The 52,627-nt window shown below is 72.6% G+C and carries 71 protein-coding genes (2 of these 71 running past the window's edge); 46 read left to right on the top strand and 25 right to left on the bottom strand.

Annotated features, from left to right (window positions below; all coding sequences use genetic code 11):
• Positions 1–110, bottom strand: the start of a protein-coding gene (locus ACFVZH_RS22905; protein WP_384899695.1) for a DNA alkylation repair protein. Its footprint begins 592 nt before the window's first position; 110 of the gene's 702 nt are visible here — the first part of the coding sequence; it begins with the start codon at positions 108–110; its stop codon lies beyond the left edge, outside the window.
• A 96-nt stretch (positions 111–206) separates the two neighbouring features.
• Between ACFVZH_RS22905 and ACFVZH_RS22900 the strand changes: the two genes are divergently transcribed.
• Positions 207–974: a TVP38/TMEM64 family protein gene (locus ACFVZH_RS22900; protein ID WP_384899694.1), complete on the top strand. Its 768-nt coding sequence runs from the start codon at positions 207–209 to the stop codon at positions 972–974.
• 59 nt (positions 975–1,033) lie between these two features.
• Here ACFVZH_RS22900 and ACFVZH_RS22895 read toward each other — a convergent pair whose 3' ends face one another.
• Positions 1,034–2,203: a thiolase family protein gene (locus tag ACFVZH_RS22895; RefSeq protein ID WP_384899692.1), complete on the bottom strand. Its 1,170-nt coding sequence runs from the start codon at positions 2,201–2,203 to the stop codon at positions 1,034–1,036.
• A gap of 126 nt (positions 2,204–2,329) precedes the next feature.
• Between ACFVZH_RS22895 and ACFVZH_RS22890 the strand changes: the two genes are divergently transcribed.
• A complete protein-coding gene (locus ACFVZH_RS22890) occupies positions 2,330–2,812 on the top strand; it encodes a winged helix-turn-helix transcriptional regulator (protein ID WP_384899690.1) in 483 nt (160 codons plus the stop codon).
• Positions 2,813–2,892: 80 nt separating this feature from the next.
• Positions 2,893–3,765, top strand: coding sequence for an undecaprenyl-diphosphate phosphatase (locus ACFVZH_RS22885; RefSeq protein ID WP_384899688.1), 873 nt, complete (start codon positions 2,893–2,895; stop codon positions 3,763–3,765).
• A 5-nt stretch (positions 3,766–3,770) separates the two neighbouring features.
• On the opposite strand, the gene ACFVZH_RS22880 is transcribed toward ACFVZH_RS22885, so the two are convergent.
• Complete coding sequence (locus ACFVZH_RS22880) at positions 3,771–4,364, bottom strand: flavin reductase family protein (protein ID WP_384899686.1); 594 nt, start codon at positions 4,362–4,364, stop codon at positions 3,771–3,773.
• An 81-nt stretch (positions 4,365–4,445) separates the two neighbouring features.
• On the opposite strand from ACFVZH_RS22880, the gene ACFVZH_RS22875 reads away from it, so the two are divergent.
• A complete protein-coding gene (locus ACFVZH_RS22875) occupies positions 4,446–4,889 on the top strand; it encodes a nuclear transport factor 2 family protein (protein ID WP_384899684.1) in 444 nt (147 codons plus the stop codon).
• Between the two features lie 51 nt (positions 4,890–4,940).
• Here ACFVZH_RS22875 and ACFVZH_RS22870 read toward each other — a convergent pair whose 3' ends face one another.
• Both ACFVZH_RS22870 and ACFVZH_RS22865 read right to left on the bottom strand, forming a co-directional pair.
• Positions 4,941–5,846: a Gfo/Idh/MocA family protein gene (locus ACFVZH_RS22870; RefSeq protein WP_384899682.1), complete on the bottom strand. Its 906-nt coding sequence runs from the start codon at positions 5,844–5,846 to the stop codon at positions 4,941–4,943.
• Between the two features lie 61 nt (positions 5,847–5,907).
• A complete protein-coding gene (locus ACFVZH_RS22865; protein ID WP_384899680.1) occupies positions 5,908–7,140 on the bottom strand; it encodes an FAD-dependent monooxygenase in 1,233 nt (410 codons plus the stop codon).
• A gap of 101 nt (positions 7,141–7,241) precedes the next feature.
• On the opposite strand from ACFVZH_RS22865, the gene ACFVZH_RS22860 reads away from it, so the two are divergent.
• The 3 genes from ACFVZH_RS22860 (at position 7,242) to ACFVZH_RS22850 (ending at position 9,103) form a co-directional block, all read left to right on the top strand.
• Positions 7,242–7,928: a TetR/AcrR family transcriptional regulator gene (locus ACFVZH_RS22860; RefSeq protein WP_384899679.1), complete on the top strand. Its 687-nt coding sequence runs from the start codon at positions 7,242–7,244 to the stop codon at positions 7,926–7,928.
• Positions 7,925–8,452, top strand: coding sequence for a DinB family protein (locus ACFVZH_RS22855; protein WP_384899678.1), 528 nt, complete (start codon positions 7,925–7,927; stop codon positions 8,450–8,452). Before ACFVZH_RS22860 ends, ACFVZH_RS22855 begins: the two co-directional genes overlap by 4 nt.
• Positions 8,453–8,611: 159 nt before the next feature.
• Entirely contained in the window at positions 8,612–9,103 is a 492-nt protein-coding gene (locus ACFVZH_RS22850; protein WP_384899676.1) for a hypothetical protein, read from the top strand.
• A gap of 108 nt (positions 9,104–9,211) precedes the next feature.
• On the opposite strand, the gene ACFVZH_RS22845 is transcribed toward ACFVZH_RS22850, so the two are convergent.
• The 9 genes from ACFVZH_RS22845 to ACFVZH_RS22805 all read right to left on the bottom strand — a co-directional run bounded on the left by ACFVZH_RS22845 (position 9,212) and on the right by ACFVZH_RS22805 (position 18,279).
• Positions 9,212–9,685 carry a hypothetical protein gene (locus tag ACFVZH_RS22845; protein WP_384899798.1) on the bottom strand — a complete coding sequence of 158 codons (474 nt, stop codon included), beginning with the start codon at positions 9,683–9,685 and terminating at the stop codon, positions 9,212–9,214.
• Positions 9,686–9,755: 70 nt separating this feature from the next.
• Entirely contained in the window at positions 9,756–10,439 is a 684-nt protein-coding gene (gene ung / locus ACFVZH_RS22840; protein WP_384899674.1) for a uracil-DNA glycosylase, read from the bottom strand.
• A gap of 82 nt (positions 10,440–10,521) precedes the next feature.
• Positions 10,522–12,099: an ABC transporter substrate-binding protein gene (locus ACFVZH_RS22835; RefSeq protein WP_384899672.1), complete on the bottom strand. Its 1,578-nt coding sequence runs from the start codon at positions 12,097–12,099 to the stop codon at positions 10,522–10,524.
• Between the two features lie 148 nt (positions 12,100–12,247).
• Positions 12,248–13,015, bottom strand: coding sequence for an SDR family oxidoreductase (locus ACFVZH_RS22830; RefSeq protein WP_384899671.1), 768 nt, complete (start codon positions 13,013–13,015; stop codon positions 12,248–12,250).
• A gap of 32 nt (positions 13,016–13,047) precedes the next feature.
• Positions 13,048–13,809, bottom strand: coding sequence for a 3-oxoacyl-ACP reductase FabG (gene fabG, locus ACFVZH_RS22825; protein ID WP_141298368.1), 762 nt, complete (start codon positions 13,807–13,809; stop codon positions 13,048–13,050).
• Between the two features lie 182 nt (positions 13,810–13,991).
• Complete coding sequence (locus ACFVZH_RS22820; RefSeq protein ID WP_384899668.1) at positions 13,992–14,375, bottom strand: DUF3037 domain-containing protein; 384 nt, start codon at positions 14,373–14,375, stop codon at positions 13,992–13,994.
• Positions 14,372–15,217 (bottom strand): HipA family kinase, encoded by an 846-nt coding sequence (locus ACFVZH_RS22815; RefSeq protein WP_384899666.1) that lies wholly within the window; start codon positions 15,215–15,217, stop codon positions 14,372–14,374. The genes ACFVZH_RS22820 and ACFVZH_RS22815 overlap by 4 nt, the downstream gene beginning before the upstream one ends.
• Positions 15,218–15,226: 9 nt before the next feature.
• Positions 15,227–17,389, bottom strand: a complete 2,163-nt coding sequence (locus tag ACFVZH_RS22810) for a hypothetical protein (protein ID WP_384899664.1) — start codon at positions 17,387–17,389, stop codon at positions 15,227–15,229.
• Between the two features lie 239 nt (positions 17,390–17,628).
• Entirely contained in the window at positions 17,629–18,279 is a 651-nt protein-coding gene (locus ACFVZH_RS22805; protein WP_384899662.1) for a fasciclin domain-containing protein, read from the bottom strand.
• A gap of 211 nt (positions 18,280–18,490) precedes the next feature.
• Here ACFVZH_RS22805 and ACFVZH_RS22800 point away from each other — a divergent pair, with 211 nt between their 5' ends.
• From ACFVZH_RS22800 to ACFVZH_RS22790, 3 genes are all read left to right on the top strand, one after another.
• Complete coding sequence (locus ACFVZH_RS22800; protein WP_384899661.1) at positions 18,491–19,192, top strand: adenosylcobinamide amidohydrolase; 702 nt, start codon at positions 18,491–18,493, stop codon at positions 19,190–19,192.
• Between the two features lie 121 nt (positions 19,193–19,313).
• A complete protein-coding gene (locus ACFVZH_RS22795; protein WP_384899659.1) occupies positions 19,314–20,318 on the top strand; it encodes a MerR family transcriptional regulator in 1,005 nt (334 codons plus the stop codon).
• A 207-nt stretch (positions 20,319–20,525) separates the two neighbouring features.
• Complete coding sequence (locus ACFVZH_RS22790; RefSeq protein ID WP_384899657.1) at positions 20,526–21,095, top strand: GNAT family N-acetyltransferase; 570 nt, start codon at positions 20,526–20,528, stop codon at positions 21,093–21,095.
• Positions 21,096–21,197: 102 nt separating this feature from the next.
• Here ACFVZH_RS22790 and ACFVZH_RS22785 read toward each other — a convergent pair whose 3' ends face one another.
• From ACFVZH_RS22785 to ACFVZH_RS22775, 3 genes are all read right to left on the bottom strand, one after another.
• Entirely contained in the window at positions 21,198–21,845 is a 648-nt protein-coding gene (locus tag ACFVZH_RS22785) for an alpha/beta fold hydrolase (RefSeq protein ID WP_384899655.1), read from the bottom strand.
• A gap of 443 nt (positions 21,846–22,288) precedes the next feature.
• Complete coding sequence (locus ACFVZH_RS22780; protein WP_384899654.1) at positions 22,289–23,662, bottom strand: cryptochrome/photolyase family protein; 1,374 nt, start codon at positions 23,660–23,662, stop codon at positions 22,289–22,291.
• Between the two features lie 175 nt (positions 23,663–23,837).
• Positions 23,838–25,535, bottom strand: a complete 1,698-nt coding sequence (locus ACFVZH_RS22775) for a DUF2867 domain-containing protein (protein WP_384899652.1) — start codon at positions 25,533–25,535, stop codon at positions 23,838–23,840.
• 137 nt (positions 25,536–25,672) lie between these two features.
• Here ACFVZH_RS22775 and ACFVZH_RS22770 point away from each other — a divergent pair, with 137 nt between their 5' ends.
• The 4 genes from ACFVZH_RS22770 (at position 25,673) to ACFVZH_RS22755 (ending at position 30,012) form a co-directional block, all read left to right on the top strand.
• Entirely contained in the window at positions 25,673–26,164 is a 492-nt protein-coding gene (locus ACFVZH_RS22770; RefSeq protein ID WP_384899651.1) for a MarR family winged helix-turn-helix transcriptional regulator, read from the top strand.
• 166 nt (positions 26,165–26,330) lie between these two features.
• Positions 26,331–28,667, top strand: coding sequence for an MMPL family transporter (locus tag ACFVZH_RS22765; RefSeq protein WP_384899649.1), 2,337 nt, complete (start codon positions 26,331–26,333; stop codon positions 28,665–28,667).
• 65 nt (positions 28,668–28,732) lie between these two features.
• The gene (gene sigK, locus ACFVZH_RS22760; RefSeq protein ID WP_384899796.1) at positions 28,733–29,257 is read left to right on the top strand and encodes an ECF RNA polymerase sigma factor SigK; all 525 of its coding nucleotides are present in this window, start codon (positions 28,733–28,735) and stop codon (positions 29,255–29,257) included.
• Positions 29,254–30,012 (top strand): anti-sigma factor domain-containing protein, encoded by a 759-nt coding sequence (locus ACFVZH_RS22755; protein ID WP_384899647.1) that lies wholly within the window; start codon positions 29,254–29,256, stop codon positions 30,010–30,012. Before sigK ends, ACFVZH_RS22755 begins: the two co-directional genes overlap by 4 nt.
• Positions 30,013–30,161: 149 nt before the next feature.
• On the opposite strand, the gene ACFVZH_RS22750 is transcribed toward ACFVZH_RS22755, so the two are convergent.
• From ACFVZH_RS22750 to ACFVZH_RS22730, 5 genes are read right to left on the bottom strand one after another with little or no spacing between them, the layout of a single operon-like run.
• The gene (locus ACFVZH_RS22750; protein WP_384899646.1) at positions 30,162–30,863 is read right to left on the bottom strand and encodes a DUF6230 family protein; all 702 of its coding nucleotides are present in this window, start codon (positions 30,861–30,863) and stop codon (positions 30,162–30,164) included.
• Complete coding sequence (locus ACFVZH_RS22745) at positions 30,860–31,474, bottom strand: hypothetical protein (protein ID WP_384899644.1); 615 nt, start codon at positions 31,472–31,474, stop codon at positions 30,860–30,862. Before ACFVZH_RS22745 ends, ACFVZH_RS22750 begins: the two co-directional genes overlap by 4 nt.
• On the bottom strand, positions 31,471–31,863 hold the full coding sequence (locus ACFVZH_RS22740; RefSeq protein WP_384899643.1) for a DUF6114 domain-containing protein: 393 nt from the start codon (positions 31,861–31,863) through the stop codon (positions 31,471–31,473). Before ACFVZH_RS22740 ends, ACFVZH_RS22745 begins: the two co-directional genes overlap by 4 nt.
• Positions 31,857–32,633 (bottom strand): DUF6230 family protein, encoded by a 777-nt coding sequence (locus tag ACFVZH_RS22735; RefSeq protein WP_384899641.1) that lies wholly within the window; start codon positions 32,631–32,633, stop codon positions 31,857–31,859. The genes ACFVZH_RS22740 and ACFVZH_RS22735 overlap by 7 nt, the downstream gene beginning before the upstream one ends.
• Positions 32,630–32,779 carry a hypothetical protein gene (locus tag ACFVZH_RS22730; protein WP_384899639.1) on the bottom strand — a complete coding sequence of 50 codons (150 nt, stop codon included), beginning with the start codon at positions 32,777–32,779 and terminating at the stop codon, positions 32,630–32,632. The genes ACFVZH_RS22735 and ACFVZH_RS22730 overlap by 4 nt, the downstream gene beginning before the upstream one ends.
• Positions 32,780–32,841: 62 nt before the next feature.
• On the opposite strand from ACFVZH_RS22730, the gene ACFVZH_RS22725 reads away from it, so the two are divergent.
• Positions 32,842–34,479, top strand: coding sequence for a recombinase family protein (locus ACFVZH_RS22725; protein WP_384899637.1), 1,638 nt, complete (start codon positions 32,842–32,844; stop codon positions 34,477–34,479).
• Between the two features lie 93 nt (positions 34,480–34,572).
• Here the strand turns inward: ACFVZH_RS22725 and ACFVZH_RS22720 are convergent, their stop codons facing one another.
• Positions 34,573–34,800, bottom strand: coding sequence for a hypothetical protein (locus ACFVZH_RS22720; RefSeq protein ID WP_384899635.1), 228 nt, complete (start codon positions 34,798–34,800; stop codon positions 34,573–34,575).
• A 96-nt stretch (positions 34,801–34,896) separates the two neighbouring features.
• The gene (locus ACFVZH_RS22715) at positions 34,897–35,148 is read right to left on the bottom strand and encodes a hypothetical protein (protein ID WP_384899634.1); all 252 of its coding nucleotides are present in this window, start codon (positions 35,146–35,148) and stop codon (positions 34,897–34,899) included.
• Between the two features lie 155 nt (positions 35,149–35,303).
• Here ACFVZH_RS22715 and ACFVZH_RS22710 point away from each other — a divergent pair, with 155 nt between their 5' ends.
• Positions 35,304–36,260 carry a LuxR C-terminal-related transcriptional regulator gene (locus ACFVZH_RS22710; protein WP_384899632.1) on the top strand — a complete coding sequence of 319 codons (957 nt, stop codon included), beginning with the start codon at positions 35,304–35,306 and terminating at the stop codon, positions 36,258–36,260.
• Positions 36,261–36,269: 9 nt separating this feature from the next.
• Here ACFVZH_RS22710 and ACFVZH_RS22705 read toward each other — a convergent pair whose 3' ends face one another.
• Complete coding sequence (locus ACFVZH_RS22705; RefSeq protein ID WP_384899630.1) at positions 36,270–36,683, bottom strand: helix-turn-helix domain-containing protein; 414 nt, start codon at positions 36,681–36,683, stop codon at positions 36,270–36,272.
• A gap of 298 nt (positions 36,684–36,981) precedes the next feature.
• Here ACFVZH_RS22705 and ACFVZH_RS22700 point away from each other — a divergent pair, with 298 nt between their 5' ends.
• The 30 genes from ACFVZH_RS22700 to ACFVZH_RS22555 all read left to right on the top strand — a co-directional run.
• Positions 36,982–37,257: an XRE family transcriptional regulator gene (locus ACFVZH_RS22700; protein ID WP_384899628.1), complete on the top strand. Its 276-nt coding sequence runs from the start codon at positions 36,982–36,984 to the stop codon at positions 37,255–37,257.
• Complete coding sequence (locus ACFVZH_RS22695; protein WP_384899626.1) at positions 37,254–37,448, top strand: hypothetical protein; 195 nt, start codon at positions 37,254–37,256, stop codon at positions 37,446–37,448. Before ACFVZH_RS22700 ends, ACFVZH_RS22695 begins: the two co-directional genes overlap by 4 nt.
• A 79-nt stretch (positions 37,449–37,527) precedes the next feature.
• Entirely contained in the window at positions 37,528–38,019 is a 492-nt protein-coding gene (locus ACFVZH_RS22690) for a hypothetical protein (RefSeq protein ID WP_384899624.1), read from the top strand.
• Complete coding sequence (locus ACFVZH_RS22685; protein ID WP_384899622.1) at positions 38,016–38,654, top strand: hypothetical protein; 639 nt, start codon at positions 38,016–38,018, stop codon at positions 38,652–38,654. Before ACFVZH_RS22690 ends, ACFVZH_RS22685 begins: the two co-directional genes overlap by 4 nt.
• Positions 38,651–39,046: a hypothetical protein gene (locus tag ACFVZH_RS22680; protein ID WP_384899620.1), complete on the top strand. Its 396-nt coding sequence runs from the start codon at positions 38,651–38,653 to the stop codon at positions 39,044–39,046. Before ACFVZH_RS22685 ends, ACFVZH_RS22680 begins: the two co-directional genes overlap by 4 nt.
• Entirely contained in the window at positions 39,043–39,528 is a 486-nt protein-coding gene (locus ACFVZH_RS22675; RefSeq protein WP_384899619.1) for a hypothetical protein, read from the top strand. Before ACFVZH_RS22680 ends, ACFVZH_RS22675 begins: the two co-directional genes overlap by 4 nt.
• The gene (locus ACFVZH_RS22670; RefSeq protein ID WP_384899617.1) at positions 39,525–39,818 is read left to right on the top strand and encodes a hypothetical protein; all 294 of its coding nucleotides are present in this window, start codon (positions 39,525–39,527) and stop codon (positions 39,816–39,818) included. The genes ACFVZH_RS22675 and ACFVZH_RS22670 overlap by 4 nt, the downstream gene beginning before the upstream one ends.
• Positions 39,811–40,059 carry a hypothetical protein gene (locus tag ACFVZH_RS22665; RefSeq protein WP_384899615.1) on the top strand — a complete coding sequence of 83 codons (249 nt, stop codon included), beginning with the start codon at positions 39,811–39,813 and terminating at the stop codon, positions 40,057–40,059. The genes ACFVZH_RS22670 and ACFVZH_RS22665 overlap by 8 nt, the downstream gene beginning before the upstream one ends.
• Positions 40,056–40,580 carry a hypothetical protein gene (locus tag ACFVZH_RS22660; protein WP_384899613.1) on the top strand — a complete coding sequence of 175 codons (525 nt, stop codon included), beginning with the start codon at positions 40,056–40,058 and terminating at the stop codon, positions 40,578–40,580. Before ACFVZH_RS22665 ends, ACFVZH_RS22660 begins: the two co-directional genes overlap by 4 nt.
• Entirely contained in the window at positions 40,580–41,473 is an 894-nt protein-coding gene (locus ACFVZH_RS22655; protein WP_384899611.1) for a PD-(D/E)XK nuclease-like domain-containing protein, read from the top strand. The genes ACFVZH_RS22660 and ACFVZH_RS22655 overlap by 1 nt, the downstream gene beginning before the upstream one ends.
• Positions 41,470–42,372 carry a hypothetical protein gene (locus ACFVZH_RS22650; RefSeq protein WP_384899609.1) on the top strand — a complete coding sequence of 301 codons (903 nt, stop codon included), beginning with the start codon at positions 41,470–41,472 and terminating at the stop codon, positions 42,370–42,372. Before ACFVZH_RS22655 ends, ACFVZH_RS22650 begins: the two co-directional genes overlap by 4 nt.
• Positions 42,369–43,196 carry an exonuclease domain-containing protein gene (locus ACFVZH_RS22645; RefSeq protein WP_384899607.1) on the top strand — a complete coding sequence of 276 codons (828 nt, stop codon included), beginning with the start codon at positions 42,369–42,371 and terminating at the stop codon, positions 43,194–43,196. The genes ACFVZH_RS22650 and ACFVZH_RS22645 overlap by 4 nt, the downstream gene beginning before the upstream one ends.
• Complete coding sequence (locus tag ACFVZH_RS22640) at positions 43,196–43,537, top strand: hypothetical protein (protein WP_384899605.1); 342 nt, start codon at positions 43,196–43,198, stop codon at positions 43,535–43,537. Before ACFVZH_RS22645 ends, ACFVZH_RS22640 begins: the two co-directional genes overlap by 1 nt.
• Positions 43,534–44,151, top strand: coding sequence for a hypothetical protein (locus tag ACFVZH_RS22635; RefSeq protein ID WP_384899603.1), 618 nt, complete (start codon positions 43,534–43,536; stop codon positions 44,149–44,151). The genes ACFVZH_RS22640 and ACFVZH_RS22635 overlap by 4 nt, the downstream gene beginning before the upstream one ends.
• Positions 44,148–44,567, top strand: coding sequence for a hypothetical protein (locus ACFVZH_RS22630; RefSeq protein ID WP_384899601.1), 420 nt, complete (start codon positions 44,148–44,150; stop codon positions 44,565–44,567). The genes ACFVZH_RS22635 and ACFVZH_RS22630 overlap by 4 nt, the downstream gene beginning before the upstream one ends.
• Positions 44,564–44,863, top strand: a complete 300-nt coding sequence (locus ACFVZH_RS22625; RefSeq protein ID WP_384899599.1) for a WhiB family transcriptional regulator — start codon at positions 44,564–44,566, stop codon at positions 44,861–44,863. Before ACFVZH_RS22630 ends, ACFVZH_RS22625 begins: the two co-directional genes overlap by 4 nt.
• Positions 44,860–45,081, top strand: a complete 222-nt coding sequence (locus ACFVZH_RS22620) for a hypothetical protein (RefSeq protein ID WP_384899597.1) — start codon at positions 44,860–44,862, stop codon at positions 45,079–45,081. Before ACFVZH_RS22625 ends, ACFVZH_RS22620 begins: the two co-directional genes overlap by 4 nt.
• Positions 45,078–45,455, top strand: a complete 378-nt coding sequence (locus tag ACFVZH_RS22615) for a hypothetical protein (RefSeq protein ID WP_384899595.1) — start codon at positions 45,078–45,080, stop codon at positions 45,453–45,455. The genes ACFVZH_RS22620 and ACFVZH_RS22615 overlap by 4 nt, the downstream gene beginning before the upstream one ends.
• Before the next feature lie 2 nt (positions 45,456–45,457).
• Positions 45,458–46,297 (top strand): DUF2303 family protein, encoded by an 840-nt coding sequence (locus ACFVZH_RS22610; protein ID WP_384899593.1) that lies wholly within the window; start codon positions 45,458–45,460, stop codon positions 46,295–46,297.
• Complete coding sequence (locus ACFVZH_RS22605; protein WP_384899592.1) at positions 46,297–46,599, top strand: hypothetical protein; 303 nt, start codon at positions 46,297–46,299, stop codon at positions 46,597–46,599. The genes ACFVZH_RS22610 and ACFVZH_RS22605 overlap by 1 nt, the downstream gene beginning before the upstream one ends.
• An 8-nt stretch (positions 46,600–46,607) precedes the next feature.
• Positions 46,608–48,344, top strand: coding sequence for an AAA family ATPase (locus tag ACFVZH_RS22600; protein ID WP_384899590.1), 1,737 nt, complete (start codon positions 46,608–46,610; stop codon positions 48,342–48,344).
• A gap of 158 nt (positions 48,345–48,502) precedes the next feature.
• Positions 48,503–48,988, top strand: a complete 486-nt coding sequence (locus tag ACFVZH_RS22595; RefSeq protein ID WP_384899588.1) for a hypothetical protein — start codon at positions 48,503–48,505, stop codon at positions 48,986–48,988.
• Positions 48,988–49,536, top strand: a complete 549-nt coding sequence (locus ACFVZH_RS22590) for a hypothetical protein (RefSeq protein WP_384899587.1) — start codon at positions 48,988–48,990, stop codon at positions 49,534–49,536. The genes ACFVZH_RS22595 and ACFVZH_RS22590 overlap by 1 nt, the downstream gene beginning before the upstream one ends.
• Before the next feature lie 24 nt (positions 49,537–49,560).
• Positions 49,561–49,797: a hypothetical protein gene (locus tag ACFVZH_RS22585; protein ID WP_384899585.1), complete on the top strand. Its 237-nt coding sequence runs from the start codon at positions 49,561–49,563 to the stop codon at positions 49,795–49,797.
• A gap of 76 nt (positions 49,798–49,873) precedes the next feature.
• Positions 49,874–50,134 (top strand): hypothetical protein, encoded by a 261-nt coding sequence (locus tag ACFVZH_RS22580; RefSeq protein WP_384899583.1) that lies wholly within the window; start codon positions 49,874–49,876, stop codon positions 50,132–50,134.
• A 51-nt stretch (positions 50,135–50,185) separates the two neighbouring features.
• A complete protein-coding gene (locus ACFVZH_RS22575; RefSeq protein WP_384899581.1) occupies positions 50,186–50,419 on the top strand; it encodes a hypothetical protein in 234 nt (77 codons plus the stop codon).
• A gap of 13 nt (positions 50,420–50,432) precedes the next feature.
• The gene (locus tag ACFVZH_RS22570) at positions 50,433–51,587 is read left to right on the top strand and encodes a hypothetical protein (RefSeq protein ID WP_384899579.1); all 1,155 of its coding nucleotides are present in this window, start codon (positions 50,433–50,435) and stop codon (positions 51,585–51,587) included.
• Positions 51,588–51,681: 94 nt separating this feature from the next.
• Entirely contained in the window at positions 51,682–52,038 is a 357-nt protein-coding gene (locus ACFVZH_RS22565; RefSeq protein WP_384899577.1) for a hypothetical protein, read from the top strand.
• Complete coding sequence (locus tag ACFVZH_RS22560; RefSeq protein ID WP_384899575.1) at positions 52,035–52,358, top strand: hypothetical protein; 324 nt, start codon at positions 52,035–52,037, stop codon at positions 52,356–52,358. The genes ACFVZH_RS22565 and ACFVZH_RS22560 overlap by 4 nt, the downstream gene beginning before the upstream one ends.
• Positions 52,355–52,627, top strand: partial view of a hypothetical protein gene (locus tag ACFVZH_RS22555; RefSeq protein ID WP_384899574.1) — the start only. 291 nt of this gene lie beyond the right edge of the window; only the first 273 of its 564 coding nucleotides appear in the window; the start codon lies at positions 52,355–52,357; its stop codon lies beyond the right edge, outside the window. Before ACFVZH_RS22560 ends, ACFVZH_RS22555 begins: the two co-directional genes overlap by 4 nt.

Genomic DNA, 52,627 nt, shown 5'->3' with positions numbered 1-52,627 from the left:
GCGACCATCTCCTGCGCCCGGAAGGGGTTCCCCGCGGCGGGGTAGACCGTGGTGAGCCGTTCCAGGACGGTGTCGGCGAGGGCGCTCGCGGGGGGCGCGGTGTCGGTCATGGAGCCCTCTCGGTCATGGCGCGCTCCGGGGCCGGGCCCGGACGGACATGACGCACATTACGGCGATCATACTGACGCGTCCGTTACTCTCCCCGAATGCTCGCCCCCGTCCCCCGGCCGCCGGGCTCTCTCGCCGTCCGCTGCTCCCGGGCCCTCCTGTCGCCCCGCTCGCGGCTCTCCCTGCTCGCGCTGCTGCTGCTCACGGCGGCGGCGCTGGTGGTGCTGTACGAGCCACAGCGACTGCTCTCCTCGGGCTGGCCGCAGCAGACGAGCGGCGCCGGCGCGGTGCTGCTGTTCGGTCTCGCGTACGGGGTGTGCACGGCGGCCTTCGTGCCGCGGCCGGTGCTCAACCTGGCGGCGGGCGCGCTCTTCGGCTCCGCGGCCGGCCTGACGGCGGCGGTCGCGGGGACGGTGCTCGGCGCGGGGATCTCCTTCACCCTGGGGCGGTACCTGGGGCAGGACGCGCTGCGGCCACTGCTGCGCGGCCGCTGGCTGACGGCGGCGGACGGCCAGCTGAGCCGGCACGGGTTCCGTTCGATGCTGGCGATCCGGCTCTTCCCCGGCGTGCCGTTCGCGGCCGCCAACTACTGTGCGGCGGTCTCCCGCATGAGGTACGTGCCGTTCCTCCTCGCGACCGCACTGGGTTCGGTGCCGAACACGGCGGCGTACGTGGTGGCGGGCGCCCAGGCCGGTTCGCCGGGCTCGCCCGCCTTCCTCTTCTCGGCGGGGTTCATCGTCCTGTCGGGTCTCGGCGGGGCGGTGGTGGCCTGGCGCAAGCGGCACGGCCTGCGCGCTCCGGCACCTGCCCCGGCTCCCGGCCCGGCTCCCGCTCCCGATCGCGAGCCGGTCGGCACCGCGGGCTGAGGGCCGCGGCCCGAGGGCCTGAGCGGCCCCGGTCGACCGGCCCGGCCCGCCGACAGGCCCTAGAGCGCCTCGACGATCATCGCGTTGGCTAGGCCGCCGGCCTCGCACATGGCCTGGAGGCCGTAGCGGGCGCCGCGGGCCCTGAGGGCATGGACGAGGGTCGTGGTGAGGCGGGTGCCGCTGGCTCCGAGGGGGTGGCCGAGGGCGATGGCGCCGCCGTGGACGTTGATCTTGGCCGGGTCGGCGCCGGTCTCCTGCTGCCAGGCGAGCACCACACTGGCGAATGCCTCGTTGATCTCGAAGAGGTCGATGTCGGCGAGGCCGAGGCCCGCGCGGCGCAGCACCTTCTCGGTGGCGGGGATGACGCCGGTGAGCATCAGCAGCGGGTCGGAGCCGGTGACGGCGAAGCTGTGCAGCCGGGCGAGGGGCCGCAGGCCGAGGGAGCGGGCGGTCTCGGCGGCCATGACGAGCACGGCGGAGGCGCCGTCGTTGACGGGGCTGCTGTTGCCGGCGGTGACGGACCAGTCGATCTGCGGGAAGCGCGTGGTGAAGGCGGGGTCCTCGAAGGCGGGCCGGAGGCCGGCGAGGATCTCCGGGGTGGTCGTGGGGCGGATCGACTCGTCGCGGCGGACGCCTTCGTAGGGGACGACCTCGTCGTCGAAGAGCCCGGCCGCCCAGGCGCGGGCCGCCTTGGTGTGCGACGCGGTGGCGAACGCGTCCATGGCCTCGCGGCCGATGGACCACTTGGCGGCGATCAGTTCGGCGCTGACACCCTGCGGGACGAGCCCCTCGGGGTAGCGCTCGGCGACGCCGGGCCCGAAGGGGTCGGCGCCCGGCGGCACGTTGGACCACATGGGGACCCGGCTCATGGACTCGACCCCGCAGGCGATGGCGATGTCGTACGTCCCGGAGAGCACGCCCTGGGCGGCGAAGTGGACGGCCTGCTGGGAGGAGCCGCACTGCCGGTCGACGGTGGTGGCGGGCACGGAGTCCGGGAATCCGGCGCCGAGCCAGGCGTAGCGGGTGGTGTTCATGGCCTGCTCGCCGACCTGGTCGACGGTGCCGCCGATCACGTCGTCGACGAGGGCGGGGTCGATGCCGCTGCGTTCGACGAGGGCGCGCAGGGTGTGGGAGAGGAGGGCGACGGGGTGGACGTGGGACAGGGCTCCGCCTGCCTTGCCCTTCCCTATCGGGGTCCGGACGGCTTCGACGATGACGGCGTCGCGCATGACAGGCTCCTGAGTTGGAGAAGTGGACCGACACTCGGGAGTAACATAGCCCAGTGAGTTGGATTTTCAAACCTAGTCCATTAGCTTTCCAAACCCTCATGCTCGCCGCTGCCCTAGGCTGAGCCCATGAAGGCCGCTCCCCGCCCCTGCTCGATCGCCGACACCCTCGCGCTCGTCGGCGAGAAGTACGCGCTCCTCGTGCTCCGCGAGATCTCCCTCGGCGTGCACCGCTTCGACCGGATCGCCCGCAACACGGGCGCGCCCCGCGACATCCTCACCGCCCGCCTGAAGCGGCTCGTCGAGGCCGGAATCGTGGAGAAGGTGCCGTACAGCGAGCGCCCGCCGCGGTTCGAGTACCGCGCGACGGCGGCCGGCGAGGAGCTCCAGCCGGTCCTGGTGACGCTGATGGCCTGGGGCGACCGCCACCTCAACGCGGACGACCGACCGGTCGTCCTGGAACACGACTGCGGCGAGGTCCTCGACCCTCGCGTGGTGTGCGCGCACTGCGGCGGCGAGGCCGACCGCGCGAGCCTCAGCCACCACGTCAGGTCACCCGGCTGGACCAGTACGGGCCCGGTGGAACCCGGTACGGGCGCACTCGAGGGCTGAACACTGGCCCGTCATCTTGGGACGGTACGCTGCGCACGACCTTCTGACCGCACACGTACAAACGGGACGGCCCTAGCCCCATGAGTTGGTTCGAATCGTTCATCCTCGGACTCGTCCAGGGGCTGACGGAGTTCCTTCCCATCTCCTCCAGCGCGCATCTCCGTCTCACCGCGGCCTTCGCCGGCTGGCACGACCCGGGCGCGGCCTTCACCGCGATCACCCAGATCGGCACGGAGACCGCTGTCCTCATCTACTTCCGCAAGGACATCGCCCGGATCGTCTCGGCCTGGTTCCGCTCGCTCACCGACAAGGCGATGCGCTCCGACCACGATGCCCAGATGGGCTGGCTGGTGATCGTCGGCTCGATCCCGATCGGCGTCCTCGGCGTCACCTTCAAGGACCAGATCGAGGGCCCCTTCCGCGACCTGCGGCTGATCGCGACCACCCTGATCGTCATGGGCATCGTCCTCGGCGTCGCGGACCGGCTGGCCGCCCGCGACGAGATCGGCGGCCGCCACCGGGTGGTCCGCGAGCGCAAGACGCTCAAGGACCTCAGCGTCAAGGACGGCCTGATCTACGGCTTCTGCCAGGCCATGGCCCTCATCCCCGGCGTCTCCCGCTCGGGCGCGACGATCTCCGGCGGCCTGCTCATGGGCTACACCCGCGAGGCGGCCGCCCGGTACTCGTTCCTCCTCGCGATCCCGGCGGTCCTCGCCTCCGGCGTCTTCGAGCTGAAGGACGCCGGCGAGGGGCACGTCTCCTGGGGCCCGACCATCTTCGCCACGATCATCGCCTTCGCCGTCGGCTACGCCGTGATCGCCTGGTTCATGAAGTTCATCACCACCAAGAGCTTCATGCCCTTCGTGATCTACCGCATCCTCCTCGGCATCCTGCTCTTCATCCTCGTCGGCACCGACGTCCTCAGCCCCCACGCGGGCGAGTCCGCGGGCTGATCGGGTCAGGCGCGGTAGGGCACCCGGGCGATCTCCTCGATGCCGCCCAGGGTGCCCCATTCGTTCTTGCCGAGGCGGGAGAGCGGGCGCAGGAGGGACATCTCGGGGTGGCCGTCGACGAGGACGGCCTCGTCCACGGCGGCGTGCACGACACGGCCGAAGACCACCGTGGAGTCGCCGATGCGCAGGGTGCTGTGCAGCTCGCACTCGAGCGCCACGGGTGACTGGGCCACCCTCGGGGGCTTCACGTGGAGGCTCGGCTCGCGTTCCACTCCGCAGGCGTCGAACTCGCTGACGCCGCGCGGGAAGTCGGTCGCCGTCGCGTTGATCTGCTCGAAGAGATCCTGTGGGGCGAGGTTGACCACGAACTCCCCCGTCTCCTCGACGTTGCGCAGCGAGTCCTTGCGTCCGACGGATGTGAACTGCACGACCGGCGGCGTGACGGAGGCGATGGTGAAGAAGGAGTGCGGGGCGAGGTTGTCCGTCCCGTCGGCGGACGTCGTGGAGACCCAGGCGATGGGGCGGGGCACGACGGTGGCGGTGAGCAGCCGGTAGAAGGCGGGGGCGCCGCTCAGGCGGGGATCGATGTTCACGCGCATGTCGGACAGTATGACCGCGCCCCGGAACTCCCCCCGCGCACGCCCCTTGGCCCCGGGCTCCCGCTGCCGGAGACTGAGCCGATGACGCAGCGCGTGGACCTCGCGAACGTGATGGACCGACTCGCCGTCGACGACCTGGTCTCCGGGTACGCGGCGGCCGTGGACGACGCCGACTGGACCGCCTACCGGGCGCTCTTCGCCCCGGACGGCCGGGCCGACTACCGGGGTTCGGGCGGGATCGAGGGCCCGGTCGCCGAGGTGGCCGACTGGCTCGCCGAGACGATGACGCTCTTCCCCGTACGCCAGCACCTCATCGTGAACCGGCTGGTCCGGTTCCGTGAGTCGGACGGTTACCCGCAGCCGGGCGACGAGGCGGAGATCCGCGCCGACTACGTCAACCCGATGCGATTCGCCTCCGGGGAGGACTTCGTCTGCGGTGGCCGCTACGCCTTCACCGCGCGGCGCACCGCCGAGGGCTGGCGCCTCCGGTCGGTCGTCGTCGACGAACGGTGGCGCCGCCACTGACCGACGGCCCGGCCCCGGTGCGGGCCCGGGGCCGGCCGGCGGAGACCTCCGTCAGGACGCCTGCGTCAGCGCCTCGCGGACGACCCGCTCGCACAGTTCGTGGGTGAGCAGGGCGTCGCGGGCGCTGAGCACCCGGCCCTCGCGCACGGCGTCGAGGAAGGCGAGTACGGCCTGCTCGATGCCCCGCTGACGGGACACCGGCACCCAGTCGCCGCGCCGGCGCACGGTCGGCTGGCCCTTGTGGTCGATCACGTCGGCGAGATTGAGGACCTGGCGCTTGGTGTCCTGGCCCGAGACCTCCAGGACCTCCTCGGTGGAGCCGTTCATCCGGTTCATCATGCCGATGGCGGTGAAGCCGTCACCGGAGAGCTGGAGCACGACGTGGTGCATGAGCCCGTCGCGGACGCGGGCGCGCACGTCGACGTGCTCGATCTCGCCCGGGATGAGGAAGCGCAGGGTGTCGACGACGTGGATGAAGTCGTCGAGGACCAGGGTGCGGGTGTCCTCGGGCAGGCCGATCCGATTCTTCTGCAGCAGGATCAGGTCCCGCGGGTGGTCGAGGCACTGGGCGTAGCTGGGGGCGAGGCGCCGGTTGAAGCCGACGGCGAGGGCGACCGAGCGCTTCTCCGCGAGCTCGACGATCCGCTCGGAGTCGGCGTACTCGTACGCGAGGGGCTTGTCGACGTACGTGGGGACCCCGGCGTCGAGGAGCCGGGTGGCGATCTCGGCGTGCGCGGCGGTGGACGCGTGGACGAACGCGGCGTCGAGTCCGGCGGAGAGCAGCGAGTCGAGGTCGCCGTGACGCTGCCCGGCGGGCAGGTGCAGGGTGTCCGCCACCCGGTCCAGGGTCGCGCGCGTCCGGGTCTGCAGGTGGACTTCGACGCCCGGCAGGGTGGCGAGGACGGGAAGGTACGCCTTCTGCGCGATGTCGCCGAGTCCGATGCAGCCAACCTTCACGGGTTCTCCCTTGTCGTCGTTCGCCGACCCCGACCGCGGTCGGACGGGCCGTTCGCGCTGGTCAGCTTACGCGGCGGGGGGTCGCTCCCCGGGCGGTCCCGACCGCCTCGACCGGCGGGCGCCAGTCGCAGATGCCGTCGAAGCCGCGCAGGGCGAGTCCGGGGCCGAAGCGGCAGACGGCGCTGACCAGGGTGGTGCGCAGGGCGACGGCGGGGCGGGCGGAGAGCATGGTGATCGCACCGGTGCGGGCGGCCTTGCGGACGAGGGCGCTGGTACGCGGCAACCGGTCGGCGGTGTACGCGGCGAGCGCACGGCTCGGCAGGAAGTCGGGGGCCGAGCGGGCGTGGTGGGCGAGGACGACGGCGTCCTCGACGGCCTGGTTCCCGCCCTGGCCGAGGCTGGGCATCATCGCGTGCGCGGCGTCGCCGAGGAGGGCCACGCGGCCCCGGTGGAAGGCGGGCAGGGGGTCGGGCAGGTGGTGGACGTCGTGCCGCAGGATCCGGTCGGGGGCGACGCCGGCGAGGATCTCGGGGACGGGACGGTGCCAGTCCCCGAAGAGGCGCAGGAGTTCGGCCCTCTCGTCGTCGGGAGCGTGCGCGCCGGCGGGGGCCACGGCCATGGCGTACGCGTAGACCCGGCCGCCCTTGAGCGGCTGACTGCCCCACACCTTGCCGGCGCCCCAGGTCTCGTGCGGGGCGAAGGCCCGTTCGGGAGCGGGGACGACGACGCGCCAGCTGGTGCTGCCGGAGTAGCGGGGGCCGGGGTGGTCGGGGAAGAGCGCGCGGCGGGTCGCCGAGTGGATGCCGTCGGCGGCGAGGACGAGCTCGGCCTCCATCTCGCTCCGGGCCCCGGTCCCGCCGCCCGAGACGGTGAGGCGGGCACGGCGGTGGTCGTCGCCGGGGTCGGTGACGGTGGCGGTCACGCCGGTGCGGAGGACTCCCTCGGGGAGGGCCGAGGTGAGGATCTCGACGAGGGTGGCGCGGTGGAGCAGGACGAGGGGCCCGCCGAACCGGGCGGCGGCCGCGGCGGCGTCGGTGCGGGCGAGCCAGCGTCCGCCGGGGGTGCGTATGCCGCCGTCGCCCTGCCAGGCGGAGAGCGCGCGGACGCGGTCGCCGAGGCCGACGACGTCGAGGGCGCGCTGGGCGTTGGGGGCGAGGCCGATGCCGGCGCCGACGGGTGCGAGGTCGGCGGCGCGCTCGAGGACGGTGACCTCCCAGCCGCGCCGGTGCAGGGCGACGGCGGCGGTGAGTCCGCCGATGCCGGCTCCGACGACGACGGCACGGTGCTGCTCCATGACTCCTCCTCGGGTCGGTAACTACAGGTGTAGTGACTCCGACACCGTGACCGTACTACAGGTGTAGTGGCGTGGGTAGAGGCCGGTAGTAGGTTGTCCCCATGAGCCCAGCCCCCGCCGGAACCCCGGCCCCGGAGTCCCCCGTCTCCCGCGCCGAGCGGATCGGCGACGCCGCCCTCGGCCTCCTCGTCGAGCGGGGGATGCGGGGGCTGACCCACCGCGCCGTGGACGAGCGGGCCGGACTGCCGCAGGGCTCGACCTCCAACCACGCCCGCACCCGCCAGGCCCTGCTGGAGACGGCCGTACGTCGCCAGGTCCAGCGGGAGTCGGAGGTCCTCACCCCGCACGACATGCCGGGCCCGGACAGCGGCGACGACGCGCTCGTCGACGCGCTCGCCCTCGCCCTGCACCGCTATCTCACCGACCACCGCGCCCTGTTGGTCTCCCGGTACGAACTGGCCCTGGAAGCCACCCGCCGCCCCGAGCTGCGGACCTTCTTCGACTCGGCCGGCTCCGCCTTCCACACCCCGCTGATCGCGATGATGGCGGCGGCCGGCTCGCCCGAACCCGAACGGCACGCGCTGTCACTGATCGCCTGGTGCGAGGGGCTGATGTTCTCCTGCGCGGCCGGCTCCTTCCACGCGGCCGTACCCAGCCTGGCGGAACTGCGCACCGGCTTCGAGGAGTTGCTCCGCGGCATGCTCGACGAACCGCCCGGCCGAGACGCCCCGGCCGGCCGCCAAATCCCTGGCGTGGCCGCCGATCATGAGGGACGATGCCGCGCATGACCACCGAACGCACCGAGACCGTCACCCGCGTCGACCCGTCCACCACTTCGGGCGAGCGCGAGGCGCTGGAGCAGTGGCTCGACTTCCACCGCGTCACCCTCGCGCAGAAGTGCCACGGACTGGACGACGCCCAGCTGCGCACCCCGTCCGCCCCGCCCTCGGACCTCAACCTGCTGGGGCTGGTCCGGCACATGGCCGAGGTCGAGCGCGGCTGGTTCCGTCGCGTCCTCGCCGGCGAGGAGGCCCCCTGGATCTACTCGACCGAGGAGGACCACGACCGGGACATCCACGCCTCGGACGAGGACACGTACGAGGAGGCCCACGCCACCTGGCAGGGCGAGATCGCGCACGCCCGCACCCTGGCCGCCGCCCACGGCCTCGACGACATCGGCGTGGGCAAGCACCGTTCGGGGGAGACCTTCAACCTTCGCTGGATCTACCTCCACATGATCGAGGAGTACGCCCGTCACAACGGCCACGCGGACCTGATCCGCGAGCGGATCGACGGCGCGACCGGCGACTGACCGGACGACGACGGGGGCGGCGGCCGGGCTCGGCGCCCGCAACCGGCCGTCCGCCCGCGGGCCCGGCCGGTCAAGGCCGGGCCCGCGAGGGCACCCGTGCGGGGCATTCCCCGCCGGTAGGGGCGCGAAGATCGCCACCGGGGCAGCAGAGTTGCGCGGGTGCATGGAACCCGAACCACAGCGAAGATCCTGGTCGGGGCGGCGGTCGCCGCCCTGGCGGGCTGCGTCTCGGTGGACGCGGCGCCGACGGCGCCCGTCCCCGCGCCCGCGGCGGAGACCGTACGCCCCGCCCAGGAGGTGGCTCCGCAGATCGTCGAGGGCCCGGCTCTTGAGGCCCTGGAAGCGGCGCTCCCCGCTCCCCCGCCGTCCCCGGCACCCCGTGCGACACTCCCGCCCGGCGCACACCGGCGGGCGGCCGCCCCGCACCGGTCCGAGACCCCGCGCCCCGATCCCGTACCCCGGCAGCGGGAGCACCCGCGCTCTGCGGCCCGTCCCGAGCTGCCCGAGCTGCCCGAGCTGCCCGATCTCACCGCACTGCCGAAGGGCCCGCCGGTCTCCCGCGACGACCTCTGCGCCCTGGGCCGGCGGTTCGGAGGCTGGGACCCGAAGAGCGAACAGGCCAAGATCTGCCGGGGAACGCACGGCCGGTGAGCCGCGCCCCCTCAGGGCAGACCCACGAGCCGCCGCAGGCCGTACGGCCGTATGGCCGTGGCCTGCGGCCCTGTCGCAGGACGTCCGGCCCGGCGGACGCCGGCCGTCTCACTCGCCCCGGAGTCGCAGCTCCAGCCGCTCGATCGCGGCGCGCACGCCGTTGCCGTAGCCGTCGTCGTCGAGCGTCTCCGAGGCCGCGCGGGCCCGGTCCAGATGGACCCGTGCGGCGTCGGGGCGCTGGAGCTTGACGTAGTCGGCGGCGAGGTTGAGGTGGAGCGAGGGGTAGAGCGCCCGCAGCGCGACGGCCGAGCCGTGGGCGGCGAGCCGCTCCTCGGCGAGGCCCTCGGCCGCGCTCAGCGCCCGCAGGTCCCAGGCCAGCTCGGTGTCGGGGTCGTCCTGGGCGTCGGCCATGTAGTGCGCGAGGGTGCACCGGTGGAGCGGGTCCCCGTCCGGGCCGATCTGCTGCCAGAGCAGCCCGAAGCGGTTCCGGGCCTCCTCGCGGTCTCCGCCGTGGAGCAGCATCAGGGCCTGCCCGATCCTGGTCATGACCCCGTCGTCCGACACCTGCTGCTGCTCGGTCACCGCGATCTCCACCCGCTCATCCACTGGGAGGCACGACGCTAGCCGTCCCCGGCCCGGATCGGGCCGAGGCTCAGCCGAGGTCGGGGATGCGCCAGTCGATCGGCTCGTGTCCCTGGGCCGCGACGGCCTCGTCGATCTGGGTGAAGGGACGGGATCCGAAGAACTTCTTCGCGGACAGCGGCGAGGGGTGGGCGCCCTTCACCACCACGTGCCGCTCCTCGTCGATGAGCGGCAGCTTCTTCTGCGCGTAGTTGCCCCAGAGGACGAAGACGGCGGGGTCGGGGCGGGAGGCGACGGCGGCGATCACCGCGTCCGTGAACTTCTCCCAGCCCTTGCCCTTGTGCGAGTTCGCCTCGCCGGACCGGACCGTCAGCACGGCGTTGAGCAGGAGGACGCCCTGCTCGGCCCACGGCATCAGATAGCCGTTGTCCGGGATCGGGTGGCCGAGCTCGGCCTGCATCTCCTTGTAGATGTTCCGCAGGGAGGGCGGGGTCTTCACGCCGGGCCGGACCGAGAAGCAGAGGCCGTGGCCCTGCCCCTCGCCGTGGTAGGGGTCCTGACCGAGGATCAGGACCTTCACCTTGTCGTACGGGGTGGCGTCGAGGGCGGCGAAGACCTCGTCCTTCGGCGGGAAGACCGGGCCGGCGGCGCGCTCCTGCTCGACGAACTCGGTGAGCTGGGCGAAGTACGGCTTCTGCAGCTCGTCGCCGAGAACCCCTCGCCAGGAGTCGGGCAGCATGCTGGTGTCGGTCACGGTCAACAACCTCCGATGGACGTTTCTGTCTCTCCGTCGGAGAACCTACCGGGGGCCACTGACAGTGGCCCCCGCAGGCCGTCTACCAGCTCGCCCGGCGGTACAGCTCCCACAGCTGCATGACCGTCTGCGGGTCGAGCGCGCGCTCGCCGCCGCCGATGTCCTCGCCGGCCGCGATGTACAGCTTGCCCTGCCAGAGCGGCAGCAGGCGGACGTCCTGGACCATGATCTCCTGGGCCTCCACGAACTCGTCCGTGACGGTCCCCCGGTCGCTGTCGCGGCGGGACTTCGGCAGCAGCTCGTTGGTGATCCGCGGGCTGACGTACGGCGTGCCGAGGACGTTCTCCTTGCCGACGAACGGGGCGACGAAGTTGTCCGGGTCGGGGAAGTCGGGGAACCAGCCGCGGCCGAAGACCGGGTACTGGCCCTGCTGGTAGCCCTCCTGGAACTCCTTCCAGGGCTTCCCCTTGAGGGTGATCTTGAAGAGGCCCTGCTCCTCCAGCTGCCGCTTGAGTTCGGCGAACTCGGCGGCCGTCGAGGAGCCGTACCGGTCGGTGGTGTACCAGAAGGTCAGCTCGACGGGCTCGTCGATGCCGGCGTCACGGAGGATCTTCTTGGCCTTGGCCGCGCTGGGCGTGCCGAAGCGGTCGAAGAACTTGGTGGTGTGAGCGGCGATGCCCTTGGGCACCATGGAGTACAGCGGCTCGGCGGTGCCCTGGTAGACCTTGTTGACCAGCTCGTCGCGGTCGACGAGCTGGGCGATCGCCTTGCGGACGGGGAGCTTGGCGACCGAGGGGTCCTGGGCGTTGAAGACGAGGTAGCGGATGTCGGCGCCGGTGGACTCGACGAGCTGGAGGCCCTTGTTCTCGGGCTTGTCCTCCTGGAGGCCGACGACCTCCTCGGCGGTGAGGCCGCGGTAGGTGGCGTCGATCTCGTCCTTCTTGAGAGCAGCGACCATGGCGTCGGAGTCGTCGAAGTACCGGATCGTCGCGCCGCCGTTCTTGCGGTCGGCGAATCCCTTGTAGGAGGGGTTCTTCGTCAGCTCCGCGACCTTGCGCTCCTCGTACGAGTCGAGCACGTACGGGCCGGAGCCGGTGACCTTGCCGTCCTTGCGGAGCTTGTCGGCCGGGTAGTCGGCCGGGTCCACCAGGGACATGGCCGGGGTCGCGAGCACGTACGGGAAGGTGGCGTCCGGCTTGTTGAGCCGGAAGACGATCGTGCGGTCGCCGACGGTCTCGATCTTGTCGAGAGAGCCGAGCATCCCGTTGGGGCCGCCCTCCTGGTCGATCGTGCGGATGCGCTCGATCGAGTACTGCACGGCCTTGGCGTCCAGCTTGTGCCCGTTGGAGAACGTGAGGCCCTCGACGAGCTTGCACTCGAAGACCCGGCTGGAGGTGTCGGAGAACTTGCAGTCGGCGGCGTCCGACTGTGGAGTCGTACTTCCCGTCGGGAAACTCACCAAGGTCTGGAATACATTCCGGAAGAGCTCCCAGGAATTGTCCCAGGCGGCAGCCGGATCAAGCGTGGTGGGAGAGCTCGTCGTGCCGATGACGATTCTCTGATCCCCGGCGGAATCACTGTCCGAGAAGACACCGCATCCGGACACCAGGGATATGGACACAAGGGCTGCAGCGGCCTGCAGACTGGTCCGGTTGAACACGTGCACGCTCCTCGTTCAGCCAGGGGTCGGCCGACGATACCGCAGCACCCCGTCAGGTCAATGTTCGAGCCTGACGGGGCACTTGAGGCATTCGACGTATAACCGGGGTCAATCCGGACACGAAATCCGGAAAGTGTCCGGTTATCGGTCACCCAACTCCGGCGTTCAGGAAAATCCCGCCGTCGACGACGAGCGTCTGGCCGGTGATCCACTCCGCCTGCGAGGAGGTCAGGAAGGCGGCCGCGCCGCCGATGTCCGCGGGCTCGCCGAGCCGGCCGAGCGGATAGGAGGCGGCCGCCTCCGCTTCCCGGCCCTCGTAGAGCGCCTGTGCGAATTTCGTCTTCACGACGGCCGGCGCAATCGCATTGACCCGCACGAGCGGCGCGTATTCATGCGCCAATTGCAGGGTGAGATTGACCATCGCGGCCTTGCTCATGCCGTACGCGCCGATGAACGGCGAGGCGGAGACACCGGCGATCGACGCGATATTCACGATCGCGCCGCCGTGTTCCTTCTGCCAGGCGTGCCAGCTGCGCTGGGCGAAGCCGAGCGCAGAGATCACGTTGGTCTCGAAGACCTTGCGGGCCACCCCCAGGTCGAGATCGGCGATGGGCCCGAAGACCGGGTTCGTGCCGGCGTTGTTCACCAGGAAGTCCAGCCGGCCGAAGCCGTCCATCGCCGCCTCGACCGCGGTGGCCTGGTGGGCCTCGTCGTGCGCCTTGCCCGGGACACCGATCGCCCGGTCGGAGCCGAGCCTCTCGACGGCCTCCTTGAGGGCCTCCTCGCCGCGCCCGGTGATGACGACCCGGTCGCCGCGGGCGACCAGCGCCTCGGCGATGCCGTAGCCGATGCCCCGGCTCGCGCCGGTGACGAGGGCTACCTTGCCGGAGAGCTCCGGCCTTTCGTTCGCGGTCATACCCGCCTCCTCCTGTCGCTGCTGCCGTGACGTCAGTTGAGCGGGCCGCCGGCCACGTACATGACCTGGCCGGAGACGAAGCCGGCGTCGTCGCCCGCGAAGAAGGCGATCGCGTTGGCGACGTCCTCGGGGCGGCCGACCCGCTGCACCGGGATCATGGACGCGGCGGCGGCCTGGAAGTCCTCGAAGCCCATGCCGACGCGCTCGGCCGTCTGCGCCGTCATCTCGGTGACGATGAAGCCCGGGGCGACGGCGTTGGCGGTGATGCCGAACTTGCCGAGCTCCTTGGCGAGGGTCTTGGTGAGGCCCTGCAGACCGGCCTTGACCGCCGAGTAGTTGGCCTGGCCGCGGTTGCCGAGCGCCGAGGAGGAGGAGAGCGACACGATCCGGCCGAAGCCCGCGTCCACCATGTGCTTCTGGCATGCCTTCGACATCAGGAAGGCGCCCTTGAGGTGCACGTTCATGACGAGGTCCCAGTCGGACTCGGACATCTTGAAGAGCAGGTTGTCGCGGAGCACGCCCGCGTTGTTGACGAGGATCGTCGGCGCGCCGAGCTCGGCGGCGATCCGCGCGACGGCGGCCTCCACCTGCGCGCTGTCGGAGACGTCGCAGCCGACCGCGAGGGCGGTGCCGCCCGCGGCGGTGATCTTCTCGACGGTGTCCTTGCAGGCCGCCTCGTCGAGGTCGAGTACGGCGACGGCGCGGCCCTCGGCCGCGAGGCGGAGCGCGGTGGCGGCCCCGATACCCCGTGCGGCACCCGTGACGACGGCTACGCGCTGCTCGGTGGTGGACATGCTTGGTTCTCCTCGCCCTTGGATCGTCCCTGGTCGCGTCCGAACCGGTCGCCCGCTCCTGCGTCCCGCACATGAGCGACCGCTTAGTATCGTCCGCAGAACGAGACGCTAGAAGCCCTGGCACCCGGTGTCAACGGCCCACCGGGTGCACCAGGTCACTGCCCGTCCCGGAGCGAGGCGCCTCAGCGCACCAGCAGGTCGAGCAGGCGTTCCACCTCCGCCTCGGGGTCGGTGGTCAGTCCGGTGTGCACGGGCCCCGGCTGCACGACCGTGGAGCGCGGCGCGATCAGCCAGCGGAACCGTCGGCCGGCGTCGTCCCGGGCCGCCTGGCCCGCCGCCTCGCCGCCCAGGCAGACCCCCTCGACCGCGCGCAGCGCGGCCCGGACGCCGGTCACGTCGGCGGTCGGGTCGAGCACCGACAGCTTGGCCTCGTCCAGATGCGTACGGGCGGCCACGAAGGACCGGGCGCGGCAGTAGACGACCACGCCCGCGTTGAAGAACTCACCGCGCTCGACGCGCGGCACCACGCGCAGCAGCGCGTACTCGAAGACGTCGCGGTCGGTCACGTGGTGCTGTCCTTCTCGGTGGAGTGCGCGCGGGGCGCGAGGCGCTCGGCGAGCCAGCCCGGCGGCTGCTGGGGCCTGTTCCGGGTACGCGGGCCGAGCGTGATCCGCTCGTGGATGGTGGCGGCGCGCGGCAGGAGCGCGTCGACGTACGCCGCCCGCACCTCGTCTGTGGAGGCGAAGCCCGGCTCGTCGACCAGCCATTCGTCGGGCACGTCGGCGGCGACCTCCTCGAGCAGCTCGCGGGTGACCAGCGGCGCCAGCTCGGCGGCCGCCGCGGCGACGTCCGGCGAGAACGGCGCGAGCGCGTGGTCCGACGCGTCGTACGGCTTGGCGGCCGACGCCTGCGCACCCGGCCAGTTGTGGTGCCAGATCATCGTCGCGCCGTGGTCGATCAGCCACAGCTCGCCGTGCCATACGAGCATGTTCGGGTTCCGCCACGACCGGTCGACGTTGTTGATCACCGCGTCGAACCAGACCACCCGCCCGGCCTCCCGGGAATCCACCTCGTAGGCCAGCGGATCGAAACCGAGCGACCCCGGCAGGAAGTCCATGCCCAGGTTGAGCCCGCCACTCGCCTTGAGCAGCTCCTGCACCTCCTGATCCGGTTCGGACAGCCCGATGACCGGGTCCAACTCGATGGCGACGAGCTCCGGCACCCGCAGGCCCAGCCTGCGCGCCAGCTGCCCGCAGACGACCTCCGCGACCAGGGTCTTGCGGCCCTGGCCGGCGCCGGTGAACTTCATGACATAGGTGCCGAGGTCGTCGGCCTCGACGATGCCCGGGAGCGAGCCGCCTTCACGCAGCGGCGTCACGTACCGGGTCGCGGTGACTTCGGTGAGCATCCGGCCAGGCTAGCCGCCGCTCGGCGAGGGAGGTGACGGCCGCCCGGGGTGGTCCGGGCCGGCGGGGGTGGGCGTGACGCCGGACAGGGGTGAGCCGTCGGCGAGACGGCCGGTGAGCCGGACGGCGTCGTCCGCGGCGGCCTTGTCGTCAGTGGCGGCCTTGTCGTCCTTGGCGGCCTTGTCGTCAGTGGCAGCCTGGGGAGCCTTGGCGGCGAGCATAGGGGCCCGTGCGGTGGCGGAGACGGCGCCGGTGGCGGTGACGCCGACGACGCGGCGGCTGCCCGCGGCGAGGAAGTAGCGCGTGCCCGACGGGGCGGACCAGTATCCGCCGGCGAGCACGTGCCGGCCGAAGCGGCTGCAGGCCGCCGTGTCGCGGAGCTCCGCGACGCGTCGGCCTCCGGTCGGGATCTCGAAGGAGAGGGCGACGCGGGCGCCGCCTTCCCAGGTGTCCGCGCGGGCGCAGACCCAGAGGGCGCGGCCGGCGCGTTCGGGCAGGGGCTGGTCCGCGTACTCCCAGCGGTTGACCGAGCGGACGCCGGCGCCGTGCAACTCCGCGAGGAAGCAGGCGGAGTGGGCCCAGGCGGCGAGTCCTCGGGCCCCGGTGGCCTCGCGGGGCGCACGCGGAGGGGCGCCGGCGCCCGGAGGGGGTGTCCAGGTGAGGTGGACCGGGGTGAGTTCTCCGAGGTCCGCCAGGAGGAAGGCGTGGTCCTCGACGATCCGGGTGGAGGAGCGGAGCTGGAGAGCCGTGGTGCGGGCGCAGCCGGCCGTGCCCGGGGCGGCGTCGTACGGGACGGGCGCGGTGACGCCGTCCGGGTCGACGGGCAGGGGGCGGGCGGCGGTGCCGGGGGTGCCGAGGTCCCGTACGGCGGCCTCGGCGATCCAGGGCGCGAGGAGGAAGCGGGTTCCGACCGAGGTCCGGCCGAGCACCACGGCCGCGCCTGTGGTGACGTCGGCGTCGTCCGCGCGCGCGAGGTCGAGGACGACGGGCCCTCGGCCGTCGCGGGGTTCGGCGTAGCGGGCGAGTCGCCGCCCGTCGTGCAGGAGCACCACGTCGGCGCCGTCGACCGTGCCCGCGAACAGCAGCCGGGGCGGTTCGGCCGGCGGTGGCGTCGACGTCCCGGGGGTGGCGGTCACCCGTGCGCCGCCGTCGGCTCCCCGCGCCCAGGTGACGAGGGCGCGGCTCAGCAGGGCCGCGTCCCCTGTCCGGGGTCCGCGTGCGGGCCAGGCGGTGAAGTCGACCCGCGCGGTGTCGGCCCAGCGGTCGGCGGGTGCCCGGACCAACGCGGCCGGGTCGAGGGACCGGACGGTACCGGCGGCGGAGCCGGTGCTCGCCGGTCCCGCGAGCACCGGCTCCGGGTCGGAGCGGAGCCCCGCGGTGGCGACGGTGGCCGTGGCGGCCAGCAGCAGCGCGCCCGCGAGGGCGGCGAGCCGCCCGTGGCGGCTGCGGCGCAGGAGATCGGTGGGGCGGGTCTGGACGGTGCACGGGTCGAACTCGGCGCTGCGGAGGAGCTCCGCGATGTCCGCGCCCGATGCCGCGACGAGCTCTTCCGCCCCGCGCAGTGCGGCGGACGGCTCCGCGACACCGGCCGAGGCGAGGAGGCGCACCACCGCGTCCTCGGGGAGGTGTTCGAGCGTACGGAGGGCGAGCGCGGCCCGGACCTCCGGCGACGCTCCGGCCAGGGCGCGGTCGAGGGCGAGTTCGTCGGAACCTCCGGCCCGGGGGAAGAGCCTCAGGCCCAGCACGAGGGGCAACGGCACCGGCCGGGCGAAACGCCGGGGCGGGTGGAGCGCGGCCCCGACCACCGTGGCCCGCAGCCAGGAGTGGGCGGGCCGCTCGGCACCGCGCTGCCCGGGGAGGGAGGGACCGGGTGGTTCGCCCTGCGACGGGAACCCGCCTGCATCAGCGGAGGGTTCGGCACCGGGCGGCACGGAGTGCGTCGTTCCGGCGCGGGACGTCTCCGGCCGGGTCCGGCGCGCGGCCGCGGGGAGGGCCCGCTGCACGAGGGCGTGGGCGGTCAGGACGCGGCGGTGGCGGCCCAGCGCGGGCGGCAGGATCAGGTAGGCGAGCCGGACCAGCCCGGGATAGTTCTCGACGAGCGCGGCTTCGGCCGCCTCCCGCGCGGGACGGCGGTCGGATATCGAGGTGTCGTGGCTCGCGTGACGGGACAGCATGACCGACCAACGAGCCCGGGGGCGGCGGCGTCACATCGGACCTGTGGCCGTACGACTCCCCGTGAGCGGTACGGCACGGCGGCGGGGGGGCCGCGGCGCGGGGGCGGCGGGGCGGGGCCGCCGCGGGGGCCCTCCCCCGCCGGGGGGGGGGGCGGGGGGGGGGGGGGGGGGGCGGGGGGGGGGGGCGGGGGGGGCCCCCCGGCTCTGCCCTCGCCCGGCCCGGGTGACCGGGGCGGCCGCTACTCGGGCATCAGGACGGTGTCGACGATGTACACCGTGGCGTTGGCCGTGGGGACGTTGCCGCAGACGACCTTCGCGGAGTCGTCGACGGTGTACGACTCGCCCGAGCCCTTCGTCGTGATCATGCCCTTCTCCAGGGTCGTGAAGGAGCCGCTCTCCAGCTGCTTCGGCGTCAGCTTCCGGCCGACGACGTGGTACGTGAGGATCTTGGTCAGCGTGTCCTTGTCGGCGAGGACCTTGTCCAGGTCGGCCTTGGGGATCTTCGCGAAGGCGTCGTTCGTCGGGGCGAACACGGTGATGTTCCGGGCGTTGTTGAGGGTGTCCACGAGGCCGGCCTGCTTCACGGCGGCGACCAGCGTGGACAGGGCCGGGTTGTTGGACGCGGCCGTGGCGACGGGGTCCTTCGCCATGCCGTCGAAGGAGCCGGCGCCGTCCTCGGGCACCGAGGCACAGGCCGGCCCGAACGGACCGGCCTCGGCCATGTCCGACCCGGTCGACGTCGTGTTGTCCTGCGCGGCGGACGTCGACGCCTCGGAACCGGCCTTGGTGCCGGTGTCCGCGTCCGAGTCCGAGCACGCGGCCAGGGCGAAGGGCAGTACGGCCGAGGCGGCCACGGCGACGGCGACGCGCCGGAGGCGGAGAGCGTTCATGAGGAGGAACCCCTTGGGTCGGATGCGCGGCTGACCGCGCACGGTGAGGAGGAACAGCGGGACCACCCCGGCCGGGAGTGTGGTGACGTGTCCGGGCCGCCGGCGGAACTCCCGCCCGTGGCCCTGGTGTCGTGGGTGATTCGGAACCCGCGGCCCCGCGGTTGGGTCCCTCACCCGAACGAGTGAGAAAGGCCCCGCGTTAGGGTGTGGGGTGCTTCCGCGGACCCTCCTCACCAGCCCTTCTCTGGCCGACGCCGCCCTCCTCGCCCACCGCGAGCAGGGCCGCGAGTGGCCGCTCCTGGTCTGGGCGCCGGGACCGGGCGTACGCATGGTGTCGAGCGCCGTGCTCGGCGGGGGCATCGGCGAGCGGGCGTGGGTGCTGAACGCCCAGGTCCCGCCGGGTTACGGCCGCCTCGACCCGGTCGCCCACCTTCGCGAACTGGCCTCCGGGGCCGGGCTCGAAGGCACCGGTGTGGGACTGATGACGGCGGCCTCGGTCGCGGACCGGCGCCACGCGGCGGACGGCGGCGCCGAGGCCCTGGTCACCGCGGGCATCGGGGTACGCGGCTGGGCGGCCGCGCCGGGGGCCGGAGACCTCGCGCCGCCACGCCCCGGAACGATCAACATCATCGTGTCGCTGCCCGTGCCGCTCACCGACGCCGCCCTCGTGAACGCCGTCGCCACGGCCACCGAGGCCAAGACCCAGGCCCTCGTCGAGCTGGGCGCGGACGCCTCCGGCACCCCCACGGACGCCGTCTGCGTCGCCGCCCCCTCGCCCGTCGCGGACGGCGCCGAGTCCTTCGCCGGGCCCCGGTCTCTCTGGGGCGCGCGCCTCGCCCGCGCGGTGCACCGGGCCACCCGGGCCGCCTGCGCGGACCTGCTCGCGGAGGAGCGGGCCGGGGCGGGCGGCTGAGGCGAGCGGGACGCCGGGGGCAGCCTCCCGGAGCCCCTTCACCGGGCCGGGTCGGGACCGCACCGGTGAGGCATCCGCCCGTCCGCGTACTCGCGTCGTTCGTGCGTCGTAACCTGGCCTCATGTCCGACACCGCGCACGGCCTCACGACCGGGGCGGTGGCGCGCCGCCTCGGGGTGTCGCCGACCACCCTGCGCTCGTGGGACCGGAGGTACGGCATCGGCCCCGCGGCGCGGGAGGACGGCCGGCACCGGCGGTGGGCCCCGGGGGACGTCGCGGCGCTGGAGGAGATGTGCCGGCTCACGGCCTCGGGCGTCCCTCCCGCGGAGGCGGCCCGTGCGGCCCGCGTGACCCGCATCGCCCCGGGGGAGAGAACACCGGAGCCACTCCCTCCGGAGGATGCGGAGCCACTCCGTCGCGCCCGGCAGCCGGGGTCCGGGAACGGGCTGCCGCTCGGGGACGTGCGCCGCGAGTGCCGCGGGCTGGCCCGCGCCGCCGTGCGGCTGGACAGCCCCACCGTGGACGCGCTGCTCCGGGAGGTCGTGGCGGAACACGGCCTCGTCACCGCCTGGGAGGAGGTGATGGCGCCGACGCTGCACGCGGTCGGCCGGAAGTGGGAGTCCTCGGGAGACCGTTACGTCGAGGTGGAGCACCTGCTGTCCTGGCACGTGTCGACCGCGCTCCGGCAGGCCGCACCCTCCGGGCCGCCCGGTCGCACGGACTCCCTTCCCCCGGTGCTCCTCGCCTGCGTGCCCGGTGAGCAGCACACCCTGCCGCTGGAGGCTTTGACGGCCGGGCTCGCCGAACTCGGCCTGCCCACCCGGATGTTCGGGGCCGCCGTCCCCGCCGAGGCTCTCGACGCGGCCGTACGGCGCATGGGGCCGGCCGCGGTCGTGCTCTGGTCGCAGGCACGGTCCACGGCCCACCACGCACTCGCCGGGCACGTCGCGGCGAGCTCGTTCGGCGTCAAGGGCGCTCGTACCCGCCCGCTCGTGGTGCTCGCCGGCCCGGGCTGGGCGGGCCGCACCCCGGCGCCGGGCATGCCGCGCCCGACGGGCCTACGGGAGGCGCTGACCGTCCTGTCCCGTCTCTACGCGGAACCGGGGAGCCCGGCCACAGCCGGATGAGGCCACCGCCGGGCGAGCACCCCGGCCCGGACGCGGCCGACCCCGGCCCCTCCCGTCGCCGGACGACGAAGACCCCGGACGAAGACCCCGGACGACGAAGACCCCGGATCAGCCCCGAACCGGATGACGCCGACCGCAGGCGACGCCCGCCCCTACACCGCCGGAACGCGCGTGCGGCCGGTGCCCCGCGCCAGGCACGATGACCGGATGGACGACGCTCTCCACGTGCCCGAGCTGGCCGCCGCCGGCGGATTCACCCTGAGGCCCTGGCGGCTTTCCGATCTCCCGCTGGTGCGGGAGGCGTCCCAGGACGAGTACATCCCGTTGATCACGACGGTGCCCGCCCCGTACTCCGAGCCGGAGGGAATCGCGTTCGTCGAGCGGCAGTGGCGCCGGGCCACGGTCGGTACGGGCTACCCGTTCGTCATCGTGGACCCGGGCGGCCGCCCGGTCGGCAACGCCGGGCTGTGGCTGAGGCCGGAGCCCGACCGCGCGTCGGTGGGCTACTGGGTCGTGGGATCGGGGCGCGGGCAGGGCGCCGCCCTCGCCGCGCTGCGGGCCGTCGCCGACTGGGCCGTGCGGGAGCTGGGACTCTCCCACCTGGAGCTGCACGTCGAGCCGTGGAACACGGCGTCCGTACGGACCGCCGAGCGGTCGGGCTTCCGGCCCGAGGGGCTGCTGCGGGACGGCCTGCGGATCGGGTCCGGCTCGCGGGACGTGCTCCGGTACGCGTACCCGGGCGACGAGACGCGCGCCGCTCCGGGGACGGGCCCCTGACTCGCCGGGTACGCGCACGCGTACCCGGCGAGGGAACCAGTAACGCGCCGGGGGCCGACCCGCGACCCGTACGCACGGGGGAGCCGACCCAGAGGAGCGGCGTCAGCCGTGGGAGAGCAGCGCGGCGGTGAGTTCGGCCGCGCGCCGGTGCCAGAGCCCCGCGCCCCGGAGCATGGCGTGGCCGCCGGTCGGCATCGGGATGCCGGCGGCGTCCGCGCCGGCCGCTCTCGCCCGGCGGACGAAGTCCCAGGACTCGCGGGCGGAGGTGACGCGGTCGGCCTCGTCGTGGAGCAGGTACAGCCGCCGGCCGCCGAGGTGGTCGACGGGCTCGCCGGTGGGGCACCAGGGCGCGAGGGCGACGACGCCCCGGACGGCCGGGTCGCCGGCGGTACGGAGGGCCGCGCGGCCGCCCATGGAGTGCCCCAGCAGGACGACGGGCACCGGACCCGCTTCCTCGCGCAGCCGTACGAGGGCGGCCTCGGCGTCCCGGGCGGCGTCGGCGCGGTCGCCGTTCCAGCCGCGGTGGCCGTAGCGCACCTCGGCGATCAGCACGTCCCGGCCACGGACGGCGCGCGTCACGGCGGCGGCGAAGGGGCGCATGCGGAGTGCGGGGAGGTTCAGCGCGGGCGGCGGCTCGGGTCCGTCGGCGCGGCCCCCGTGGAGCAGCAGCACGGCCGCGGTGGGTGCCGCGGGCGCGCTGCGGACGAGCAGCGCGCCGGCTTCGGCCCGGCGGGTCCTGCACCCCGTCATCGCGCGGCCGTCCCGCTCGCCCGCCGCCGCGACGGGGGCAAGAGCCCGCTCGTACGGGCCGTGCCGGCCGCGTGACCGGGCCGCTGCGCCATGGGGGCCTCCTGGAGTCGCTGTGCCGCTCCCCCGCGATGAGCGGTCCGCCCGTCACGCGCGGGGAGAGAAGGTGAGGGCCGCAGTCTGCCAGGTCACACACCCCGTCAGAAACAGAGCCAGCTGGAAGTAACACGCTGGACGGGAAGTATTTCGGTGCCGCGGTCCCGTCGGACGGATTCGGCTTCGGGCGGTGCCCGCCCGGACACCGAACGTGTCGGCCGCGAGGGCGCGGCTCCCACGCCGGAGGCACCGGCCCGCCTGGCTCGTGACGGTGTCCGGGGGAGGTCGGCGTCCGGCCGGCGGAACAGGGCCCGCGGCTCGCAGCGTTCGTGCGTCGTATCGTCCCCGGCTCAGTCCCGGCCGCGGGCGTGCCGGAAGCGGGCGAGGCCGTCGGCGAGGTCGACGATCGGGTCGGGATAGTCGTACGCGGCGCGGTCCAGGCCCTTGAGCCGCCAGGGTTCGTGGATCGCCGCGCCGGGGAGCTCGGCGAGCTCCGGGACCCAGTGCCGGACGTAGGCGCCCTCGGGGTCGTACCGCCTGCCCTGGAGGACGGGGTTGAGGACGCGGTGGGGCCGGGTGTCGGTGCCCGTTCCGGCCACCCACTGCCAGTTGAGCTGGTTGTTGGCGACGTCGCCGTCCACGAGGAGGCCCAGGAAGTGCCGGGCGCCCTCCCGCCAGTCGATGTAGAGCGTCTTGGCGAGGAAGGAGGCGGCGAGCAGGCGGCCCCGGTTGTGCATCCAGCCCTCGTGGGCGAGTTGGCGCAGCGCGGCGTCCACCACCGGGTAGCCCGTCCGCCCCTCCCGCCACGCGCGCAGGTCGGCCTCCGCCTCCTTGCCCCGCCGCCAGTGGTCGAGCCGCGGCCGGTAGTCCTCGACGGCGGTCTCGGGCCGCGCGGCGAGCACCTGGTGGTGGAAGTCCCGCCAGCACAACTGCCGTACGAACGCCTCGGCTCCCGGTCCGCCGCGCGCCCTTGCCCGGTGGACGGCCTCGGTCGCCGAGACCGCACCGAAGTGGAGGTACGGGGAGAGACGCGAGGTGACGTCGCCCGCGAGGTCGTCGTGGCCCGACTCGTAGCCGTCGGCGTGCCGGGACAGCCAGGCCCCGAGCCTCCGGCGCCCCTCCGCCTCCCCTCCCGTGGCCAGCCCCTCGGAGACGCCCGCCACCGAGGACCGTTCCGGCAGGGCCTCGGAGCGCAGCCCGAACGGCACCCGCACCGCCCGCGGGGCCGGGAGGGGAGCCCGGAGCGGTTCGGCCGACCAGCGCCTGAGATACGGCGTGAAGACGGCGTAGTGGTCCGAGCCCTGCGGGGTGACGTCGCCGGGCGGCACGGCGGTGGTCACGGCATCGTGCACGTACAGGCGGCACCCGCCGGACTCCAGGGCCTCCCTCAACCGCCCCTCCCTCGCGCGGGCGAAGGCCGAGTACCCGGCGGCCATGTGGACCTCGTCGGCCTCGGCCCGCCGCACCACGGCGCACACCTCCGTCACCAGGTCCCCGCCGCGCACGATCAGCCGCCCGCCGCGCTCATCGAGACCGGTGTCGAGGCCGGCCAGACAGTCCGCGAGGAAGGCGAGCCGGTTCGGCGCCGCGAATCCCGCCCGGTCGACGGCCGGGTCCCGGACGAACAGCGGCACGACCTCGTCCGCCGCCTCCACGGCCGCGCGCAGGGGCGGATGGTCGTGCAGGCGCAGATCGGAGGTGAAGAGGACAACGGAGACGGTCATGGCGCCACTCCCGGGGATCGCACCCGGCGGGGTGCTGTGCTGGCGTACTGGCGTGGTGGGTGCTGTGTGTCGCGTACGGGCTGCTGGGTGTCGAGTGCTGACGTGGTGCGTGCTGCACACCCCTTCCGTTCGCGGCCACCTGCCGGATGCGGAAGCGCGCCACCGACCGCGCCGGTCAGGCCGCGGCGTCGTCGGCCGCCGCTCCCGTCAGAGCCGCGGCCTTCTCCGCCGTCCGTGCGATGTTCCTGGCCATGCCGCCGAAGACGACGGCGTGGAAGGGCGCGACGCTCCACCAGTACAACTGCCCCGCGAGGCCACGGGGGTGGAAGAGGGCGCGCTGGCGGTAGCGGGTGCGGCCGTCGTCGTCGCGCTCGGCCCGCATCTCCAGCCAGGCGAGCCCGGGCAGCCGCATCTCGGCGCGCAGACGCAGCAGGGTGCCGCGCTCGATCTCCTCGACCCGCCAGAAGTCGAGGGCGTCGCCGACGCGGAGCCGCTGGGCGTCGCGTCGGCCCCGGCGGAGTCCCACCCCGCCGACGAGCCGGTCGAACCAGCCGCGTACGGCCCAGGCCAGGGGGAAGGAGTACCAGCCGTTCTCCCCGCCGATCCCCTCGATGACCTGCCACAGTTCCCGGCCGCCGGCCTCGACGGTCCGCTCCCGCTCGTCGGTGTAGAGGCTGCCGCCCGCCCAGTCGGGGTCGGTGGGCAGCGGGTCGCTGGGGGCGCCCGGCAGGGAGGCGGAGGACCAACGGGTGGTGACGCCGGCTTCCCGGACCCGCTGGAGGGCGAGCGCGAGGGCACGGTCGAAGGTGACGGGGGTGCCGGGCGGGTCGGGGACGTGGTCGGCGATGTCGTGCTCGGCGCACACCACCTCGTACCGCAGCGACTCGGCGAGCGGGCGGGCCAGGGCCGCGGGCACGGGGGTGACGAGTCCGATCCAATGGCTGGAGAGGCGCGGGGTGAGCATCGGGACGGGCACGATGAGCCGCCGGGGAAGGCCGGCGACCTCCGAGTACCGGATCATCATGTCGTGGTACGTGAGGACGTCCGGGCCCCCGATGTCGAAGGCCCTGCTGACGTCCGGCGGCATGTCGGCGCTGCCGACCAGGTAACGCAGCACGTCGCGCACGGCGATGGGCTGGACCCGGGTGCCGACCCAGCTCGGCGTCACCATGACGGGGAGCCGTTCGGTGAGGTAGCGGAGCATCTCGAACGAGGCGGAACCGGAACCGATGACGACGGCGGCCCGCAGCACGGTCGTGGGGACGCCGGAGTCCAGGAGGATCCGGCCGACCTCGGCGCGTGAGCGCAGGTGCGGGGAGAGGTCCCGCTCGGGGACTCCGGCGGGAGTGAGGCCGCCGAGGTAGACGATGCGGCGCACTCCGGCGGCGCGGGCCTCCTCCGCGAAGGTCCGGGCCGCGTGCCGGTCGGTCTCCTCGAAGCCGCGCCCCGAGCCCAGGGAGTGCACGAGGTAGTAGGCCACCTCGACGTCGCGGAACGCGGGACGCAGGCTCGCCGCGTCGGTGACGTCCCCTCGCACCACGTCGACCCGGTCGGCCCAGGGGTGGTCCCGGAGGTTGGCCGGCGTACGGGCGAGGCAGCGGACGCGGTGGCCCGCGTCGAGCAGTTCGGGGACGAGCCGCCCGCCGATGTATCCCCCGGCACCGGTCACCAGGCAGAGCGCCGGAGCGGGCGCCACTCCGGACACCGCTGCGGACTCCGGGTGGGACGCCGGGTCGGACGCCGGGTCCGATGACGAGCCGGGCATCGGATCGGGCGACGGGCCCTGAGCGGGATCCGGTGACGGGCCGGACGACCGGCCGTGAGCGGGATCCGGTGACGGGCCGGATGACGCGGTCGTGGGAGGCGTCGCCATGGGATGTACTCCGTTCCGTCCCGGGGAGGGGCCGGCCGGGGGGCCGGCCGCGGTCCCGCGCGAGGGGGTGCCCTGCCGATTCTTCTCCGCCGGCGGCCCGGGCGGATGCACGGGAGCGACGTCTATAGGCTGGACGCGTGGCCCGCGAAGATGATCGAGACGTTACCGCCGCCCCCGGGGGCGCGGCGGGTGACCTGCAGAGCTTCGCCGTCGCGCTGCGTCGGACGCAGGGCGAGATCAACCGCCTGGTCCACGGCTTCGCCCAGGCGCAGGGGCTGCACCCCACGGACGTGCAGGCGCTGGCCGTCGTCCTGGACAGCCCCGAGCCGCTGACGCCGGGGCGGCTCCGTGAGCATCTCGGTCTCACGTCGGGCGCGGTGACGGCCTGTCTGGACCGGCTGGAGAGGGCCGGGCACATCCGCAGGTCCAGGGAGAGCGCGGACCGCCGTGTCGTGCACGTGCGGTACGAGGACGGGGCGAAGGCCGCCGCCCGGCGGTACTTCCTGCCGCTCGCGGAGGCCGCGGAGCGGGCGCGGGAGCAGTTCGACGCCGACGAGCTCGCCGTGGCCCTGCGCTTCCTGAACACGCTGAACGAGGAACTCGGGGCCCTGCGCGTACCGCGCCGCTGAATCGGGTGCATCCGTACGGGCGGTGGCGCCCGAAGGAGCGGTCGAGAGCACTCTCGTACCGCATCGGCCCCGTGGTCCCCCAGGGGAAACCTCCAGGAGTCGTCGTGGTACAAATTTCTCTCAATCATTGAGATAGTTAATGGTCGAGACATAGTTCGGAGTTCCCATGCCCCGCGCCCTGCGCCGGACCCGCTTGCTCCTGCCCCTCGCTCTCCTCGCCGTCTGGCTCGTCGTGGGCGGCGGCCTCGGCCCCTTCGCCGGCCGGCTCGGCGAGGTCTCCACGAACGACCAGGCCGCCTTCCTGCCGCGCAGCGCCGAGTCGACCCGGGTCGTCGAGGAGCAGAAGGCGTTCCGCGCCGCGGAGACCCTGCCCGCGATCGTCGTGTGGACGGCGCGCGACGGCGGGTCCCTTGATCCCGGCGCGACGGCCGGGGCGACCCGGTCCGTCGCCGGCCTGACCGGGCAGCCGGGCGTCGCCGGACCGCCCTCCCCCGCGCTGGCCTCGGAGGACGGCAAGGCGCTGCGGTCCGTCGTCCCGCTCAGACCCGGCCTCGGCGACGCGCTGCCGGAGACGCTGGACGCCGTCCGCGCCGCGGCGGCCTCGGTACCGGGGACGACCGTGTGGCTCGCGGGACCGGCCGCCACCCAGGCCGATCTGTCGGGCGCGTTCGCCGGCATCGACGGACTCCTGCTCGGCGTCGCGCTGATCGCGGTGCTGCTCATCCTGCTGGTCGTCTACCGCAGCGTCCTGCTGCCCCTGATGATCATCCTGGGGGCGATCTTCGCCCTGGGTCTGGCCTGCGCGATCGTGTACGTGCTCGCCGACGCCGACCTGGTCAGGGTCGACGGCCAGGTGCAGGGCATCCTGTCCATCCTGGTGATCGGCGCCGCGACCGACTACGCGCTGCTCCTGGCCGCCCGCTACCGCGAGGAGCTCGCGGCCCCCGGCGCGGACCGCTTCGCCGCGATGCGCAAGGCCCTGCGCCGCTCATTCGAGCCGATCGTCGCGAGCGCCGCCACCGTGGCCCTCGCCCTGGTCGCCCTCCTCGTGAGCGACCTGGCCAACAACCGGGCGCTGGGCCCCGTCGGCGCGATCGGCATCGTCTGCGCCGTCCTCAGCACCCTCACCTTCCTGCCCGCCGCCCTCGTCCTCACCGGCCGCGCCGCGTACTGGCCGGCCCGACCGACGGCGCTCCCCAAGGCCCCCGCCACCGCCCCGGCCGTCTCCGGGACCACCGCACCGGACACACCGGCCGTCTCCGGAACCACCACGCCGGACGCCCCGGACGCATCGGACGCCCCGGGCACGCCCGGCACCAAGGCCGCCGACGCTCCGAGCCCGATTCCCTCTCCCGCCGCCTCCCGCACGACCGGCGGCCAAGCCGTCTGGCACCGCATCGCCGCCCTCGTCGACCGGGCGCCGCGCAAGGTGTGGGCGGTCACCCTCGCCGGCCTGCTGGCCTGCGCGGCCTTCGCGCCCGCCCTGGACTCCCGGGGCGTGCCGCTGGACGAGATCTTCGTGAACGACGCGCCGTCCGTCGCCGCGCAGGAGACCCTGGGCCGCCACTTCCCCGGCGGCGCGGGCAACCCGGCGGTGATCATCGCCGACGCCGGGGCGGCCGCGCGGGTGGTGGCCGCCGCCGAGGACGTGGACGGCATCGACTCGGCGTTCCCGGTGGACGCGGCGGGCCGCCCGGCACCCGGGGCGCCGCTGATGGTGGACGGGCGGGTGCGGATCGATGCCACGCTCGGCGCCTCGTCCGACAGCGACGCGGCGCGGGAGACGCTCGCCCGGCTCCGTACCGCCGTACACGCGGTCCCGGAGGCCCACGCGGTGGTGGGCGGCTCCACCGCCCAGCAGTACGACACCCAGCGCACCGCCGCACGGGACCGCGCGCTCATCGTCCCGGTGGTCCTGGCGATCATCCTGGTGATCCTGATGGCGCTGCTGCGCTCCGTGGTGCTGCCCCTGCTCCTCGTCGCGACGGTGGCGCTCAACTTCGCCGCCACCCTGGGCGTCTCGGCGCTCGTCTTCGAGCACGTCCTCGGCTTCACGGGCACGGACGCCTCCGTCCCGCTGTACGGCTTCGTCTTCCTCGTCGCGCTCGGGGTCGACTACAACATCTTCCTGATGTCCCGGGTCCGCGAGGAGTCTCTGCGGCACGGGGTGCGCGAGGGCGTCCGGATCGGCCTGACCGCGACCGGGGGCGTGATCACCTCCGCCGGCGTGGTGCTCGCCGCGACGTTCGCCGCGCTCGGCGTGATCCCGCTGGCCTTCCTCGTGCAGATCGCGTTCATCGTGGCCTTCGGGGTCCTGCTCGACACCCTGGTGGTCCGCTCGCTCCTGGTCCCTGCGCTGGTGCGGGACCTCGGCCCCCGGGCGTGGTGGCCGGGTGCGCTCTCCCGCCTCCCCGAAGCGGGTGGCCGGGCCGACCAATCCGCCGGGGCCGCGGCTCCGAAGGAGGAGTGCAGCCGAGAAAACGCAGGAGGGCACATCCGGTGAGAGAGCACGCACGCGTCGGCGGAGGTCCGGCACCGGACCGGGGCGACGAGGCCCTGCCCGCGCTGATGGTCCGGGTCGCCCAGGGGGACCAGGACTCCTTCGCGACCGTCTTCGACCGGGTCTCCGGCCCCGTGATGGGCGTGGTCCGCTCGGTACTGCGGGATCCGGCGCAGTCCGAGGAGGTCACCCAGGAGGTGATGGTCGACCTCTGGCGCTCCGCCGCCCGCTACCGGCCCGACCGGGGCTCCGTCCTGAACTGGGCGCTCACCCTCGCCCACCGCCGCGCGGTGGACCGGGTGCGCTCCGAGCAGGCGGCGTCGGACCGGGCGCGGCGGGTGGCCCTGCTCGACCACACACCGGCGTACGACGAGGTGACCGAGGAGGTGGAGAACCGCCTCGACCGCGAGCGGGTTCGGCGCTGTCTGCGGGGTCTGACCGAGCGCCAGCGCCAGTCCGTCACCCTCGCCTACTACCGCGGTCTGACCTACCGAGAGGTCGCCGAGCTGCTCTCGCTGCCGCTGGGGACCGTGAAGACCCGGATGCGCGACGGGCTCATCCGGCTCCGCGACTGTCTGGGGGTGACGGCGTGACCGTCGACGACCTGCACACGCTGACCGGCGCCTACGTCCTCGACGCCCTGGACACGGGCGAGGAGCGGGACGCCGTGGAGCGTCACCTGGCCCGGTGCCCCGCGTGCGCCGCCGAGGTGCGCGAGCTGTCGGAGACGGCCGCGCGGCTCGGTCTCGCCGTCGCCGAACCGGTCCCGCCCGCGCTGCGCGCCGACGTGCTGCGCCGGATCCAGGGGGTCCGCCAGGTGTCGCCGGTGACCCCGCACACCGGCCGCGCGTCCGGCGGGGGCCGCGGCCTGCGCCGGCTGCCGCGCTGGGCGCTGGCCGCCTCGCTCGCCGGGGTGGTGGCGCTCGCCGGTGTCGCGGGCGTCGAGTACCGGCACGCCGAGGAGGCCGGTCTGCGGGCGGCCCGGGCCGAGGCGCGGGCCGAGGCCGTCGCGGCCGTCCTCGCCGCGCCCGACGCGCGGGTGACGACGGCTCGGCTCGGCGACGGCGCCGTGGGGACCCTGGTCCACTCGCCCTCCCTGGACAGGGCGGTGTTCGCGGCCGCGGGGATGCCTGCCCCGCCGTCCGGCAAGGTCTACCAGCTCTGGTACGACGACGCCGGGACGATGCGGCCGGCCGGTCTGATGCCTCCGGGTTCGGCGACGTCCGCCACCCTCCTCGAAGGGCCGGCGAACCGGTCCGCCGGCATCGGCATCACCGTCGAGCCCGAGGGCGGTTCGCCCCGCCCGACCTCGGCCCCGGTCGCCACCATGGCGATGCCGGAGGCGTAGGGCCGTCCCGTCCGGCCGGGGCCCGTCCGGACGGGCCCGGTCACCGCGGCTTTCCGGACCAAGCCTTCGGCCGCGGCGGCCCTCGCGGCCGGGTCTTCGGCCGCGGCCCCCGAGGCCCGACGGCCACGAAGGCCGCCGCCGGCACCGCCTCACGGCGTCCCCGGCGTGCCCGTCGGATCGGCCGGGGCCGGGCAGGCGACCGTGCCCGGCCGGACGGCGAGTTTGAGTCTCGGGGTGGTGAGCAGGCCCGGGATCTGGAAGTCCTGGGCCTTGCCGACGATCCGGTCGAACTTGGCGTACCGCGCCTGGATGCCGAACCGGTGCTGCGGGCTGTCCAGGGGGTTGAGAACGTACGCGCCGGTGGCGTCCTTGACGGTCTTCACGTCGGCGCCGTTGACGTTGAGGTCGACGACGCCGTCCATGTCGAGGACTCCCGTGGCGCTGCGCAGGTCGAGGACGGTGTTCTTGGTCCTGATCTCCCAGGAGCCGGGGTTGTCGTCGCCGAGGGTCAGCAGCAGCGTGTACGTGGCTCCCGCGATCTCCTGCCGCTGACTCAGGCACAGGCCGTTGAGCATGCCGTCGGCGAAGCCCATGCGGAGCACGCGTACGGTCCCGGTGGTGCCGTCGGGCCGTACGACGGTCTGGTCGACGACCGCGGCGCCGTACTGGGTTCCGTACAGGCTGCTGGTGGTGAAGTCGACCGGCCGGTCCTGGATCCGGAGGCCGACGGCCAGCGCGCCGGTGGCCATGGCGGAGCCGATGCCGGCGGCGGCCGCGAGCGCCGGCACGGCGACGGCGAGGGAGCGGCGCCAGTGCGTGCGCCCCTCCACGGGACGGTGGCCGGGGCTCACGGGACGGTCACCGTGATGGTCCCGGGCAGGTGCACGGGGTTGTCGGTGGAGTCGAGGGCCGCGTGGTCGTCGACCGTGCGGATCGCGTAGATGTCGCCGACGAAGTCCTCGGCCCCGGCGGTGAGCGGGATGAAGGAGCCGAAGAAGTCGAGCAGGCCCTGCACTCCGCAGATCTTGACGAGGACCCGGACGCAGACGTTGGTGATGCTCCCCCACATGGTGGTCGTCTCGGGCTTCCCCGCGCTGTCGTATCCGCCGAGGGAGCCCTCCCCGGGCACGTCGATGGTGACGGTGTGACCGGCCGCCCGCTGGGTGACGTTCATGTGCGAGCGGATCTTGAGCTTAGTGAAGGTGTACTGGGTCGTGGTCCGCGTCGTGCCGTCGGAGAGCCGGATCGTGACGTTCTTGTCCACGGTCATCGAGACGGCGACCATGCTGGAGATCGTGACGTGCAGGGGGTCGGGGGCCGGCAGGAAGGGCACGCCCAGCGGCTCGGGGGCGGCGGTCGGCCCGGTGGCGCTGCTCGGCTGCCCGGACCAGACGGCGGTGACGACCGCGAGCAGCAGGGCGGCCGGCACCGCCAGCGCCTTGTGCCGGGCCCGGCGCGTCACCCCTCCACCGCCTCGCGTGCCCGGCGGGGGCGCTTGGCGCCCCAGCCGACCGTCATCGAACCGCCGAGGACTCCGAGCGCCATGCCGAGGAGGAACCCGCCGAGGTTGGAGACGACCAGCGAGACGACCGCCAGCACCGCGCCGATCAGCCCGAAGGTGTACCGCTGGGCGGGCAGCGCGATCGGCACGAGCCCGCAGAGGATCATCCCGCCGCCGACGAGGTACCCGGCCACTCCCCCGAATCCCGTGCTCACGATCAGCTGAAGCGAGCTGAGGGAGAACTTGAGGACGGTCCAGCCCCCCGCGATCAGCCACACTCCGCCCCAGAACGGCCGGGTACGGCGGAAGGCGCGGAACCAGGCGTACGCGGCCTTCGTCCGGCTCAGCATGTGGTGGCCGATCCCGCGACGACCCTGATCCTGAGGTCCGGCAGGACGAGCGCCCCGGCCATCTCGGCGTCGTACGCGGTGGCGTTCAGGCCGTGGAGCCGGATGGAGCTGCCGCCCTCACCGCCCGCCGAGCCGAGTCCGAACCCGCCGGGCAGGGCGCCCGTGAGGGGCTTGCCGGCCACGGTGACCTGGTCGGCGGACTGGCCGAGGACCGCGTTCTGGAGGGTGGTCGGCCCGTACGCCTGGAGTTCGGTGGCCTGGATGTACAGGTTGGACGCGTCGATGTCGGTGGTGAAGGTGCCCGGCGGAGTGGCCGTCACCTTCTGGCCGCCCGTCAGGAGCAGCGAGTACGGCACTCCGGCGATCGTCTGGTGGACGATGCCGCAGAGTCCGGCGAGCCCGGCGCTCGCGAATCCGACGCGCGCCATGGCCGTGTTGGTGGTCGAGGTGCCGTCCGGCCGCCCGACGGCGGGGGTGTTGACGATGGCTCCGAAACCGGTGCCCTCGACTCCGTTGGAGGTCAGGGTGAACGGCTGTCCGGTGACGCTGAAGTTCGCGGCGAGCGCGCCCTGCGCCAGCGCGGTGCCCAGGGCCCCGACGGCGAGGACCGAGGGGACGAGGGCGAGGGCGCCGCGTCCCCAGCGGGTGCCGCGGCGGGTGCCGTCGGACGCCTCGGCGAGCATCCGGGCGTTCCAGTCGGCGACGGCACGGGGGCCGGCCGTGCGCGCCCGGGCGAGGGACGGGCCGAGGCGGTCTGCCATGCGTGTCATACGGATCCGCTCCCCACCGACACGGGGGGTACGGGCGGTCCGGCGGCCGGCCGCCGCGAGCGGCGGAGCAGGCCGCCGCGCTTCCCGGCGGGCTTCTCGGGCAGCCAGGCGAAGGCCATGGAGCCGCCGAGGACGGAGAGGACCATGCCGACGAAGAGGCCGCCAGGAAAGGGTTCCTAGGGGGGTAGGTCGTGGCTACGCTCGATCCATGCCCGTCGCACCCGAGTACCTCCACCTCGTCTACCCGCACATCGAAACCTGGCACGCCCTGCTCTACGGGCGGGCATCAGTGGATCACACCGGCAAGGGGACATCCGTCGACGACCAGATCAACGACGGACGGTCCGTGTGCGCGGAGTTCAACTGGCCAGTCGCCGACGTCTTTCGAGACGAAGGCATCTCCGCCAGCCGCCATGCGAAGAAGGCCCGGAAGGACTTCGAAGACCTCCTGAAGGCAATCCGGGAGGGCCGGGGCAAGATCGTGGTCGCCTTCGAGGCAAGCCGCTATTACCGGGACCTGGAGCAGTATGTTCGCCTCCGGGCCGCATGCCACGAGGCCGGAGTGCTTCTGTGTTACAACCGCACGGTCTACGACCTGTCCAAGCGCGACGACCGCAAGCTGACGGCGCAGGACGCGCTCCAGGCCGAGGACGAGGCCGAGTCTGCCCGCGAACGGCACCTCCGCACGGCCCGCTTGAATGCCGAGAAGGGCAAGCCGAACGGGCCGGTGCCGTTCGGGTACCGGCGTAAGTACGACCCCGACACCGGCGAGCTGGTCGGCCAGTTCATCCACGACGAGCAGGCGCCGATCGCCCGGGAGTGCTGGGCCAGGGTAGACGCCGGGCACTCCCTTGCCTCCGTCGCACGGTGGCTGAACCAGCAGCCCGCCGCCCAGCGCAAAAGCGGATCGGCGTGGACTGTCATCTACGTCCGGAAGATGCTGCTGAACGAGGCGTATATCGGGCGGCGGCTGCACCGCGGCGTGCACGTCGGCTCGGGAATCTGGCCGGCCTTGCTGGAGGGCCCGGAGGGTGAGGAGCTGTTCAACCGGGTCATGGCACTCCTAAAGGACCACGCCCGAACGACGCGGAAGGACTCGGTGACGGTCCACCTGCTTTCCACGATCGCCCTGTGCGGCGAGTGCGGCGACCACGCGGGCCTGAAGGCACACATGATGCCGAAGAACCGGCCGTACCTGCGGTGCGAGTGGGGGTGGGACACCGCTCTGCGAGAGGACTGGCTGAACGCGTACGTCGAGTCTGCCCTGTTGGAGTGGCTGAAGTCGTCGACCGCGCGGGAGGTTTTCTTCCCGAAGGGGGACGCGAAGGCGAAGGAGCAGGAGGCCCTGTCTAGCCGGCTGACCAAAATGCGGGCCCAGCTGAAGGAGGGGCGGGCGCTGGCAACCGAGTTCGACGAGGAATCGGGTGAGTTCCGGCTTTCTGCAATGGGCCTGGCTGGCCTGGAGAAGAGCCTCATGCCGCTGATCAAGAAGGCCGAGGAGAAGCTCGCTGCGACATCCGCGTCGGTGCCCGCCCATGTCGCTGGCCTCCTTGCCGCCCCGGATCCCTGGGTGGAGTGGTTCGGGGACGAGGAACAGGGTGTCCCCGGGCTCTCCGTCGAGCAGAAGCGGGAGGTCATCCGGAAAACCGTGACCGTGCGGCTTCACCGGGCGTCGCGGCCTGGGGTGAAGAACCTGGAGCCGGGGCGGATCCGGTTGTCGTGGAGGGGCGAGCCGGGGTATCGCGAGCGGGCGATCACGCCTGGGGAGTATGCGCAGATGCAGCAGGCAGAGGCAGATCGGGTGCTTCAGGCGGCTCGTCACCGTGGTGGGCGCTCAAGGGCGTAGGGAGGCGTTCCGTGAGAGGCGATGCGGGGCCTCCATGCGATAGGGCGCAGCGCTGGTCGGCGCTGCGCCCGTTTTGCTGCCTCTCTGGGGACTTCAAGGGAGGCCCGGCTTCTGGAGGTCGCCCCAGACGAGGTGGCCGCTGTCGAGGAAGTGGCCGAGGATGCTGTCGAGGTCGTCGCGGACTCGTTCGGGTGTGGCTTGGGGGTTGAGTAGCAGAGTGAGCCGCCCGTCCTCGCCTACGCCTGCGGCGAGGCCCATTCCCCCGGGGAGCTCGGCCAGTTCGACTTGTACGCTCGCCTGCGGCGCGGTGACGCTGTTCACTCGGCCCCCTGGTTTTGGTGTGGTGATTCTTCTGGAATGTGCTGCGGTGTGGTGCGTGGGGCCGCGCGGCTTGCGCATTCGGGCGGTTGCGGCGATTTAGCCCCAGCCGGTGTCGCGGGCGGTGACGGGGGTCGTGTGGGTGGTCGTGGTCGGGGTGGGGGTGTGTTCGGCGGGTGGGGTGCCCCATCCGGTGTCTGCGACGACGGTCTCGTTCGTGGTCGTGGTGGCGGTTCCTGCGAGGCCGGCGAGGGTGAGGGCGGCGGCTGCGGCGAGGGTGCGGGCGGCGGCTGCGGCGAGGGTGCGGGCGGCGGCTGCGGCGAGGGTGCGGGCGGCGGTTTTCGGTCGCATGGGTGATCCTTCCGTCCGGAGGCCCAAAATCGCACAGTCAAGCGATTGGATCTCACTGTCAGTAGGCTCTCCGATCCCTAGCGCAAGATTCAAGGCGCAGGAGGTTGCGTAAATCGGCAACTGCGGGTATCTGCAAGGATGTGAAGGGAGTCACTATGGGGACGCAAGACGACGAACTCGCCCTCGCCCTCGCGCCCGGGGCCGACGAGACGTACAGCATGATCATTGAGGAGAGGCCGGTCACCGATGACGCACCCGGGCTCAAGCAGCTCCTCACTCTTGGCCTGGTCGCCCAAAACCCGGTACGCCCTGGGTACTACATCGCACTCGACGCCCAGCTGGCCATAGGGCACCTCATGGCCGCCGAGCAAGCCGCCCTCCACCGGACTGCACGCCGCATGGCCGACATCGCGTCGCTCGACCGACTTGCCGCGAAGCACGCCGAGGCCCGCCTCTGGGGAGGCCCCGGAAGCGAGCTACTACCGACGCCGGAGCTCGTAAGCGCCCGGATCGACGAGTCGGTGTCACGGGCAACCACGGAGGTCCTCACGGCACAGCCGGGACCCCGGAAGCGGGCCACCATACAGAGCGTGATGGAAAGAGACACAGGTCTACTGCTCCGCGGCGTACAGATGCGGATCATCTACCACGCCAGCACACGAGCCAATCCGGCGGTGAAGGACTACACCGAGGAGATGCTCGCGTCCGGAGCAGAGATCCGCGTCCTACACGGCCCCTTCCCGCAGATCATCATCATTGACGGCCGCGAAGCCTTCATTCGGAACCTGGCATCCAAGGACCCGGAAGACATGTCCGGCTGGCACGTCAGAGACCTGGCCACGGTCACGTACATGCGGGAGTCATACCTGATCGGCTGGATGCGGGCGGAGGCATGGGAGGGGCCCACCACCCAGAAGGGTTGGCAGACACGCAGACAGCAGGAGATCTTGCAGCTGCTGGCCGCAGGCTTCGAGCTGGGCCAGATCGGCAAGCGACTTAGTGTCAGCGATCGGACGGTCAGCAGCGACCTTGCAGCCATGCGAAGCGCTCTTGGCCTCGACACAACTTTCCAGCTCATGGTCTGGTACGGGAAGCAGCCGCGAAAGAACTGAGGCTTGGACCTACTTCTGGGGCGGCTGAGCCGATGCGTACGCTTCGAGCATGGCCAGAACCCGCTCCTGATCCTCGGGGGGCAGCTCTTCGAATCGGTTGACGAAGGCGCGGGTCTTACTGCTGCCACTCCACCTGGTCGTCACCCCGTGGAACTGGACACCCGCGGCTTCCTGGAGCGTTGCCAGCGGGAGGCTTAGGCCGGCGGCCAGCGCTCTGAGTTCTGGCGCCTTCGGAGCGGTCAGCTCGGGTACGTCTTTCTCCAGCCGATTGATCCACCCGAACTTGATGATGGCGCCGGTCTCCGAGTCGACGCACCGATCCGCCAGCTCGCGCAGGCTCAGCTTCAGCTCCTGGCGGCGTTCGCGTACGACGTCGGACAGGGTCCTGAGCGCGCTCGTGTCCCGGTCGGCCATAGCGATCATCCTGCCACTCCTGGTGGGGGTCTAGGTCGGCGGGTGTCCATGAGACCGGCGGGGCGCCTGGTGCGTTTGCCCAGGTCTGCCCCGCCGATCGTTTTCTCCGCTGAACGCAGTGTCCACGACACCGACCGCTGCCGCCAGTAGGGGCCGGTCACTCCGGACGCATTCCAGCCGCACTGTTCATCGCAATGAACACTCTGTTCTGGGTGATGGACAACATGTTCAAGATGTGCCATGCTCATCTTGTTCAACACAGAGAACAACCTGTTCAACGAGGTGAACCTTGAGCCCTCCGCTCCCCATGCATCGCCTGGTCGACCCAGAGCTCCTGCGCCTGCTCATGCAGCGAACCGGCACCGGCGCCCGCGTCACCATCCGGCAGCTGGGAGCTGCCGCAGGAGTCCCCCACGGCACCATCGGCAACCTCCTCGCGGGACTGCAGGAATCGGTGGCCGGCGAATCCGCATATGCCATCGCTGCGGCACTCGGCGTAGATGTCCTCGTCCTGTGGATCCCCGTCGAACGGGCTGGCGGCGTACAAATCGCCCCCCAGATGGATGAGGCGGATGTCGCATGAGTCGCGGCACAGAGATCCGCGAGGAATACCGGCGACTCCTCGGCGACGCCGTCATGGAGCACATCCGTGCCGAGGTCGCCGCCGCACCGCCGCCGGGCCCTGAGCTCATCGACGAGCTCCGCCGGGTCTTCGCCCGGCCCGCTGGCGAGGTCCCCGCGACCGTCCCGGCTCCCGCCGCACAGGCGGCCTGAACGAAAACGGGGCCGGACGGACCAGGCCCGGTCCGTACACAGCCCCTTCGGATACCCGACCCATGGAATCGGAGCACCCGTGACCACGAACTCTATCTCCCGCCCGCCCCTCGTGGCGCAGCCGCGGGACGGCGGGGAACTCACCTCCCCCACCAACCTCCCCGCCTTCGACCGGCGTCCGGTCCTGGTACTGCTGCCCTCGCCGCGCCCGACGACGGTCCCCACCGTCCTGCTCGGCGCCGCCCGGATCCTCGCGGCGAACGGCCTGTGGCAGGGCGACTACGTCCCGGACACCTTCAACCGCGAGATGTGCATCCCCCACTTCCTGCGCCCGATGAGCATCGTGGCCGCCCTGAAGTGCGCGGCGTCCGGAGACCCCCACCGCGACAGCCCCATCGCCGACCAGGCGATCTCCGCGCTCGCCATGAGCATCGACGACGGCCCGTACTGGGGCGACACCCGGAGCCTGGAGGCGCACGTCGACGAGTGGGGCGACGAGGCCGGCCGGTCGACGGACGAGGCCGTGGCGCTGTTGGAGCGTCTGGCGACGACGTCGGAGCGTGCGGCGTGAACGCGCGGCGTGTGGCGGCGGCCGGCATCGCGGCTGATCTGGAGGCGGCGTGTCTGCTCCAGTCGCCGGATTCGGCGGCCGAACTGGCGGCGCTGCGGGCTCGGATCGCCGAGCTGGAGGCGGAACGGCACTCGACGAACGAGGCACTCGACGACGCGGTCAAGGCGCTGCGGGTGCAGCGGGACCGGGTCGCCGAGCTGGAGGCCGGACTCAACCGGCTCGCCTGCCGGATGCGCCGGGGACAGCACTGGCGGGACGGGCGGGTCGTCTCCGAGCAGACGATCAGCCAACGCGAGATCCGGCACCTGACCGGGCTTCCGCTCACGCCGCCTCCCGAGGACGAGTACCAGTATTGCGGCGCCGACCTGGGCCGCACCGAGTTTCCTTTCACCTGCTACCGGCGCGTGGCCCACAACGGTCCTTGCGCGCCCACCCACGACGCCACCCCGGCCGAGCAGCCGGAGGACGTGTCGCCGCAGGTGGCGAAGCTGCGCGGCATCCTCGCCAGGCAGCGCGCCGCGACGGCCGGCGAACTGGCCGAGCAGCGGCACCTGATGGACCCGCTCGACCACACCCTCGAAGTCCTCGCCCCCCGCAGCACCACCACGATCGAGACCTCCGGGAGCGCCCTGTGAGCACCGAGTCCACCAACCCCGACCTCTCCTTCTCCTCCCGCGCCGACTGGCTCGCCGGATTCCTCCGCGCCGACCGGATCCGTCTCGACACCCTCGTCCAGCTGGTCGCTGGCTGGTCCGAGGCGAACGTCCGCGACGACATCATCGAGGCCCTCGACTACCTCGCGGTCGTCGTCAGCAGCACCCAGGACGAGGGCACCCTGGACGCGGCCGTCGAGATCGTCGAGGACGCCGCCGGCATGGACACGGCGCAGGTCCCGATCGACAAGACGCACGCGATGCGGCTGCACTCCGAGCTGTCGACCGTGGTTGAGCGCCTGATGCGCTTCGGGGCGAGCCGCCGTTCGGTCACGATGCCGCGCCAGCGTGGCGAGATGGGCGGTGCGGCGTGAAGACGACCCACCGCGACAACTGGCGCGTTGTCATCTCGATCAACCCCCAGTACACCCACGTCAACATCAGCGCGCTCGGGTTCACGGGGCTCGACTCCGACCTCAACGGCACCCTGACCGGCGCCCCGTTCGAGCTGACCGTGGCCCCGCGCCGCCTCGGCGACCTCGGTGGCGTCTCGATGGGTGACCGGCTCGTGAGCGACGACGTGGACGGCGACTACCGGCGCCGCTGCGAGGAGATGCTCGCTGCCTTCCTCCGTGAGTCGCACGTCCGCTCGGGCCGGGTGGAGGTCGACGAGGAGCACCGTTGCTCCCACTGCGACCTGCTGTGGGAGGAGCTGAACGCCGAGGAGGCGGCCGACGACTCGACGAACCAGGACGCGCACAGCATCGCGGGCGAGCCCGTGTGCTGCTTCAAGGCGATCGCCGAGTTCCGCACCGAGCGCGGCATCCCGGCCCTGGCCGAAGGCGGTGCCGCGTGAGCGCCCGCACCGAGATCCTCAACGCGCTCCAGCGCTCCGGGTACGACGAGGCGGGGGCCGCGGCCCTACTCGGCCGCGCCGACAAGGAGCCGCGCGACATCGAGCCGGACCCCGACTTCCGCGAGACCCTCGCCGGCGGTCACGCGCTGATCGTCGAGTACGGCGACTGCGAGCTGATCGGCTCGTGCCAGTGCGGCAAGCGCTTCGGGATGACCACGCCGGATGCCTCGCTCGACACCTTCGTGCCGCGCTGGGAGCGGCACTGCATGACGGAGGTGCCCCGTGGCTGACCCGATCATCGCCCGCCGGGACTGGCTGCTCGCCGAGATCCGGCAGCGGGGCGGCACCTGGACCGCGATCCGCGCGGAGGAGGCCCTCCACCGCAGCCCGTGGCCGACGTCCGGCCGGAACACCGCGCGGAAGGACCTGCGGGCGCTGGCCGCCCGCGGGGCCCTCACCGCCAAGGACGACGCGGACACCCGCCGCCGCTCGTACAAGCCGAAGATGCTGAACCTGAGGAGCGCCGCATGATGACGTCCGCGCAGGCTGGGGCCGCTCAGGCCCCGGCCGCCGGCCGCCTCGGTAAGGCGTCCGGCGAATGCAGCAGCCGCCGCAACCACCTTCTCGCCGTCCTGCGGAACCACGACGGCGGGCCGGTCACCACCAAGCTGGCACTGGCCATCTACGCCCAGTCCAGCGCATGGGCCACGGTCGGCAGGAACACCGCGCGCCGTGACCTCCGCGACCTCGCCCGGCGCACCTACCTCGTACCCGCCGAGCACCACGGAGCCCGCTCCTACACGCTCGGCAGCGACCCGAACCCCGCCCACCCGGCGCGCGGTGTCCGCAAGTTGGTCTTGGCGGCGATCCAGGCCGAAGGCGGCGAGTGGACCACCGGCCGCGTCAAGCGGACATGGCGCCAGTTCACCGGCACGCACGTCCTGCGCATGAGTGTCCGCCGCTTCCTCGCCGGTCTGCACCGCGACGGCTACCTCGAGCGCCACGACGACACCCCGCACCGCTTCTACACCGTCAGGAAGGACCACTCCTGATGACCACGACCATCCACGCCCCAGCCACCACCTCGGCCGACGGCCCGGCCCCCATCACCGAGCCCGGCATCTACGGCACCCTCAGCAACGACGAGTACCACGCCCAGCGCGACAGCCTCTCGTCGAGCGGGGCGAGGAAGCTCCTCCTCCCGTCCTGCCCGGCCGTCTTCCGGTACGAGCAGGACCACCCGCAGCCGCCGAAGAAGGTCTTCGACCTCGGCAACGCCGCTCACAAGCTGGTCCTCGGCAACGGCCCCGACCTCGTGGAGATCGAGGCCGAGGAGTGGCGGACGAACGCGGTGAAGGCCGACGTCGCCGCTGTCCGGGCCGCGGGGAACATCCCGCTCAAGCCCAGCGAGTACCAGCAGGTGCACGCGATGGCGGACGCGCTGCGCCGCCACCCGGTCGCGTCCCTGCTGTTCGAGCCGGGCCGCGGAATGCCGGAGCAGTCCCTGTTCTGGCGTGACGAGCGCACCGGCGTCATGCGCCGGGCCCGTCTCGACTGGCTGCCGGACCCCCGGGCCGGACGGCTGATCATCCCGGACTACAAGACGTGCCGCTCGGCCAACCCCGAGCAGCTTGCGAAGGCCGTGGACGAGTTCGGCTACCACCAGCAGGACGACTGGTACCGCGCCGGCGCGAGGGCCCTGGGCCTCGCCGACGACGACGCCGCGTTCGTCTTCGTCTGCCAGGAGAAGACCGCCCCGTACGTGGTCACGGTCGTCGAGATGGACGCCAGCGCCCGACGTCTCGGCGCCGCACGCAACCGACGGGCGCTGGAGCGCTTCGCCGAGTGCACCTCCACCGGCTACTGGCCCGGCTACAGCGACGAAATCGCCTACCTGTCCCTTCCCCCGTGGGCTGAGATCCGCGACACCCAGGAGTACCTGTGAACTACCCGGCAGAGCAGTCCTACGCCCCCGTCCCGGCCCCGGCACCCACGTTCATCGGACAGGGCACGGCCGTCGAGCAGTCCCGCGCGGTCGCCGAGGTCCAGGCCGCCGTCATCGTGGCCCGCCAGTTCCCCCGCAACGAGCCCCTCGCGCTCCAGAAGATGCGGACCGCGTTCTCCCAGCACAGCCTCGCCGTCCGGTCGTTCTTCCGCTTCAGCCGCGGCGGGTCCAACGTGTCCGGCGAGACCATCCAGTTCGCCAAGGAACTCGCCCGCTGCTGGGGCAACATCCACCACGGCGTCCACGAGCTGCGCCGCGACGACGAGGCCGGCGAGTCCGAGATGCAGGCGTGGGCCTGGGACCTGGAGACCAACGAGCGCGCGAGCACCACGTTCATCGTCCCCCACGCCCGCTGGACGAAGAGCAACGGCTCCAGCCGCCTGGAGGACCCCCGCGACGTCTACGAGAACAACTCCAACAACGGAGCCCGCCGCCTCAGGGAAATGATCTTCACCGTGCTCCCGGACTGGTACCGGGAGCAGGCGAAGGCCATCGCGACGAACACCCTGGAGAACGGCGCCGGAGACAAGCCGCGCTCGCAGCGGATCGCGGACGCCGTCGCTCACTTCGAGAGCATGGGCGTCACCGTCGACCAGCTGGAGGAGAACCGCGGCCGGGCGAGCGACAAGTGGACCAACCTGGACCTCGGCCAGCTCCAGATCATCGCCGAGTCGCTGCGGCGGGGCGAGGTCACCGTGGACGAGGAGTTCCCGCAGCAGCGCGTGACCGTCTCCGAGATCCAGCAGCAGGCCAGCGCTCCGGCCCCGGCGGATGCCTCGACGGCCCAGAAGGCGGAGTGGCCCAAGACGGCCAAGCCGGGCCAGGGGGCGGCCTCGTGACCTGGCACCTCGGCCGCATGGCCGCGCTCGACTTCGAGTCCAGCGACAAGCACCACGACACCGCCCGCATCGTCACCTGCGCCCTCATCCTCATCAGCGGCGGCCTCGCCACCGACACCCGGACCTGGCTCCTCAACCCCGGCATCCCCATGGAGCCTGAAGCCATCAAGGTGCACGGCATCACCGACGAGCACGCCGCCGAGCACGGCCAACCCGCCGCCGAGGGCGTCCTGGAGATCGTCACCGCACTGTCCGAGGTCGTCGCCGCCGGCGTCCCGATCGTGGGCCACAACATCGGCCGCTACGACCTCAACCTCCTCTCCGCCGAGTCCGAGCGGCACCTCGGCGGCCCGCTCACCGACACCATCCCGGACTGCGCCCAGCGGATGCGGGTCATCGACACCATGACCCTCGACCGGCAGGCCGCCCCCTACCGCCGACGCGTGTCCGAGGAACAGGGCGCCTACCAGATGCGGACCACGGCCGAGACGTACGGCCTGAAGTGGGACGAGGAGCAGGCGCACAGCGCCGAGTACGACGCGCTGATGTCGGCCCGCGCCGCCTGGCACATGGGCAACATCGCCCACCTCCCCCACAGCGACAGGCCCGACTGGGTCCGCGGCCTGCGCACCCAGCACTTCGGGTCCCTCGCAGTCGACCTCGACGAGCTGCACACCCGGCAGGTCGCGTGGGCCCGATCGCACGCCGAGCGGTTCCAGGCGTACCTGCGGGACCCGGCGAAGTCCGGCGACAAGCACGACCCGGCTGCGGTCATCGACCCGCACTGGCCCCTCATCCCCGCTCAGCAGGCAGGAGACCGTTGATGCTTCCCACCAACCGCAGGCTCCAGCGCGCGCAGGACGCCATCGTCGCCAAGAACGCCCGCATCCGGGAACTGGAGGAGCAGCTCGACACCCAGCACCGCCTCCGGCAGGCGGACTCCCGGCCGAACACTGCCCTGCTCACCGACATGGAGCAGCAGCTCCAGCGGCAGGCCCGGACGATCACCCAGCTCCGCGCGGGTGTGGTGGACGACGCGCAGACCGCCGAGCTCCGGCGTCAGCTCAGCCTCGCTCAGCGCACGATCCGCGAGCTGGGCAGCCGTGTGGAGGACCTCCAGGCCGCGAACTCCGGCATCCCGCAGCTGCGTGAGGTGAACGCGTGACCACCACCGAGACCCCCGCGGCCGGGATGACCCGCCTCCCGGCCGCGGGCACCAAGCCCCTCGTCATCGGCCTCGACGTTGCCATGGGCACCACTGGAGTCGCCGGCGAGGGCTGGACGGACCACGTTCACGCGACGGGCCGGAGCCAGCACGGCCGGTTCTCCCAGCAGCTCACCGGCATCGCCTCGTTCGTTCGCTCCGCCGACTTCGTCATCATCGAGGGCGCCGCGTTCTCGAAGAACAACCAGGGCGCGGACGCCCTGTCGGCGATGCGATGGATGGTCCGCCACGACCTGTGGAAGCGCGACATCCCGTACGCCGTCGTGAACCCGGACCAGCGGATCATCTACGCGGTCGGGACCGCTGCCCCGAAGGGCGAGGACGGGGCTCGGCTGCGCGGCGATCCGCTCAAGGCCGTGGTTCGCGACGCTGTCCGTGAGCGGTACGGCGTCGAGTGCGAGGGGCGGCACAAGTACGACGAGGCCGACGCCTACGTCCTCCTCGCGATGGGCCTGCACCACCTCGGGCACCCGCTCGCCGAAGTCCCGCCGTCGCACTCCCGGGCCCTTGACTCGATCACCTGGCCGGAGTTGACGCTGGGGGTGGCGGCATGAAGATCCGCCAGGACATCGCCGACATGCTCCGCGCCGGACACTCCCAGGCCGCGATCGAAAAGGCCCTCCACGTCGACCACCGGACCGTCAGTGCCGCGCGCGTCGCCCTCGGACTCCCTCCGCGCAAGCCCGGCACCAAGCCCGAGACGGTCGAGGAGACCTTCGCGCGCCGCACCCGCGAGGAAGACGGCCACCTCATCTGGCTCGGCCACGACTACGCGATCAGCACCATCGAGGGCGCCTCGTACAGCGCGGCCCGCTGGAGTTTCCAGCAGCACCACGGCCGGCCCCCGGTCGGCAAGGTCTTCCCCGGGTGCGGCGTGAAGCGCTGCGTCCACCCCTGCCACGTCGAGGACCAGCCGATGCGCCAGGCACTCAAGGCCCAGCTCGCCAGGATCTTCGGGAGCACCGCATGAGCGAGACCCGCGGAGTCAGCACGGCGCAGTCCATCAACTGGCGCGCGCTCGCCGCCTGCCAGGCAGTCGACCCTGACGCCATGTTCCCCGACCCAGGGGACAAGGCAGGCACCGCCTACGCCAAGGACGTGTGCAACCGATGCCCGGTTGTGCAGAGCTGCTTGGACGACGCCATGGCTGCCGAAGGCGGTAAGCGTCAGGACAACCGCTACGGCGTCCAAGGGAGCCTCACCCCAGCCCAGCGGTACCACCTTCACCACCGCTACCGCATGAGGGACCGGGCGTCGGCCGTATGACCGGCTCCCGCCAGCAGGTCACCGGCGCCCTGTTCATCGACTGCGGCAAGCAACTGAAGAACGGCACCTGGGCCCAGCCGCCCCGCGCTCGCTACGAGTGCCTCACCTGCCGCACCACCGAGGGCCCCGTCGTCGGCGCCGCCGCCGTCACCGCCTTCGTCCAGACCATCCGAGCACGACACCAGCACCACCCCAGCCAAGGAGCACAAGCAGCATGACCGCGACCCAGCCCGAGACCCACACCGACGAGCAGCCGGCCACCGCGCCCGTCGCCGCGTTCCTCGCCTCCCACCTCTCCGGCCGCACCGACGAGGAGCTGTCCCGCGAGTTCCACGCCCTGCTCGACGCCGTCCGCGCCCACGGCAAGAAGGGCTCCCTCACGATCACGATCGTGGTCGACCCGCCGGCCAACGGCGTCGAGAGCGCGCCGATGCCGATCGGCGTCGAGTCGGTCGTGAAGGCCCCGAAGCCGACCCCGGTGAAGAACCTCTACTTCCTCGACGCCGACGGGCAGCCCGTCCGCGAGGACCCCCGCCAGATGCAGATCGACTTCCGGTCCGCCCCCGCCGCCACGACCTTCAAGGACGCCTGATCATGACCACTCGCTACACCTCCGCCCCGGCCGCCGACCTCGACGGCATCCAGTCCGTCATCGACATCGCCCAGCAGGCCGCGGCCCCCGCTGAGCTCGAGCTCGGCAAGTTCTACGTGCTCCGCACCTCCGGCGGCGTCCAGAAGGTCGACCTGACCGGACCCGAGCACACCGGCATCCCGGCCCGGAAGTCGGGCTCCACGACCGTCCGCGACGCCACCTCCTTCCACGCCTACTTCGCGAAGCACTCCGACGACTCCACCGAGGTGTACGCCGACGCCGACCGGCTCGCCGTCACCGCGGTCCTCGACGCCCACACCGCCGACACCGCCCGCTGGTCCGGCCATCGCCTCATCCTCGGTCTCCGCAAGACCGAGTCGTGGGCCCAGTGGCTCGAGCACGACGGCCGCCTCATGCAGCAGGAGCAGTTCGCCGAGTTCCTCGAGGACCACCTGCCCGAGCTCCTCGAGCCGACCGCCGCCGACATGCTCGAGATCGCCCAGTCGATCCAGGGCGCCACGAAGGTGGAGTGGCAGAACTCCACCCGGCTGTCCTCCGGGCAGCGGCAGTTCACCTACGCCGAGACCGTCCAGGCGAAGGCCGGCCAGCGCGGACAGCTCACCATCCCGGAGACCTTCGTCATCGGCCTGGTCCCCTTCGAGGGGAGCGAGGGCTACAAGCTCACCGCGCGGTTCCGGTACCGCATCACGAAGGATGGCGGCCTCACCCTCGGCTACAGGCTGGAGCGCCCCGGCGACGTGATCCGCAAGGCGTTCGGTGACGTCGTCGAGGCGATCGGCACCGACATCGAGCAGCCGATCATGAACGGCACCCCGGCCTGATGACGGGCCGTCGCGCGACGGGCGCCGCCGACTCCCGGTGCCCGTCGTGCGCGGCCCCGGCCCTGACCCAGTGGGTCGGCACCGTAGCCGCCCTGAAGGTCACCGCCGACCTCACGCCCCTCTCACTCGACCAGCAGGCCGCCGTACGAGAGCCCAACCGGCTCATCTGGTGCCTCTACAAGGCGTCCGCCCACAGCCCGCCCCGGCTCCGCTGGATCACCACCAGCCACCCACCGACCTGCGACCACCCGCACGTCACCGAACACCGCTGCCCACCAGCCGAGCCGACCACCTTGTTCTAGGAGAGCCCGTGGCGAACGTCCGCCCCTTCCCGCACCAGCAGGCGGACCACGACGGCCTCAACACGCGCGCGCCCCACGACGCCGAGGCCGAGGCCCTCGTCATCAGCGCCGTCATGCACGACACGGGCGCCTACCAAGCCTGTGCCGCAATCCTCGACCGCGAGGACTTCTACAAGCCCGCCCACCGCCTCATCTGGGACACCGTCGCTGGACTCGTCGCCGCCGGCACCCCGCCCCACCCGGCGCTCGTACGTACCGAGATCGAACGCGCCAGGTGCCTCCACGAGGTCGAGGGTGGTCAGCTCATCTACCGCCTCGGCTCCGAGTACCTCCCCGGCTCCACAGCCCCCCACTTCGCCCAGCAGGTCGCTAACAAGGCCCGTGAACGCCGCTTCGATGTGCACGCGAACAATCTCAAGATCGCTGTACAGAACGGCAAGTCGGGCGACGAACTCAGCAGCCTTGTCGCCGACTTCCAGCAGGCCGAACAGCTGCGCGAGGCCACTGGCCACGGCCCTTCCCACCTCGTCTCCACGCTCCTCGACTGGGGCACCTTCTTCGCCACCGACTTCGGCAGCATCCAACTCCTCCCCGGCCGTCTCATGGGCCCGGGGCAGCAGATCACCGTCGTCGGCGACGGCAAGGCCGGTAAGTCCCTGTTCACGCAGGAGTGGATGTGGCGCATGGCCTCCGGGCAGAGCTTCCTCGGCGACAAGCCCCAGGACCCGATCCGCGTCCTCTACCTCGACGCAGAGAACGGCCAGGAGCAGGTCCAGGAGAGGCTCCTCAGCTTCGGGGCCGGCCCCCGCAACATGGGCGAGCTGCGCTACGCCAGCTTCCCGCCCGTCCGTCCCCTCGACACCGCTGGTGGGGGCGTCGACCTCATGTCCATGGTGAAGGCCACCCAGGCCGAACTCGTTGTCATCGACACCGTGTCCCGTTTCATCTCCGGCGGCGAGAACGACGCCGACACCTGGCTGAACCTCTACCGCCACACTCTGCTCCCCCTCAAGCGCGACCGCATCAGCTCCGTCCGCCTCGACCACCGCGGCAAGGACTCCGAGCGCGGTGCCCGCGGATCCTCCGCCAAGACCCAGGACGTCGACCACGTCTGGGAGCTCTCCGCCCTCGGCGGCGGCGCCCTCTCCCTCAAGCGCACCCACACCCGTACCGGCATCGGACCCGACGTCTTCAACCTCGTCCGCCAGGCCCGCCGCGACGGCGACGGCTGGGCCCACGGCGGAACCCGCCACATCGTCATGGAGTGGGAGACCTCCGACGCGGCGCCGGTACCCGGCTCCGACGAGGAGATCATCGCCCGCCTCGACCGCGCCGGCGTCCCCCTCACGGCGGGCAACCGCACCGTGAAGGGCAAACTCGCCGAACTTCAGATCGCGGCCGGATCCGAGAAGGTAGCCCGCATCGTCAAGGCCCGCCAGAACCGTGCCGCAGACGTTCCCCCGGAACGTTCCCCCGAGGCGTTCCAGGAGACGTTCCCCGGGAACGTTCCCGGGAACGGGCAAAGGGACGGTAAAGCACCAGGTCAAACGTTCCCCGGTAACGCGGAGGGAACGCCTGGAACGCCCCCCGTTCCCCCGTCACCCCCCTCTAGGAGGGGGGACGGGGAGGGAACGTCCAGAACAGACACCCCCGACACCCCCCTCTGCACCGTCTGCCACGAGCCCCTCCACGGCTACCGCCTCGACCGCGGATACACCACCTGCCTCCAACACGACGCCGCCTGAACACCCAGCGCAGCACACCCACGACACCCAGAAGACGACCCGACCACGCGGCGCGGACACCCGGTTCCTCCGGGCCGCGCGCACAGGAGCAGCCCCGGACTCGCCCGGACCGTCCGCCCACCGATCCGGATCCGATCCGGACACCCCGAAGGAGCAGCATGACCGCCCCCGTCTTCCTCCAGACCCCCAGCCTCCGTCAGTTCGTCGTGGCCGTCGACATCGAGCGTGCGGCGCAGCTCGTGAAGTGGGGTGATCAGAAGCACCCTGACGGCACCGGCGCCGAGTACTACGTGGGCATGGCCGATCAGGCTCGCGAGGACACCGAGAACGCTGCCGAGTCCCTCGCTGGCCCGCGCTGGTCGCTGATCCTCCTGGAGGAGGTGTACGAGGCCCTCGCCGAGGACGACCTTGTCCGGCTGCGCGCCGAGCTGGTCCAGGTCGGCGCCGTGGCTGCCGCGTGGGTCCGGGACATCGACACTCGGCCGCACCCGATGATCTGCGCGCACTGCGGCGAGCCGATCCCCGTCGACCCGAACGGTCACACGTGGCACGGCCCCTTTCCGGCGCCCGGTCAGCCCGAGTGCACTGTGCCGCGGTACCACCTCGGCCGCGAGTTCCCCGAGTGCCGGAAGGCTGGCGGCTGATGCCGATTCGACCCGAGAACCGCGGCCGCTACCCGGCGGACTGGCCGGAGATCAGCCTCAGCATCCGCACAGAGCGCGCCGCCGGCCGTTGCGAGTGCCACGGGGAGTGCGGGCGCGGCACTCACCCCGGCCGTTGCCCGAACGAGAACGGGGGCGCGGCGTACGGCACCGGCTCGCGCGTCGTCCTCACTGTCGCGCACCTCGACCACACGCCCGAGAACTGCGACCCGGCGAACCTGCGCGCCATGTGCCAGGGCTGCCACCTGCACTACGACCGCGAACACCACCGGCAGACCGCCGCCGCGACCCGCCGGGCCGCCGTCGAGGCTGCCGGCCAGCTCGCCCTCGTCGAACCCAAGGAGCTCCCGATGCCCGACCTCGCCGAGACCCCGGCCCCGCCCCTGCCCGCGCTCGCCGTCGCCTGCCCGGCCTGCGGGTCCGCGCCCCACGTGCTCTGCACCAGCCACGGCGGCACCCGGCCGCGCCGCAGCGACGTCCACCAGGCCCGCACCAAGGCGTTCAAGGCGCAGCAGACCGCCACCACCTGACCCGCCCACTACGAAGGAGACCCCGTGCGCAGCATCCGTGCCGCCAGTACCCAGACCATCTGCGACTGCGCGGACTGCCCGTCCTACGCGCTCACCGCGCACCTCCAGCGCTCCGCCGACCAGGCCGAGCGTCACCACCAGGCCAACGCCCGGGACGGATGGACGGACGTCGAAGGCCGGGACTACTGCCCCGGATGCCCGACGGACCGGCCCGAGGACGAGCACGACCACGCCGGCGCTTGGGACGAAGCGCTCGCCTGACCCCGCACGCAAGACGGCCCCGCTCGCGGGAATCGAGCGGGGCCACCCACAGCATCCCACCCCAAGGAGCAGACCCGTGATCGATCCCCGTACCGCCGACCGCGTCGCGGCCGCCCGCGCCGAGCTGGAGGCCGGATACACCACCGAGGAGTGGGCCGTCGGCCGAGTCCTCTGCCCCGCCGGCGAGAAGTGCGTCATGGGCACCTCGATGCCGTACCTCTTCGTGCCCAAGAAGACCGGACAGCTGCCGATGCATCGCGGATGGCTCGGCGAGGCGTGCACCGGGGCTCACCAGAAGCCCACTACCCCGCCGCTCCAGCTCCGCCCCTCCGCCTGACCTTCGCCGCCGGGCCGTCCTCCGCGACAGCCCCCACCAACAGGAGCCACCATGCCCGAACCCATCGGCCAGAACTTCACCGAGCCCGACGGCCGAGAGATCGTCCACTACGCCGAACTCCACTGGCCCACCGTGTACCGCTACGCCGTCGCCGACCCCGGCTTCCACCTGACCCGCAACCGGTACGGCAACCAGTTCTCCGCCGTCACCATCGGCCTCGCTCTCGTCGTAGGCCGCCACGCCTACTGCGTGAAGTGGGCCCACGGCCGTATCCGTTTCGTCTGATCAGGAGCCCCGCATGTCCTTCGAGTACCGCGACGACACCGGCGCCCGCCTCACCGTCGCCACCAGCTCCACCGGCATCTCCATCTGGACCCAGCCCGAGGACGTCGTCGTACCCCAGTCCCGCGTGGAAGAGGTGGTGTCCGGGATCCGGGACGCCGCCCGCCAGGCCCCCGCCTCGGCCGCCAAGCCCGTCACCGTCCCCCTGAACACGCCGTGCGCGACCTGCCAGCACCCGTACAACTGGCACACGCCCGGCCGACGCTGCCAGGTAACCTCCGCGCGCCTCCGGTGCAACTGCCAGGCATTCGTCACCCCCGCCGCCCGCCAGACCACCGGACAGGCCGACACCGCGCAGCGCGTGGCCGAGCTGGAAGCCGAGATCGCGCGGCTGCACGACAAGCACACGGCCAGCCTTCGCCACGCCGATCAGGTCAACAACGAGCTGATGGAGGAAGTAGGACGGTACGTCGAAGCCGGTGAGCGCCCCGTGCTGTGGTCCGTCTACAACGAGATGCACGGCCGGGCGCTCGCCGCCGAGGCCAAGCTCGCCGCGGTGCCAGCCGCTGAGCAGCCCGACCCGACCACCAACGACGACCCCACCCCGCTCCGCTGGGGCCTCGGCGACGTCCTCCACGGCGACGACGACACCGTGATCGTCTGCCTCTCCGGGCCCGCCCCCGACCACGCGCCGTACTGGCTGGAGCTCGACGCCGAGCGTGCGGCTGTCCTTCGCAAGGACCTCGCCGCCCCGGGGGACGTGCCAGTTGCCGAGCAGCAGGAAACCTGCCGCCCCGTCGACGTGGACGGCACCCCCGTACTCGTTCGCGGCACCGGCGACTGGACCGCCGATGACCAGCGCCACATGGCCGTGATCGTGGCCGCCGCCAAGCGGAAGTACGAGGCGGAGCAGCCCGCTGTCGGGCAGCCGGCCGAAGCACAGGCCACCAACCCGCGACAGCCCGCCTACGACGCCGTCTACGCCTACATCCGCAGCCTCGGCAACCACCTGCCGCCCTACCCCGTCGAGCGCAACGCCATGATCTGGCGCGCCGTTAACGCCGCCCTCGACGCCATGTCCGTCGGCCGCTGCGTGTCCTCGCACTGCGTCGAAGGCGACCACGTGATCGACCTCGGCCCCGCCGACAGCAGCCCGGGAGCCGAGTCGTGAGCTGGTGGGCGTGGTACCTCGCCGCCTCCCTGCTCACCACCATCGCGGCCTGCCGTGCCGCCCACATCCTCAAGCACCCCCGAAGGAGGCCCTGATGGCCCACCTTGCCGCCGCCATCCTGGTCGCACTCGCAGTCCTCGGCACAGCCGTCCTCCTCGGCCACCCCGCCGCCCGACACCGCTCCCGCCGCCAGCGCTGGCGCCACTGGGCCCACCGCGCCGGCGCCCTCCCCAGCTGGGTCTGCGCCTGGGGAGGCTGCACCTACGGCAGCCGACGGCAGCGCGCCCAGATCCGTGCCGGGCTGCCCGTACGCCTGACCGTCCGCGACCGCGCCCGGATCGTCGCCTCCCACACCCGCCGCGGCTGGCACGCCGAATGCCCCGCCCAGTGCGGCGAGTCCCACACCTACCGCCGGCCCTGCGCCCTCGCACCCACCAGGAGGACAACGTGAGCAGCCCCTTCCCGACGCTCACGCCCGTGCCCCGCCTCGGCACCGTCCGATGCGCCTACGTCCCCAGCCCCAACGCGCCCGCCTGCGGTGCCCCCGCTGGGTGGCACGTGGCATGGCACTTCACCCCCGGGGCTGCGGACTTCTCCCTGGTCTGCGAGCCGCACATGGCAGACGTGCAGCAGGACTTCGTGTACGTCGACCGGCACCCGGCGGCAGCGGCCTGCGACCTGCCGGGCACTGGCTGGCTGGTCGGCGTGCCGTCCCGGTGCGTGATGGCCCCGACGGTCAGCGCCGAGACGTATAAGGAGCGAGCGAGGTGACCGCCCGCACCCGCGCCGTCCAGCGCCGGAACGACCGCGCACAACTCCTCGCTGCGCTCACCCGCCGCCTCAACCGGATCGCCGCCGGCCACCCCGAGCCCCTCAGCCCCATCGAAGCCCGCGTCCTCGCCGGAGCGATCCGGGCGCAGCAGGACGAAAACGAGCGACTCGACCGCGACCGGCACGGCCTCGCGCAGGCCCGGAACAAGGGCATCGCGCAGCTGAAGGCCGCCGAGGGCACCATCCAGGAGGTCGAGCGCGACCGCGAC

Source organism: Streptomyces sp. NPDC059534 (assembly GCF_042743475.1).
Classification (GTDB): Bacteria; Actinomycetota; Actinomycetes; order Streptomycetales; family Streptomycetaceae; genus Streptomyces.
Note: the sequence above shows the minus strand (reverse complement) of the source record. Positions and strands in the feature narration are given on the sequence as shown.

Bases quoted from the DNA above. Each gene is read 5' to 3' on its own strand.
- ACFVZH_RS22900 (WP_384899694.1), top strand. From the start codon at position 207: ATGCTCGCCCCCGTCCCCCGGCCGCCGGGCTCTCTCGCCGTCCGCTGC.
- ACFVZH_RS22895 (WP_384899692.1), bottom strand. From the start codon at position 2,203: ATGCGCGACGCCGTCATCGTCGAAGCCGTCCGGACCCCGATAGGGAAG.
- ACFVZH_RS22890 (WP_384899690.1), top strand. From the start codon at position 2,330: ATGAAGGCCGCTCCCCGCCCCTGCTCGATCGCCGACACCCTCGCGCTC.
- ACFVZH_RS22885 (WP_384899688.1), top strand. From the start codon at position 2,893: ATGAGTTGGTTCGAATCGTTCATCCTCGGACTCGTCCAGGGGCTGACG.
- ACFVZH_RS22880 (WP_384899686.1), bottom strand. From the start codon at position 4,364: ATGCGCGTGAACATCGATCCCCGCCTGAGCGGCGCCCCCGCCTTCTAC.
- ACFVZH_RS22875 (WP_384899684.1), top strand. From the start codon at position 4,446: ATGACGCAGCGCGTGGACCTCGCGAACGTGATGGACCGACTCGCCGTC.
- ACFVZH_RS22865 (WP_384899680.1), bottom strand. From the start codon at position 7,140: ATGGAGCAGCACCGTGCCGTCGTCGTCGGAGCCGGCATCGGCGGACTC.
- ACFVZH_RS22860 (WP_384899679.1), top strand. From the start codon at position 7,242: ATGAGCCCAGCCCCCGCCGGAACCCCGGCCCCGGAGTCCCCCGTCTCC.
- ACFVZH_RS22855 (WP_384899678.1), top strand. From the start codon at position 7,925: ATGACCACCGAACGCACCGAGACCGTCACCCGCGTCGACCCGTCCACC.
- ACFVZH_RS22830 (WP_384899671.1), bottom strand. From the start codon at position 13,015: ATGACCGCGAACGAAAGGCCGGAGCTCTCCGGCAAGGTAGCCCTCGTC.
- fabG (WP_141298368.1), bottom strand. From the start codon at position 13,809: ATGTCCACCACCGAGCAGCGCGTAGCCGTCGTCACGGGTGCCGCACGG.
- ACFVZH_RS22815 (WP_384899666.1), bottom strand. From the start codon at position 15,217: ATGCTCACCGAAGTCACCGCGACCCGGTACGTGACGCCGCTGCGTGAA.
- ACFVZH_RS22810 (WP_384899664.1), bottom strand. From the start codon at position 17,389: ATGCTGTCCCGTCACGCGAGCCACGACACCTCGATATCCGACCGCCGT.
- ACFVZH_RS22805 (WP_384899662.1), bottom strand. From the start codon at position 18,279: ATGAACGCTCTCCGCCTCCGGCGCGTCGCCGTCGCCGTGGCCGCCTCG.
- ACFVZH_RS22795 (WP_384899659.1), top strand. From the start codon at position 19,314: ATGTCCGACACCGCGCACGGCCTCACGACCGGGGCGGTGGCGCGCCGC.
- ACFVZH_RS22790 (WP_384899657.1), top strand. From the start codon at position 20,526: ATGGACGACGCTCTCCACGTGCCCGAGCTGGCCGCCGCCGGCGGATTC.
- ACFVZH_RS22785 (WP_384899655.1), bottom strand. From the start codon at position 21,845: ATGACGGGGTGCAGGACCCGCCGGGCCGAAGCCGGCGCGCTGCTCGTC.
- ACFVZH_RS22780 (WP_384899654.1), bottom strand. From the start codon at position 23,662: ATGACCGTCTCCGTTGTCCTCTTCACCTCCGATCTGCGCCTGCACGAC.
- ACFVZH_RS22775 (WP_384899652.1), bottom strand. From the start codon at position 25,535: ATGGCGACGCCTCCCACGACCGCGTCATCCGGCCCGTCACCGGATCCC.
- ACFVZH_RS22765 (WP_384899649.1), top strand. From the start codon at position 26,331: ATGCCCCGCGCCCTGCGCCGGACCCGCTTGCTCCTGCCCCTCGCTCTC.
- sigK (WP_384899796.1), top strand. From the start codon at position 28,733: ATGGTCCGGGTCGCCCAGGGGGACCAGGACTCCTTCGCGACCGTCTTC.
- ACFVZH_RS22740 (WP_384899643.1), bottom strand. From the start codon at position 31,863: ATGCTGAGCCGGACGAAGGCCGCGTACGCCTGGTTCCGCGCCTTCCGC.
- ACFVZH_RS22735 (WP_384899641.1), bottom strand. From the start codon at position 32,633: ATGACACGCATGGCAGACCGCCTCGGCCCGTCCCTCGCCCGGGCGCGC.
- ACFVZH_RS22730 (WP_384899639.1), bottom strand. From the start codon at position 32,779: ATGGTCCTCTCCGTCCTCGGCGGCTCCATGGCCTTCGCCTGGCTGCCC.
- ACFVZH_RS22725 (WP_384899637.1), top strand. From the start codon at position 32,842: ATGCCCGTCGCACCCGAGTACCTCCACCTCGTCTACCCGCACATCGAA.
- ACFVZH_RS22715 (WP_384899634.1), bottom strand. From the start codon at position 35,148: ATGCGACCGAAAACCGCCGCCCGCACCCTCGCCGCAGCCGCCGCCCGC.
- ACFVZH_RS22710 (WP_384899632.1), top strand. From the start codon at position 35,304: ATGGGGACGCAAGACGACGAACTCGCCCTCGCCCTCGCGCCCGGGGCC.
- ACFVZH_RS22705 (WP_384899630.1), bottom strand. From the start codon at position 36,683: ATGATCGCTATGGCCGACCGGGACACGAGCGCGCTCAGGACCCTGTCC.
- ACFVZH_RS22700 (WP_384899628.1), top strand. From the start codon at position 36,982: ATGCATCGCCTGGTCGACCCAGAGCTCCTGCGCCTGCTCATGCAGCGA.
- ACFVZH_RS22695 (WP_384899626.1), top strand. From the start codon at position 37,254: ATGAGTCGCGGCACAGAGATCCGCGAGGAATACCGGCGACTCCTCGGC.
- ACFVZH_RS22660 (WP_384899613.1), top strand. From the start codon at position 40,056: ATGATGACGTCCGCGCAGGCTGGGGCCGCTCAGGCCCCGGCCGCCGGC.
- ACFVZH_RS22655 (WP_384899611.1), top strand. From the start codon at position 40,580: ATGACCACGACCATCCACGCCCCAGCCACCACCTCGGCCGACGGCCCG.
- ACFVZH_RS22640 (WP_384899605.1), top strand. From the start codon at position 43,196: ATGCTTCCCACCAACCGCAGGCTCCAGCGCGCGCAGGACGCCATCGTC.
- ACFVZH_RS22630 (WP_384899601.1), top strand. From the start codon at position 44,148: ATGAAGATCCGCCAGGACATCGCCGACATGCTCCGCGCCGGACACTCC.
- ACFVZH_RS22625 (WP_384899599.1), top strand. From the start codon at position 44,564: ATGAGCGAGACCCGCGGAGTCAGCACGGCGCAGTCCATCAACTGGCGC.
- ACFVZH_RS22620 (WP_384899597.1), top strand. From the start codon at position 44,860: ATGACCGGCTCCCGCCAGCAGGTCACCGGCGCCCTGTTCATCGACTGC.
- ACFVZH_RS22615 (WP_384899595.1), top strand. From the start codon at position 45,078: ATGACCGCGACCCAGCCCGAGACCCACACCGACGAGCAGCCGGCCACC.
- ACFVZH_RS22610 (WP_384899593.1), top strand. From the start codon at position 45,458: ATGACCACTCGCTACACCTCCGCCCCGGCCGCCGACCTCGACGGCATC.
- ACFVZH_RS22605 (WP_384899592.1), top strand. From the start codon at position 46,297: ATGACGGGCCGTCGCGCGACGGGCGCCGCCGACTCCCGGTGCCCGTCG.
- ACFVZH_RS22595 (WP_384899588.1), top strand. From the start codon at position 48,503: ATGACCGCCCCCGTCTTCCTCCAGACCCCCAGCCTCCGTCAGTTCGTC.
- ACFVZH_RS22590 (WP_384899587.1), top strand. From the start codon at position 48,988: ATGCCGATTCGACCCGAGAACCGCGGCCGCTACCCGGCGGACTGGCCG.
- ACFVZH_RS22575 (WP_384899581.1), top strand. From the start codon at position 50,186: ATGCCCGAACCCATCGGCCAGAACTTCACCGAGCCCGACGGCCGAGAG.
- ACFVZH_RS22570 (WP_384899579.1), top strand. From the start codon at position 50,433: ATGTCCTTCGAGTACCGCGACGACACCGGCGCCCGCCTCACCGTCGCC.
- ACFVZH_RS22565 (WP_384899577.1), top strand. From the start codon at position 51,682: ATGGCCCACCTTGCCGCCGCCATCCTGGTCGCACTCGCAGTCCTCGGC.